Consider the following 57332-nt stretch of genomic DNA (forward strand, 5'->3'; position numbering starts at 1 on the left):
TCATGCCAAAAACGGGTCCATTCTTCCGACATAAATTGTGAGACGCCAAACACATGCAGAAGATGAAACAGCGGTTTCCCGACTCTTTTTGACCAGTGGTATAAAAGAAGCTGCGGATAGGCATCCGAAAAAATAAGCCAGTTCGCTCTTTCATAGGCTAAAAAGAACCATTCTTGCTGTCTCTCACGGAGTCCAAGCTGAAACAGACTGCCTTTTAAGTCAGTCATTGACCAGCCGGCATTACGAGAAACGAAAGAAGCCAAAAGCGACCATTTGATTTCCGGATGACGGTCGTAAAATGCTTTATAAGCATTTGTTCTTGAAATGTTATCCGCGTTTTTTATTTTTGTCTGCCGCTCAATCCGGCTCAGAAGCTTTCTGATGGTCTGTTGTTCTTGCACGTTCATTCACTTCCGTCATGATTAGTTTAATAAGGAGGATGAGAAAGTGATTCGGTATCCTAACGGAAAAACATTTCAGCCGAAACATTCGGTTTCATCCCAAAACAGTCAGAAAAGGGCCCCGTCTTACAGTAATCGCGGAATGACCCTCGAAGATGACTTAAACGAAACGAATAAGTATTATCTGACAAACCAAATTGCCGTTATACACAAAAAGCCGACACCTGTTCAAATTGTAAATGTCCATTATCCAAAAAGAAGTGCCGCAGTGATTAAAGAAGCTTACTTTAAACAATCATCGACAACAGACTACAATGGGATTTACAAAGGGCGGTATATTGATTTTGAGGCGAAAGAAACGAAAAACAAGACCTCTTTCCCCCTGCAGAATTTTCATGACCATCAAATCGAGCATATGAAGCAGGTAAAGGCTCAAGACGGTATTTGTTTTGTTATTATATCCGCTTTCGACCAGGTTTATTTTTTGGAAGCCGATAAGCTGTTTTATTTCTGGGACAGAAAAGAAAAAAACGGCAGAAAATCAATTCGAAAAGATGAGTTGGAAGAAACAGCTTATCCGATTTCTCTTGGATACGCACCCAGAATTGATTATATTAGTATTATTGAACAGCTTTATTTTTCGCCATCATCTGGTGCGAAAGGTTGATTAACGAAAGGTTGAGATGTTATGTCAGATCAATTTAACAGCCGTGAAGCTCGACGAAAAGCGAACAGCAAGTCGAGTCCTTCACCGAAAAAAGGCAAGAAACGAAAAAAGGGCGGATTGTTTAAAAAGACCCTTTTCACTTTACTCATTCTGTTTGTTTTAGGCGTAGTCGGCGGTGCTGTTACATTTGCCGTCATGGTTTCTGATGCGCCGTCCCTTGATGAAAGCAAATTGAAGACGCCTTATTCATCAACGATTTATGATAAAAATGGAAAAGAGATCGCCGAAGTCGGCGCCGAAAAACGTACCTACGTCTCGATAGATGAAATTCCCGATGTTGTAAAAGAAGCCTTTATCGCGACAGAAGACGCTCGTTTTTATGAGCACCACGGGATTGACCCTGTCCGTATCGGCGGTGCTTTAGTTGCCAACTTTAAAGACGGCTTCGGGGCTGAAGGCGGAAGTACGATCACCCAGCAGGTCGTCAAAAACTCCCTTCTTTCACATCAGAAGACGTTGAAACGGAAGGTGCAGGAAGTATGGCTTTCGATTCAGCTGGAGCGCAATTACTCTAAAGATGAAATTTTAGAAATGTATTTAAACCGGATTTATTTTTCTCCTAGAGCATACGGTATCGGAAAAGCGGCGGAAGAATTTTTCGGCGTTACAGATTTAAGCAAATTGACTGTCGAACAGGCTGCGACGCTTGCAGGAATGCCGCAAAGCCCGACAGCGTACAATCCCGTTAAAAACCCGGATAAAGCGGAAAAACGACGGAACATCGTACTCAGTCTGATGAAAAAACAAGGATTTATTTCTGATTCTCAATATAACAAAGCGAAAAAAGTGGCAGTGAAAGACGAAGGCGTCGTGTCACAGAAGGAATATGAAAAAGCAAGTACAAACAAATACAGCGCATTTGTTGAAGAGGTTATGAAGGAAATTGATGAAAAATCTGATGTCGATCCATCTGCTGACGGATTAAAGATCTATACGACATTAGATACAAAAGCACAAGATAAACTAGATGAATTAATGGACGGAGACACCGTCGGATTTACTGAAGGCATGCAGGGCGGCGTTACCCTTCTCGATACGAAAACCGGAGAAGTGCGGGCGATTGGCTGCGGAAGAGATTCTACGGTTGGTGGCTATAATTACGCGACCCAAGCCCAGCGACAGCCTGGGTCTACCATTAAACCTATTCTCGACTACGGTCCAGTGATTGAAAATAAAAAATGGTCAACTTACGAGCAAATTGATGACTCAGCTTACACGTATTCAGATGGAACACCTATTCGAGACTTTGACCGTTCCTATAAAGGGGTCATGTCTATGCGTGAAGCCCTCGCCCAATCACGTAACATTCCGGCTCTAAAAGCATTCCAAGCAGTCGGAAAAGATGCAGCAGTTGATTTTGCTAATGGACTGGGGCTCGGATTAAATAAAGAAAAAGTGTATGAATCATATTCTATCGGAGGATTCGGAGAAGGTAATCCCGGTGTCTCTACTCTAACTATGGCTGGAGCATACAGTGCATTCGGAAATAACGGAACATATAACGAACCGCATTTTGTAAAGTCTATTGAATTTAACGATGGCACAAAGCTTGATTTAACACCAAAATCAAAGTCAGCAATGAGCGATTATACTGCGTTTATGATTACAGATATGCTGAAAACAGCTGTTAAAACAGGTACTGGACAGCTTGCACAAGTTCCGGGAGTGGAAGTTGCAGGTAAAACAGGTACAACAAACTTTGATGAAGCGGATATGCAAAAATACAATATCGCACAAGGCGGGGTACCAGATTCTTGGTTTGTAGGATATACACCTCAATATACCGCTGCTGTTTGGACAGGTGTAGATTCTCAAAATAAGATAGGAAAAAAATCTTTAAATAAAACAGAGCAACAGATTGCAAAGCGCATCTTCGCCCAGCTCATCGCCGATGTCGATGACGGAAGTGGATCATTTGAGAAACCTGACAGCGTAGTGGAAGCCTCTGTAGAAAAAGGCTCAAATCCTGCAAAACTGGCAGGGCCAAATACGCCAAGCGATAAGAAGCTCACAGAGTACTTTGTTAAAGGCACAGCTCCTTCTACTGTTTCTAAAACATATGAGAAAGAAGAAAAAGAGGAAACAGCTAAATTGTCTGGTTTAAACGTGAAATACGATAAAGACAATCAATCTTTAACGTTAAGCTGGAATTACGACGGAGATGCGACCTTTGCTGTTAAGCAATCTGTTGATGGCGGCAGCTACTCAGAAATTCAAAACAGCTCTGCAAAAGAGGCAGTCATTTCGGGTGTGCAGCCAGGATCTGTGTACAAATTCGAAGTAACAGCCGTCAGTGATGATGGCAAAAGTACAGCTTCCACATCCTATGAGGTGCCAAAAGCTGAAGACGATGAAGATAAAAAAGACCAGCAACAAACGGATGATGAAAAACAAGATGATGAGAAGACTCAGGATGATACACAAACTGATGATTCTCAAAAAGATGACGGTCAGACGGATCAAGATCAGACAGATGATTCAACAAAAGATCAAGACAAAAAACAAGACAATACGAACACCAATCCGTCCGACAACAATAACCAAGACCAATCAAACGATAACGATAACGACAACAGTAACAACCAGGATACGTCGGATGGTGATTCGAACTCTGGCAAGAATGATTCAACAGGTTCTGACACGAATAAAAATAAAACAGACACATCTAATAAAACACAAACAAACTCATCATCAATTGAAAAAACAAATTAAACAAAAAAGCCGTCACCTTTGGGGTGATGGCTTTTTTGGTACACAATAAAAAACCTCCCGTTTTAAGAGGAGGTTTTATCGATTCATCGCATGATATTTATAAAAATGCTTTTTCATTTCGGTAATCAGCTCATCAAGCTGAATAAAGCAATGGTATTGGGTCGGCTTAAGAAGAATAAATTCCACTCGTTCAGCCCAATTAATCGGCTTTGCGGGATATGATTTCTCCCTCAGTTCTTGCCAATCGAGTGATTTCACCGGCTCACCTGCTGTCCAATGTAACGAAGCCAGCAAACACACAATGCCCTTTAACATTTCGTTTTGGTCACATCTCGATTTTCGTGTTTGAAAGACTGGGAGAAGTGATGCTTTGATGTCATCCCACACTTCAAATAAAAGCGGAACGTATTTCCCGCTGTCTTCCCATGGCAAATCGCCTTGTAATTCCGTGCAGAAATCAAAATACACGGGATTGGTCTGCAAGGTTTTCTTCATATCCGAGGAACTCTTCTGGTCAAGACTGCGCAAGTATTGCTCATAGGAAGCCAACACTTCTTTTGCTTGCGTCATCGTTTCACCAGTCCTTTTTTATCCCTCTTCTGCCCTTCTCTGCACAAAGAAAGCAGCGGGCACTCCGCACAGCGCGGAGATTGGGCTTTACAGTGATATCTGCCGAAGAAAATAAGCCGGTGATGCGTAACGGACCAGTCTTCTTTGGGAACCTTGCGCATCAGCGTCTTTTCAACTTCCAGCACCGAGTCCTTCCACCGGCAAATGCCCAATCGTTTGGTGACTCTCTCCACATGGGTATCTACGGCAATGGCCGGCACGCCAAACGCAACGGATACCACTACGTTTGCGGTCTTTCTCCCGACCCCTGGCAGTTTGACAAGCTCATCGCGGTCTCTCGGTACTTCTCCGCCGTAATCTTCAATAATCATTTTACTCAGCTTTTGAATATTTTTCGCTTTATTACGATATAAACCGATTGATTTAATATCCTGCTGAAGCTCTTCCAGCGGAACAGCCAAATAGTCTTCCGGCCGTTTGTATTTTTGGAATAATGTTTTGGTCACTCTGTTTACAAGTGCATCTGTACATTGCGCAGATAAAGCAACAGCCACCACTAATTCAAAAGGATTGGAATGAACCAGTTCACACTCCGCATGAGGAAACATGTCACCTATCTTGTCTAAACAGAATTCAATTTGTTTTAGATTTAACACGATTGTCACCTTTTCACTTTATTGTTCAAGCCAATTGTAAAAAGGAACCTGCCTTTTATACTCTTTTTGCGGTTCATTCTGCTTTGCTTGTACACGCCGGAATTTTTGGCTGTGTATTTTTGCCTGCTCCACAGTTTTAAGCCCGTTTTTCTTCCATTCAAACAAAATGCGGTCAATGTAGCGGAAACTGAGTTTTCCTGATAGTACAGCCTCTTTTAACGCGTGTTTGATCAGTTGTGCATCATGCTGATCTTGGTCCTGCCAGATCGCCAGCGTTTCACACTCCAAAGGCGATAACGGCCTTGCGAACTCTTCCTCAAAAATGGTATAAAGGCTTTTTTGTTCCCCTTCTGCTTTTCTTTCCTGTGTTTGATTCTGTGCAAGCTGAATATACTCGTACAGCTTCCCCCATAAAGGCTGAAGAGAATATTTCTCAAATTTGATGCCGTTTTGATCCTCGCATTCTTCAATAAACAGAAAGCCTTTTTGAATAAACATCCGCAATCTGTTTGTGCATTCTTCAACAGAAATTGACATACCTTCCTGCAGTTGATTCGGTGTAGGAAAATATGATCCTTTTTCTAAATGCATTTTAATTTTTAACAGCAGAATAAGTTCTGTTTCATTAAGCCCAAGCTGTTTATAATGCGTGAGCAGAAGATTGGGAATGGTTGATGTTCCCTGCTCCTGCATATCAATAAATTGCTGTTTTTTCATCGTCACACCTCTTACTGTAAAGGATTGTATTGCCCCTTTACTGTAAAAAGTCTCCCTTACAGGAGACTCTTTTTTGTTTCATTTGAATGTATTACGGATACAGACGGTTTAACAGTCTTGGGAACGGAATCGTTTCACGAACGTGAGGTGCTCCGCTGATCCAAGCTACTGTCCGCTCTAATCCAAGGCCGAAGCCGGAATGAGGAACTGATCCATATTTTCTAAGTTCAGCATACCATTTATATGCGTCAGAATCCAGTCCATGTTCTTTAAGACGCGATTCCAAAAGTTCCATATCGTGAATCCGTTCAGACCCGCCGATGATTTCTCCATAGCCTTCCGGCGCAATCAAGTCAGCGCAAAGCACAACGTCCTCACGATCAGAAGCCGGCTGCATATAGAACGGTTTTAAGGACGTCGGATAGCGAGTGATGAATACCGGTTTGTCATAGTGTTCAGCAATCGCTGTTTCATGAGGCGCTCCGAAATCATCTCCCCACTCGATATCGTCAAAGCCTTTTTCTTTCAGAAATTCAATCGCTTCATCATACGTGATTCTTGGGAACGGGGCTTTGATTTGCTCAAGTTTTGACGTGTCTCTTCCCAATGTGTTTAATTCAATTTTACAATTTTTAAGAACTGATTGCACGATGAAAGAAACGTAATTTTCCTGTACTTGAAGGTTTTCTTCAAATTCTACAAACGCCATTTCAGGTTCGATCATCCAGAATTCGATTAAGTGACGCTTTGTTTTAGACTTTTCCGCTCTGAATGTCGGTCCGAAAGAGAATACTTTTCCTAAAGCCATTGCCGCAGCTTCCATGTAGAGCTGGCCGCTTTGAGACAGATATGCATCTTCATCAAAGTACTTTGTCGCAAAGAGTTCTGTTGTTCCTTCAGGTGCGCTTCCAGTCAGAATCGGCGGATCCACTTTTACGAAGCCTTCGTTATTAAAGAATTCGTAAGTCGCGCGAATGATTTCATTACGGATTTTCATGATCGCATGCTGGCGCTTTGAACGCAGCCATAAATGTCTGTGATCCATCAAAAATTCCGTTCCGTGTTCTTTTGGTGTAATTGGATAATCGGTCGCTTCGTGAATGACTTCAATATCTGTCACAGCAAGTTCATATCCAAGCGGAGAACGCTCGTCCTCTTTGACAATCCCTTTTATATAGAGCGACGTTTCCTGCGTCACTGATTTAGCTGTTTGGAAAATGCTTTCTTCCACTTCCGCTTTTACTACGACACCCTGAATAAAACCGGTACCGTCCCGAAGCTGTAAAAACGCAATTTTCCCGCTTGAACGCTTATTAGCGACCCAAGCTCCGATCGTTACTTCCTCACCTACGTGCTTGTACACTTGGTTGATTGTTGTTTTCAACATATTTCCCTCCAAAACAAGAAAGACATTCGGAAGCTCAATGCCCCGCGAACTCTTTTATCATCACTTTATTATACCCGCTCTTAACTAACCGGGTCAATGCAGATAAAAAGCGGCTTTTCTGTCAGCCGCTTTTTGATCTGTTAGCTATGTTTTTCTACAAAACGCTTGATTCTTTCATTGGCTTTTTCAAGAAGATCTAACGATGTTGCATAAGAAAGACGGACATTCTCAGGAGAGCCAAATCCGGATCCTGGAACAATCGCAACTTTTTCCTCCTCGAGAAGCGCTTTAACAAATTCATCTACATCTTTGAAACCGCAAGATTGAGCTGCCTCTTTTGCATTCGGGAACAAGTAAAAAGCACCTTCCGGCTTCACACAGCTGAACCCTGGGATTTCTATGAGCTTTGCATAGATCGTATTTAATCTATGTTCAAATGCTTCTCTCATTTCTTCCAATGGCTCAGAAGGCCCGTTATAAGCCGCAATCGCTCCGTACTGTGCGATTGATGTCGGGTTTGACGTGCTGTGGCTTGCAAGGTTCGTCATCGCTTTAATAATGTCTTCAGAGCCTGCCGCATAACCGATTCTCCAGCCTGTCATGCTGTGGGACTTCGATACGCCGTTTATAATGACCGTTTGTTCTTTCAGTCTGTCTGACAGCTGTGCAATGGAAACATGTTTCTTTCCGCCGTATGTAAGTTTTTCATAAATTTCATCTGACACAATCAAGATATCATGTTCAAGGCACACTTCACCGAGTGCAGATAGTTCTTCTTCCGTATACATGACACCAGTCGGGTTGCTTGGAGAGTTAATAACGATTGCTTTTGTTTTTTCCGTAATTGCATTTTTCAGCTGCTTAGGCGAAATTTTGAAGTGATTTTCCTCAAGCCCTTCTACATAAACAGGCTTTCCGCCAGCGAGTTTCACCTGCTCCGGATAGCTTACCCAGTAAGGCGTTGGAATAATAACTTCATCTTCTTCATCCAAAATCACTTGGAAAAGGGTATACAGAGCATGTTTGGCACCAGTGCAGACAATAATTTGAGACGGTTTGTATTCAATATTCTGGTCGCGTTTAAATTTCTCTGCAATGCTGTTTTTCAGTTCAGCCAAACCACCGGAAGGCGTGTATTTCGTATGGCCCTCGTTCATCGAACGTACAGCGGCATCAATAATATGCTGCGGTGTATTGAAGTCAGGTTCTCCTGCTCCTAAGCCGATGACATCATGGCCTGCGGCTTTCAGTTCTTTCGCTTTCGCTGTGATTGCCAGTGTGGTTGATGGTGTTAATGCGGATACTCTTTTTGCCAGTTTCAACTTGAACTCCCCCTAATTCGTCTTAAGGCGTGATATTTTTAAGAATCTTTCCAGTTGTAAAGTCCACATAACTTAAACTGTATTGCCCTTCTTTGTCTAAGTACGTCACTTCCCAAAGCAGGACGTTTCCTTCTCTTGCCAGATGAACCTCTTTTTGCTTTGAAACCAGCCCTTCATCCTTTATGATTTTCGCCGCTTTGTCTTCAGAGATTCCCTCTTTCGCTTCTTTTGAGAGAATTTTTGCTTTTTTATCAGCAGGAACCCAGACATATATTGCAGTGCCTTTTTTATCCGTTCCCTTTACAACATAATATTTTTCTTTTCCGACAAATGTTTCGACTTGATCAACATTGGCGAGATCGGTTTCTTTTTTAGCTTCAGCTGCTGCTGCTTCATGCCCCTCTTCCTTTTGTGCCATGGCTGATTTATAAATGCTTGCCGAGACAAGAAGTACTGCTAAAAAAATAATACCAAAAATGACGGTAAATATTAATGCTTTTTTTCTCATCTTCTCACCTACGTACGATAAATGGTAAAAACGGCTTGGTTTTTGTTTTCTTCATCCAGCGCAAGGCCGAACATCAGATTATCTCTTTTCAGTGTACGATTCAATGTGTCCACAATTTTATACAGATCATCAGAATGCTCTACATTAATTGTTGAAAGAATTTCGATTTTACTTTCCATTTTTTCATCCTCCAGTTTGAACAAATATTGTTAGTCATACTCCATTTCAGGACACGCCATACTAGTATCACAGAGCGGGAAATCCGCTTTTAAATAAAACACCATCCTACTCCCACACCGCAAAAGCCGCTTTAAGCGGCTTTTAATCTTTTTCCCCTGCAACATAAGCTTCAAGCTCGCTGTCAGTCATTTCGGATACTGAGGATGTCGGCAAGGCATCAAGAAACAGCCGGCCGTAACCAGCGGTCTTAATCCGTCTGTCCAATATCATAATCGTTCCTTTGTCTCCCGCAGAACGCAGCAAGCGTCCGATTCCTTGCCTGAAGGTCAGCACAGCTTCCGGTAATGACACTGTTTGAAACGGATTCTTTCCTTTTTTGCGGGCAAGCTCACATTTTGCAGCATGAAGCGGGTGATCAGGGGACCGGAATGGGAGCCTCACGATCATTACTGTTGTCAGCTCATCACCAGGGAAATCAACGCCTTCCCAAAAATGATTTGTTCCGAGCAGGATCGCCTGATTGGATGTTTTAAAAGTCTTCATCAGTTTGCCGGGACTTCCGCCTGTAATCCCTTGTGCCAAGAGCTGAATGCCGGAAGCACTCATGTTATGCTTAAGCTCCTGGTGAACCTTTTTCAGCATATCATGGGATGTAAACAGCACAAGGATTTTAGGCTGTTTTTCCTTGGCCATCAGTTCGATATAACGGGCTGTATCCTGTATAAATTCAGGTTGCCCTGTATCCTGAATTGATTTCATATCCTTTGGAATCATCACCTGCATACGCTCATCGTAAGAAAAGGGTGACTCAATTCTCATTGTCCGCGGGAAAAAGTCACTCAGTCCCAGTCGTTCAATCATAAATTGAAAAGAACCTTCGACTGTAAGGGTTGCAGATGTCAGCACCACACTATTTTTGCGCGCGAAAAACTGATCAGCCAGAAGTTCACCAGGTTCAAGAGGCTGTGCGTAAATGGCCACTGCATTTTTCGCACCCTTTGCATCTATTTCAATCCAAACCGCTTCATCGTCATCAGACCTAAAGAAGAGCTTCTGCAACGTCTGACAGTAATGCTGCAAGCCTTTCATGCTTCTTTGGTATTCATCGGCTAAAAAGACGGTTTTGCTCTTCATACCCTTCAAATGTTTTTCCATCAGAGATGACTGCGCCTCAAAAAGCTGCTGCAAATGTGTCAGCATGGAACAAAGCCTCTCCGCACCATCCGTTAAGATCGACCAGCTTTTATCCTGGCTTTCTTTGTTCACCTTAAACACTAGACGGTTCAAGTCTTCTTTAGGTTTTCTTCGTTTGACAAAAGAATGTACAGAGCTGAAGAAAGCATCACTTTCTGCTTGAACGTGCTGAAGCCACTCTTCCAATTCGAAAAATGAATCAACCGGCAGGCTGTTTCGCTGGAATAGCTGTCTCATCTTTTTTAGAAGTCCCTGCTCCTTCAGAGTGCCGATTCTGCTCAATTTCGTATGCAATTCTATGTACGTGGCTCTTTTCCCTAAATGTTCGCTTGCCGCACGTTCAAAATGGTGTGCTTCATCAATAATAAATGTGCCGCTTTCGGGAAGCCTTTTTTTCTGACTGCCTTCATCGGTCAGCAAAAGGGAGTGATTAGTGATCACCAAATCGGAGCGCATAGCAATCTGTTTGGCCCGCTCGTAAAAACCGATCACATGCTCACTGCGACTTCTTTTATAGGAGTCATCGTCATAAGCCAATCTGTCCCACAGCAATTTTCCGCCTGAAGGCAAATTCAGTTCCGCTACATCTCCTGTATCTGTCTCTGTCAGCCAAACGAGAAGCTGTGCCTTCGTCAGTACGGCATCATAATTATCATCTTCTTCATGAAGCACCTGTTCAAATTTATACAGGCATAAATAATGCGATTGCCCTTTTAAAATCGCCGCTGTTACCGGAAATGGAAACAGATCTTGGACAATCGGCAAATCCTTTGTGAGAATCTGCTGCTGTAAAAGCGTCGAATACGTGCTGATTATGACCGGCTTTTTTGATTTCTTGGCAAAAAGCGCAGCCGGAATAAGATAGCCAATCGTTTTTCCGATGCCCGGAGGAGCTTCAATCAGCGCATGCTCACGATTGGCAAACGCATCAGCCACCTCTCTCATCATCATCATTTGGCCGTCTCTTTTTTCATACCCAGGCATTAACTCTGACAGCGCTTTTTCATTTCCCGCTTCCCAGCTTTCGATCTCAAATGAGAAGTTCTCGTCCTCATTTATACGAACATCGATAGCTTCAGGTTCTCTGACAGAAAACGAAGAAAAGCGCGTATAGCCCGGTATCTCGGTATGTCTGTTTTCATTAATGAACATATCCAACAAATGCGTCAGATCACTGATGAAATGCTGCGAAAGCCTTCTTAACTGCTTTAATGTCGGATAAGGAAGCTGCCGCAGCTTTTCAAGGATTTCCAAAAAAATAAGCCCTGTCACTTCAGCATCGCTGTCAGCCCGGTGCGGCTGATCATGCCGCAGCTGAAGCTCCTCGCTTAATTCCGTCAGCTTATACCCTTCAAATCCCGGAAAAACAATGCGTGAGAGCTCGACAGTATCAAGCACTTCACAATCTGGGAGCTGAAAGCCCGCCTTATGTAGCTCATACTTGACAAATCCAAGGTCAAAATGGATATTGTGGGCGACAAAATAAGCGCCGTCAAGCAATTGGAATACTTCTTCAGCAACTGCTTCAAATGGCTGTTCATTCTCAACCATTTGATTAGAGATTCCAGTAAGCTGCTCAATAAAAGCAGGGATTGATTTATTTGGATTAATGTATTTTGAAAACCGCTCAGTAATTTGTCCATTTTCGATTACAACCGCTGCGATTTGTATGATTTTATCGCCTTTCTTCGGCGAATTCCCTGTTGTCTCTACATCTATAACAACGAACCGTTGCTTATTCATTAAAATGGACACCTCAATTCTTGCATACGACAAAAGTGTAACACGTTTTGTACGGAAATGGAGCGGCAAAACCGTTTTACTCTCAAAATCTTAAAAGAAAACCCCCGATAAAGGGGGCTTTTCTTCTACAAAATTGTACGGGCTGGTTCGTTCCCCAGCATTTGTTCAATTTTGTTTTGATCATTCAGAACAGCCACTTTCGGCTCGTGGCTTGCCGCTTCTTGATCAGACATCATTTTGTAGGAAATAATAATGACCTTATCTCCTTCCTGCACAAGGCGTGCGGCTGCACCGTTTAAGCATATGACGCCGCTTCCCCGTTTACCAGGAATAATATACGTTTCAAGACGTGCTCCATTATTATTATTCACAATTTGTACTTTTTCATTAGGAAGCATTCCCACAGCATCAATGAGATCTTCATCAATTGTAATGCTTCCCACATAGTTTAGGTTTGCTTCCGTAACAGTTGCCCTGTGAAGTTTGCCGCTCATCATTGTTCGATACATATTATATTCTCTCCATTTCTCGAATATCAATAATGATATTATCTATTAAACGCGCTTTTGAAAAAGCAACTGCAACAGCGAGAATCATCTTTCCAGCAATTTCATTCACAGGCTCGAGTTCCGGATAGGAATAAAGCTCTACATAGTCTATGGTTCCGCTAGTCGTTTCAATGATTTCTTTTGCAGCTTTTATCACCGCTTCAGGATCTCTTTCACCGGCTTGGATCAGCTCCGCACTTGTTTGAAGGGCCCGATACAGCTTAGGCGCTTCTTTTCTTTCCTCAGCTGTTAAGTATACATTGCGAGAGCTTTTGGCTAAGCCGTCTTCCTCTCTGACCGTATCGACAGGAACCAATTCAATATCCATGAAGAAGTCACTGATTAACCCATCAACAACAGCTACCTGCTGCGCATCTTTTAAACCGAAATAGGCACGAGTCGGCTTGACTAGATTGAAAAGCTTCGTCAGTACGATCGCGACCCCGTCAAAATGTCCTTCTCTTGAGCGCCCGCATAACACGTCTGTGCGTCTTTCTACATGAATCGTGACATTCTTTTCACCGGGATACATATCCTTAGCATCTGGCGTAAAAAGAATATCAACTCCGGCGTTTTCTGCAAGAGCTGCATCCCGCTCAATATCGCGCGGATATGCTTCAAAATCTTCATTAGGGCCGAATTGTGCAGGATTCACAAAAATGCTCATAATAACGGCGTCGTTTTCTTGTCTTGCTTTGTCTGCTAAGGTTAAATGCCCCTCATGCAGAAACCCCATCGTCGGAACAAATCCGATTGACTTGCCCTCTGAATGATATTGTTTTATGGCTTCTTTCAGCTGTGAAATATCAGTAATCTGTCTCATCTTATTTTCCCCCGTACAAGCCGTCCAGCACTGTCTGGTTCATTTGAAAGGAATGCTTTTGTTCAGGGAAAGCACGATGTCTTACATCCTGAACATATCCGCTGATTGCTGTTTCGATGGTTTCATCAATGCGCGTATATTGCTTTACAAATTTAGGTGTTCTCTCAACACCGTGGCCGATAATATCATGATAAACGAGAACTTGTCCGTCTGCTTTCACACCAGCCCCGATTCCAATGACCGGTATGCTTAGCGTCTCGGCAATTTTGGCTGTGAGTTCTGCCGGCACACATTCCAGCACAAGCATCATAGCTCCTGCTTCTTCGCATTTTATACTGTCTTCTATTAATTTTTTGGCGCTTTGTTCGTCTTTGCCCTGTACTTTATAGCCGCCCAGTACGCCGACTGACTGCGGTGTCAAACCTAAGTGACTGACTACTGGAATGCCTCCAAGCGTTAATGCGCGAATGGATTCAAACACGCCTTCTCCGCCCTCAAGCTTCAGTGCGTCAGCTCCGCTTTCCTGAACGATAGCCGCTGCATTTTTTAGCGTATCTTCCTTGGACAGGTGATAAGACATAAACGGCATATCTGTCACAATAAAGGTATTCGGCGCACCCCTTTTAACGGCTTTTGTATGATGGATCATGTCCGCAACTGTCACACCGACAGTTGAATCAAGGCCGAGGACGACCATTCCGAGTGAATCACCGACTAAAATCATGTCAACTCCCGCTTGTTCAGCAAGTTTAGCTGCCGGATAATCATAAGCGGTCAGCATGACAATCGGTTCTTCAGACTCCTTCATTTTTAGAAAATCCAGTTTTGTTTTCATGTTTTCTCCTCCTCATGTTTAGAGGAGATGATCTGCCGTTTTCTTCTGCAAGCCAAAAAACCTTCCGTTACAACGAGAAGGATTCTTCACTTTCTAAAGTTCGGCGAGTTTCATCCCTCTGTCCCAGTCCTTTTTTGGATCAAGGCAGACTGCTGCAATGTCTATCTATTTTAATAATAGGTGCAGTTCGCAGGCGATACTGCCCAATGGAAGTATACCAAAATCAACGGGCTTGTACCAACACATTAGCCCAATTCGATATCGGCAGAATAGATTTTTTTAATGCCTTCGTTCGTTTCTAAAAGCAGAACGCCTTCATCATTTATACCTAACGCCTTACCGTAAAAGGTTCCGTTTAACGTTCTGGCTCTCATATTAGTGCCAATACCGAGCGCATAGCTTTCCCATAAAAGCTTAATCGGCGTAAATCCGTGCGTCATATAATCCCGGTACCGTTTCTCAAAGCATAGTAAAATATGCTGGATGACGCCGGCCCGATCAATTTTTTCCCCAGCAGCTTGGCTGAGGCTTGTCGCGATGTCCTTCAATTCATCTGGAAAATCATTAGGCTGCTGGTTAACGTTAATGCCGATCCCAATGATCACTGAACGTACGCGGTCTTCTTCAGCCTGCATTTCCGTTAGGATGCCAACTGTTTTTTTTCCGTTAATCAAAATATCATTTGGCCATTTAATATCCGTTTGGATGCCTGCTGCCTCTTCTATTCCCTGCACAACAGCTACTGCAGCAAGCAGAGTCAGCTGCGGTGTTTTTTGGAGCGGAATGTCAGGCCGCAAAATCAGGCTCATCCAAACACCGTTTCCTTCTTGAGAATGCCATACCCTAGACATTCGGCCCCTTCCGGCTGTTTGTTTGTCAGCTACCACGAGGGTGCCTTCCGGTGCGTTATTATTCGCGAGCTCATGAGCCGTTTTTTGCGTGCTTGAAAGAACGTCATGGTAAATAAGATGCTGGCCCATCACTTCCGTTTTTAATCCAAAACGAATTTCGCTTTCACTGAGTTTTCCGGGCTTTTTGATGAGCCGATATCCTTTTCTTCTAACGGCTTCTACTTCATAACCCTCTTTCCGAAGCTCTTCAATATGCTTCCACACAGCAGTTCTTGAACAGCCGAGAGCATCACTGATTTTTTGGCCGGAAATAAATTCATTGCCGGCCTGAGAAAATAATTCAATAAGGTCTTTTCTTAATGTTGACCGCATGTCTTCAGCCACTCCTCTATGTGTTTCTTTTGATTGGAGAGCTTCCCTGTCACAACAGCCTGCTCGATCCGCTGTAATTCTTCCGACACCCATTTTCCGGCCGGCCGGTTTCGAAGCGCAAGCAAGTCCTTACCCGTGATATCAAGGTCCTTAAGGCTTTTGATCGGCAGGTTTTGATAAGTGTACTGAATGTCCTTCAGTTTCTTTTCATCCAGTTTTTCGTTTTGCCGAAGCTGCGATATTTTGGCCGCTGAGAGCAGTGCTTTTTCCCCAGCTCTGTACATTGTCATTGCGTCAAGGCTCTGGCCAAACGTACCGGCAATGTGAATGGCTTCCTTGATCACTTTTCCCGGGAGCTTCCAGGCTTTCAGGAAAAGGGGCGCGTCTTTCAAAACTATGCCAAGGTTAATTAAAAGAGCAGCCCAAAGCTCCTCACGGGATGTTAAAGAGAAGAATGGAAACTCACTCGTTGAAATCAGGTTTTCTCGTTTATGATAAAAACCAGGAAGCTCTTCATACAATCTCGTTTGAATGAGCGTTTGAAGCGCCTGGCGAGAAGCTCTTCCCTGCAGCAATTTCTCGAACTCTATCGTTTTTCGTTCGACTGAAACATGGGAGAGGAGTGATTTTTCTTTCGCAATGGCTTCTTCTGTTTCCGGTGAAAGCGTAAAGCCAAGCTGGCTCATAAAGCGTACGGCTCTCAGCATACGAAGCGCATCCTCTTGAAATCTATCCTCAGGCTTTCCAACGGTTCGAATCACTTTCTGATCAATATCTTTCTTGCCGCCAAAATAATCAAGCACCTTCCCATCCGCTGTCATGGCCATCGCATTGATCGTTAAATCTCTGCGTTTTAGATCCTCTTCTAATGATGAGATAAATTGCACTTCTGACGGTCTTCTGAAATCAACATAATCAGATTCAGTCCGGAATGTCGTGACTTCATAGGTTTCATCCTCCCAGAGCACAATAATGGTCCCGTGCTCTTTGCCTACATCAACAGTCCGCTGAAACAGCCGTTCTACTTGATCAGGTGCCGCATCTGTCGCGATATCGACATCTCCGATCGTTCGTTTCATATAGCTGTCACGAACTGCGCCCCCGACAAAATAAGCCTGATGGCCCGCTTCGATTAAGATGCGGAGCACGGGAAGTGCTTTGATAAAAACTTTTTCCATGTGATCACTCCGGTTCTGCTAAATCGGCATAAATCTGTTCATACTGGCTGACAATTTTTTGGGAAGAAAATTCATTTTCAAGCATCTCTATTGCCGCCTTTGTAAAACGATTGCTTAGCTGTTCATCTTCTAAAATGCTCATCGCGCGGGCTGTTGCGGCCCCAACATCACCGACGTCCACCAAAAATCCGCTCACATTGTTTTTAATAACCTCAGGGATACCGCCAATGTTTGTTCCGATACAAGGCACTCCGCAAGCCATCGCTTCAAGCAGGACAAGGCCGAAACTTTCTTTTTCAGATAGCAGCAGCTTCAAATCGCTAATAGAATAAAGCTCTTCAACACGGTCTTGATTTCCAAGCATTAAGACTTGGTCTTCCAAGCCATATTTTCTGATAAGCTCGCAGGCTGTCGATTTCTCCGGACCGTCTCCGACTAAAAGCAGCTTCGCTTTCGTTTTGCCAGCGATATTGCGGAACACACGGATGACATCCTGCACGCGTTTAACCTTTCTGAAGTTGGACACATGGATGACGACTTTTTCATCTGGTAAAATTCCATGTTTCTCTTTAATCGCCTCTGTGTTTTTCTTCAGATACACGCGCTCGTCTATAAAGTTATAAATCGTTTCAATTTTTTTCTCCGGTTTAATTAAATCGTACGTTTCAGCCGCAAGCGCTGAGGAGACGGCAGTCACCCTGTCTGATGACTCAATAGCAAAACGGATCAGATCTTTTAGAGACGGATCATAACCTAACACTGTGATATCCGTGCCATGCAAAGTTGTAACAATGCCGATATTGCGTTTCAGCATTTGTTTTGCAAGATAGGCGCAAACGGCATGCGGGAGAGCATAGTGAGCATGGATAATGTTTAAATTCTCCCGTTCCGCCACCTCTGCGATTTTGCTTGCCAATGTCAAATCATACGGAGGATACTTAAAAACAGCATATTGATTAACCTCAACTTCATGAAAATGAATATTAGGATGATATGTATTCAGTCTAAACGGAATGCTTGATGTGATGAAATGGATTTCATGTCCCTTTTCAGCAAGCTGCTTCCCCAGTTCTGTCGCAATGATACCTGAGCCTCCAACGCTCGGATAGCATGTGATTCCTATTTTTAGTTTTCTCATTGTTCGCCCCCAAGCACATCATGATCAAGCATCAGCATCCGTTTGGAAAAGAAACCTTCGGCATACTCCACGCCCGCTTCTTTACCGTAAAGCTTTTCTCTCGCTTCAACGATCTCAATATACCCATTCGTCAGAGGAGTAGAAACGGAATCCTTTGACGGGATAAACTGGCTTTTGTAGGCGTTGAGGCTTTGTTTCTTTGCCTCTATTGTATCCGAGATATCAATGACAAAATCCGGCTGATGAAAACCATTTATCATATAATAGTAAACCTTGCTGACTTTATGCGCCGGAAGGCTTTTTTCGTCTTTATATTTATGGATTCCGGCGGAAAAGATCGCTTCTTCCACCAGTGCAGCCGCATTGCCGTGATCCGGGTGGCGATCCTTTTTATACGGCATAAAAACCGCTTTTGGCCGACAGGTTCTGATGACAGTGACAATCGACCGAATTGCCTGATCACTCATTATTAGGCCGCGGTCTGGAAGCGTTAGCTGAATTCTTTTATCTGCGCCTAATATGCGGGCTGCTTCAGCTGCTTCTTCTTTACGTAAACTGACCGTACCGTTAGAAGAGAGTTCCGCTTCTGTCAAATCGCATATCATTACTTTTTTTTTCCTGTTTGACAAACTTCGCTATTGTGCCGCCCATTCCGATCTCGACATCATCACTGTGGGCGCCAAAAGCAAGAACGTCAGCATTATACATTCGGCTCTTCTCCCCGAAGAAGGTCACGGAATTCGAAAACACCTTCATCAAGTGTACGGACGAGAATTTCCGCAGTACCCATATTTGTGGCGAGCGGAATGGAATACACATCACATAACCGGATTAATGCCGAGACATCCGGTTCATGCGGCTGCGCGGTCAGCGGGTCGCGCAAAAAAATGACAAGATCGAGTGCATTGGCAGCGATCAGTGCACCGATTTGCTGGTCTCCCCCTAAAGGACCGGATTGAAAACGTTCAATTTGAAGACCTGTCGCCTCTTGAATTTTCAACCCTGTGGTTCCGGTTGCGTATAAATCATGATTCTTTAAAATATCCCGATAGGCAGTCGTAAATTGAACCATGTCCTGTTTTTTCTTGTCATGCGCGATCAAAGCAATTTTCATTGTTTATCCCCCCGTCTAATCAATGATATTTTCTAAACCGTACACAAGCTGATCAATCTTCATGACTTGTTCGACTGACAGTTTAACGCCTGACATGAAAGAAGCACGGTTATAAGAATCATGGCGTATCTGAAGCGTTTGGCCATCCATGCCGAACATGACCTCCTGATGCGCGATCAGGCCCGGAAGACGGACGCTGTGCAAGCGAATGCCGTTTTGCTCCGCTCCTCTTGCTCCTGGGAGAATTTCTTTTTCATCCGGATGTCCTTGCTGCTTTTCTTTACGGACTTCTGAAATCATTTCCGCTGTTTTAAGCGCAGTTCCGCTTGGTGCGTCAAGCTTCTGGTCATGATGAAGCTCAATAATCTCAACATCCTCAAAATAGTTGGCAGCCATTTTTGAAAATTTCATCATCAGTATCGCACCGAGCGCAAAATTTGGCGCGATGATGGCTCCGATCCCTTTTTCTTCTGTTAAAGACGTGAGCTCTTTTAAATCAGCTTCTGAGAAGCCGGTTGTTCCGACAACTGGACGGACTCCGTGCTCTAATGCAATTTTTGTATGTACTTTTCCGATTTCGGGCGTTGTTAAATCAATCAAGACATCCGGTTGTGTTTCTGTAAAGCAGGTATGGATATCTGTATAAATTAAAGCATCTGACTCAACAGGCATCACATCAGATAATTTTTGCTGATCGTATGTATGGTCTATGGCCCCGACAAGGTCAAAATGAGGTGTTCGTTCTGCCAATTTAACAGCTTCCTGCCCCATTCTTCCACGCGGTCCCGCAATGACTACTTTAATTGTTTCGTTTGACATCTTGATCTCCTCTACTTTCCTTCTTCTTTTCTGGTCCAGCGATCTTTATCTCTTGTATTAAATTTATGCATGACTCTGTCGTGGGCTTCCTCTAAAGAGATATCAAGAGAGTTGGCTAAACAAACCAATACAAATAGCACATCGCCCATTTCCTCTTCCATGCTTTTATCATCTTCAGTCGCTTTTTTTGGTTTTTCTCCATAACGGTGATTCACTTCTCTGGCAAGCTCGCCCAGTTCTTCAGTCAGCCTCGCCATCATGGCCAGCGGGCTAAAATATCCTTCTTTAAATTGGCCGATGTAACGGTCTACTTCAGCCTGTATGTCTTTCATTGTTTTATCACTCACTGAACGAAACCTCCTATCATCCTCTTACATGTTAGCTAATTCAGATACGTTTGACAAATGTTTAAGCACGTTTGCTGTTTTCTTTTTCATCCACTATAATATAAACGCTATCTAATGGAAGGAAAAGGGGTTTTGTGTGATGCTTGGAGAAATTAGATTAAAAAACATATTTTTTATTTTAATCGGAGCGGCAATTTTTTCATTTGGCTTGGTTCATTTCAATATGCAGAACAATCTGGCTGAGGGCGGTTTTACAGGTATTACACTTTTGCTTTATGCCCTTTTCCACATCAGCCCCTCTATCTCGAACCTGGTGTTGAACATTCCGATTTTTTTTATTGGCTGGCGTTTGCTCGGCAGGACAATGTTTGTTTATACCCTTGTCGGCACTGTAGCCTTGTCTTTGTTCCTCAGCATCTTTCAGCGATATGAAATCCATATGCCCCTTCAGCACGACTTAGCGCTCGCCGCTTTATTTGCCGGCGTATTCATCGGAGCCGGACTGGGTATTATTTTTAAGTTCGGCGGTACGACAGGCGGTGTCGATATCATCGCACGTTTAGTGAATAAGTATTTTGGGATCCCGATGGGCAGAACGATGTTTGCTTTCGATGCCTGCGTCATCATTTTGTCTTTGCTTACTTATCTCTCCTATAAAGAAGCGATGTATACGCTGGTAGCTGTATTTGTAGCGGCAAGATTAATCGATTTTATTCAGGAAGGCGGATACGCTGCTAAAGGCGCTACGATCATCTCTTCGAAAAACGACCTGATTCAGAAAAAGATTCTTGAAGAAATGGAACGGGGCGTCACCATTTTGAAAGGACAAGGTTCCTACACAAAAGAGGATATAGATGTACTTTATTGTGTGGTGCCGAAAAACGAATTGGTGATGCTGAAAAGCGTGATTAACTCCATTGATCCCCATGCCTTTGTAGCGGTAAGCGATGTTCACGATGTGCTCGGAGAAGGATTTACGCTTGATGAAAATAAAAATCCGCTTCCGCGCTGACATGTAATAGAAAAAAGGCGGCTGACCGCCGCCCCTCATCCTTATTTAGGGTAGTCCCTTTTTTTCAGCTTGTTTTTTTCCGCTTTGTACTTTCTGTAACCGACATAGGTGAGAGCAGTAATGATGATACTGCCGGTTGTAATGATCACCCAGAGTAAAGACGGATCGGCATCATCCTCCTCCACCCTGTCAAACACATTTTTCAGGTCATGCTGAAGAAGGGAAAGCCGTTCAAGCTTCGTGCTCTCTGTCATTTGCTGAAATTCCTCTTGCTCAATAACATCTATATGTTTTCCGACTGTTTCAAGCTGATCCTCTGATACATCGATTGTAAGACTGGGGTAAATCAAGTCATATAAACTGATAAATTCATTCCATTTTTCATGAAAGCTTGTGCTTCCATTCTTTTGGACATCTCGCTTCAGTTCAGTAAAAGCTTCCATAATCGGTTTTTCCAGTGAGCCCCAAAGCGGGTCAGACCGATTGTCAACCGCATCCATCAGCATTCTGAACTGCGCGGCTGCTCTGAGTTTTTGTGTGTCTGATGTATCAGCTTGCTTTAAACTCCGAACCATATCATTATAGCCCAATGTGATTTGACGGATTTGGGCTCCCGTTAGCATGGGGTCTTGCTGTTTTTTCTCAGCGGATTTTAATGTTTTTTCAAAATACTCCAAGACTTGTAGCGCCTCTTCATATTTCGCCTGTCGGGTCATTTGAAAGACTGTATCGGATAAATCATTCAATTCCTCGAGGCTTCCCCGCTCTGCAGCCTTGGCATTTCCATTATAAAAAATAAGTGCAATCAACAAACAGATCGTCAGCTTTCGTTTCATGCAGGTCCCTCCCACTCTCTCTCCTTACAGAATATGAAGAAAGGGACAAGGATAGACCAACATTGTCTTTACATCAGCTCAAGCTTCGTTTGCTTTTTCGAGACCACAAGAAAGTAAGCGAGCGCGATTGAAAAGATGCTTAGCCAAAATGTTCCGTATCCTATTTCAGTCATATAATCAGAAAGCATAGAATACCGCGGCATCATATTAAACAAGTAGTCAATGACATCGTTATGCAGTGTCCAAACTGCAGCAATTGCAAGATGCCAAAATGAAAAACGAAAATACGGACTGTATAATACGCCTTGAACTGCCATTGCAAAATGCGAAGCAATTAGCATGTAGCCCTCCCATGGCAAGTCACCAGTTACTGCAAGCACAAGAAAATTCATAGCTACCGCCCATAGGCCATACTTTACGAGGGTAACTAGCGCAAGCGCCTCAAAGAGCGGAGCATTCCGTTTCATGAGAAAGGCAAGCAGCACAAACAGAAAGAAAAACGTTGCTGTCGGACTGTCCGGAACAAAAATCAGGAAACGGGCCGGTGTCTCCAGAAGCTGCGGCAAGTACCAATAGTAGCCGTAAACCGTTCCCAGAAAATTAATGGCTAAGACAAGAATAAGCATCGGCCGCTGCCCTAATACATATTGAAACCATTTCACATCGAATCAACTCTCAGTCTGTAAAAATAATATGTCCATATAAAAAAGCTGACGCCGGGTCAGCTTTTGATAATAAAAGTATATCCTTCCATTTGACAATTCACAATACGTTATTTTGCGGTTGTTTCAGAAATAAATTTTGCAAGTTCTTCGAGCTGCTTATCATTTCCTTTGAACACACCCGCCGGCATTTTGCCTTTCCCTTCTACAGCGATTTTTTTGATTTCTTCCGGTTTCAGCCCGCTGTCAACCAATGAAGGCCCAGCCGCTCCTCCCTGAAGGTTATCCCCATGGCAAGAAATACAGCCCTGTTCCTTAAAGACCTTATATCCTTCTGCATTGGTGTCAATGTCGGCTTCTTTTGTGATTTTCCCCTGTTCTTCTGCCTTGGCCCAGTCATGAGTAGCAACTGACTGCCACGTCAAAAATACAGCAGCGGAAATGGCCAGAAGCATCATACCGACAGCGATCGGACGCTTCCACGGCCTTCTTTCTGTCCCTCTGTCTAGGAATGGAGCCAAAAGCAGGGCCCCAAAAGCGAGACCTGGCATAATCATGGCGCCGACCACTGTAAAGCTTCCGGCGGCGTATTCATACTTCAACAGCTGGTATAAGAAAAGAAAATACCAATCCGGCAGCGGAATATAACCAGTATCAGTCGGGTCCGCCATTCGCTCCAAAGGCGGCTGATGCACAATCGTCAAAACGAGAAAACCGATGAGAAAGACAGCTCCAACCATCCATTCCTTTAACAAGAAATTTGGCCAGAAAGCCTCTGTTTTACCGGGATACTCCGAATAATCCTTCGGTATATTCGGCTTTTTTTCAGCCGGTATCCTTGAGTCGCCTACAAATTTCATCCCTTTGCCCCGGTGCATGTCATCCCCTCCCTTTTATTCGCAGATCAAGAGTTTAAAGCGGTCCTGAAATCCCCTGCTTCCGGATCATAATAAAATGTGCAGCCATCAGCCCGAACAATGCGGCAGGAAGAAAAAATACATGGATCGCAAAAAACCTAGTCAGCGTTTGGGCGCCTACAATATCCGGATGCCCTGCAAGGAGCGTTTTAACTTGCGTTCCGATCAAAGGCGTGGCTTCGGCGATCTGCAGCCCGACTTTTGTTGCAAACAGAGCCTTCATATCCCAAGGAAGCAAGTAGCCTGTAAAGCCAAGACCGAGCATAACAAAAAAGATCAGCACACCGACAATCCAGTTCAGCTCGCGCGGTTTTTTATACGCGCCTTGGAAAAAGACCCTCAGCGTATGTAAAAACATCATCACAATGACCAGGCTCGCACCCCAGTGGTGCATCCCCCTGACAATCTGGCCGAATGCCACTTCATTTTGCAAATAATATACCGATTCCCAGGCATTTTTGATATCAGGCACATAATACATCGTTAAAAACATTCCAGATAATACTTGGATAACGGTTACAAAAAACGTCAGTCCCCCAAAGCAATACACAAACGCAGAGAAATGATGGGCGGGATTCACATGTTCCGGTACTTCGTGATCGGCAATATCCCTCCACATCGGTGTAATATCAAGCCGCTCGTCTACCCAGTCATAGATTTTGTTCAGCATGTCACCCTTCCCCCTTAGGCTTTGCTTTTCCAAGATACAGGAAGCCGTCTTTTACTTCTTGCTCATAATGATCAAGAGGCGCAAGCGGCGGCGTGCCAGGGACATTGGTGCCGTCCTTTTCATAGAGTCCGTAATGGCATGGACAAAAGAATTTATTCGGGTTTTTAGGATCACTATTCCAGTTCACCGTACACCCTAAATGTTTACAAATTGGCGAAAGTGCTACAATTTCATCCCCGTTTTTGAAGACCCAGGCTGATCTTGACTCTTCTGACTCATACCAGGCATCGACTTGATTAATTTTAAAATCAAAGCGCTGCGGCTCTTTTGTCAACTCATCAACGCTGACAACCTGAACCATATCCTGCTTCCCCGTCGATTTTAATACCGGGTCGAGTGCGAAGCGAACCATAGGCATGAGCATACTAGCCGCCATAAAACCTCCTACGCCTGTGAGCGTGTAATTCAAAAATTGACGTCTGGATATATCATGTTTTCCGCCCATCTCTTCTCCCCCCTCTAGGTCACCCCTGCAAACTGACTAAAATAGAAAATATTGCAATAACTCTAGACACCCTCATAATATATGAATCTCTCAGCAAGGTCAATATAGCCAAAATATTGTTTATAAGGAAATGTAAGTGTTTTTATGGAGTGCTCCATAACTGTAACAAAACGTTCAAAATTTCAGCAGTGCGTTCATCCAATATTTTTCTTTTTAAAGAGTCATTTAAATGCTCTAATGGAACAGACGGTGTAACAATCATTTTGCCTAACGCATCCTCAGCTCTCCAACTTTCGTCAGATGTGAGCAGGACAACATGCGGAAATTCCGTTATCAGCTCTTCCCGCAAATCCTTAAGCCCTTGAACGGTTATTTCATTTCTATCAACATATGTATAAGGAGGAAGTAAATATACCCGTCCCTTTAACTGCCTTTCAAGTTCTTCTGAGAGAAGCTGCGTAAACTCGCCTTTCTCCGCCGCCATTTTAAAATGGTTATTAACCCTTATGCTAATTAATGGAATGACAGCGGTATCAATGTAATCCTTAGCTTGTAAATAGTCCTTGGCATCAGTGATTCTCCACCTCATCGTTCTCCCCCTTTACGGCAACAAGCCTTGCAATTCACTGCAAGGCTGGTCATATTATGTGAGCTGATTTAATTGGCGCGATAATTGTTCAAATGCCTCTTTATCATGACGATCTAACGCGTCGTCAATGTCTTTTAATAATTTTTCTCTTTGGAATGTGGAAATAGCGTGCTCTAAAATCTGTTCCGCCAATCCCTGATCTTTTTTATTCTCAAAAAGGTTTTTCGGAATATGCGGGTTGGACTCCAGCACCGCCGCATATTCAGGTGAGCTGTAAGCCGAACGGAAATTAAGCTGGATAAACAAATCCTGCTGTTTATTTAATCTAATATCATGAAAAGATTTTTCCGCGTCGGTAGTCATGACATTCTCTTTATAGAACCGGAACGGAACTTCTTCAACACAATGTGTTGACATTATAATGCCTCTCGGGCAAAATTCAGCCTGCTCCACAAAATGAACCTTCTCCATGAGAGAATCATGGCTCATTAAGTAGTTCAAGATCCAAACGCACTCTCGGCGCTTTAACTGATAATGGTTTAAAAACCAACGGATAAAATCTTTTTTCTCATTGACAGAAACAGGGGTCTGCATGTAATTCCCTCCTCTATCGTTCGTATAATCTATATACTTATATGTTCCACATGAATGGTTAATATTCCTGCTTATCTAGAAAATTCATCCTCGATTCGCAAAATCGTTTCTTCCAGCTCTTCATTGGCTCCGTCCATTTCAAGAACCTTTTTCAAAAGCGGCAGCGCTTCTTTTTGAAGGCCTTCTTCTAATAGGAAGCTTGCGTATTCATATAAGAAATCTCTATCCTCCCGGTAATGAAGATAGGCAGCCTCAAAGGATTGTTTTGCTTCCTCGTATTGCTCTAATTCAGTATATGCGCTTGCAAGATACCAATTGTATTTCGGATCTTCTTCACCGTAGCTTCGAACCTCTTGAATAAGATCAATGATCTGATCATAATCCTCTTCTTTGTGATACACGGCAAGAAGTGTATGAAGCGCCTCGACAAAGCCCGGATCAAGCGCAAGCGCCTCCTGAAGCAGCTTTTTCCCCTCTTCTGACTTCCCGATTTTTAAGGCCATTTTGGCGGCATAAAGGAAAAGTTCTTTGTTATATTCATCATATCTGATCCCCTCTTTTGCCGTTTTTAATGCCTCTTCATACATTCCTTCAGCTTCATAGCTTTTCGAGAGCGGCATATAAAGTGAAGTATAAGATGGATCAAGCTCCTTTAAATCAGACAGCTGCTTAATAGCTGTTTTCACAAGCCCCGCCTGTAAGGCTGTAAAACCATAGCCGAAAATCGTATTAGGATCAGGATTCTCATCGACAGCTTTCTCGTAACATGGAATGGCATCCTCAAATTCACCTGAGGCGCTTAACGATTCTGCCAGTCTTTGATGGACATTAACGCCTCCGATCTCACTCTGCTCCTCAGCCGTTGTTTTAAAATATTGAACCGCTTTTGCATAGGCTCCCTGTGTAAAGTAAAGTTCTCCCAGTGCAAAATCAATAACCGGTTCATTGTCCAGAATGGACTTTGCCTGTAAAAGCTTTTGTTCACTGACTTCGAATAACCCCTGCATCTGATAAAGATCCGCCATAAGCAGCAAACTTTCCGGATATGATGGATCTGTTTCCGGAATAGTCTCCAGCACAGCGAGGGCTTTTTCTTCTTCGTCAATATCTATTAAAAGTTCAGCGTAGAAATTCGTCAGTTCTGTTTCATTTGGATATAAATCATGTAGATCACTAATCAGTGAAATTGCTTTTTCTACATCGCCCCACTCGTAATAAAGCTGGGCTGCAATGGCTTTATCTTCATCATGCAGCTGTTTTTCAGCCTTCGAGAGCGTGTTGAGGCCTTTTTCTGTTTCACCTGCTTCAACTAATTTTATGGCTTCTTGAATCAATGTATTCAAATCGGACCGGTCCTTTCTTTTCCTATACAACATCAACCATACAAAAAAGCTTTATTTGTTCGGGTTAATCTTATCATAATTCAGACGAATGCCCCCGGCAAATAAGATGCTTCTGTACGGAAGGGAATTATTGAGTCTTATTAGTTTACCAAAAGATCTTGAGATAGAAAATGAAAAAAGGAAGATCGCCCTCTGTACAGTAAAGCAGCTCTTTGACCTGCCGGCTTGTAAGTAAAGCACATCCCCCCTTTTCGTTTTTCTATCCCCTCTATAAGACAAGCTATGTTTTTTCGCCTCGAATTATGATCTGCATAAAAAATCCTGAAGTAAAACTTCAGGATTTTTTCGAAAGCTTATTTAAATGCTCGAAGAAGGTTGGATAAGAAACGTGAATGGCATCCGTGTGCTCGATTTCAATCGGCTCCTCCGTTATACAAGCAGCAATACCAAGCATCATTCCGATTCGATGATCTCCGTGGCTGGACACTGCAGCGCCGCCTTTCAACGTTTGTTTGCCATAAACCTTCATTCCATCTGCTGTCGGATCAATTTCAGCACCCAGCTTGCGAAGCTCAGAAACAACAGTATCAATACGGTTTGTTTCTTTCACTTTTAGCTCTGCCGCGTCCTTGATAACGGTGGTTCCTTCCGCCTGAGTCGCAAGAAGCGCGATGATAGGGATCTCATCAATTAAACGCGGAATGATATCTCCTCCGATTTCAACTGCTTTTAGAGATGATGTTTCTATAATCAAATCTCCATAAGGCTCTGCACCGCTATCAGCAGATGGTTTGATTTCAAGTTTTGCCCCCATGTTTTGAAGGACGTCAATAATACCTGTCCGAGTCGGATTTAAACCTACGTTTTTCAATACAATTCTGCTGTTTGGAACCATCGCGCCAGCAGCAAGAAAAAATGCGGCTGAAGAAATGTCTCCAGGAACAAAAATATCTGCAGCTGTCAGTTTCTGGCCACCAGCAATGGAAACACTCGTTTGATCTTCAGAAAGCTTAACGCCAAAAGCAGAAAGCATCCGCTCAGTGTGGTCCCGAGATTTATGGGGCTCTGTGACAGTTGTTGTGCCCTCAGCCTGTAATCCGGCCAGCAAAACAGCAGATTTAATTTGCGCGCTTGCAACAGGTGATACATAATCAATTCCTTTTAATGAGGCGCCGCTCACTGACAGCGGTGTAAACTCTCCACCGGCTCTGCCGTCGATTTTAGCCCCCATTTTTTTCAAAGGCTCAGTCACACGCTTCATTGGGCGCTTCGCAATGCTCTCATCTCCGGCTACCGCGCTGTAAAAAGGACGGCCCGCCAATATTCCGAGCATCAGGCGAATCGTTGTACCTGAATTTCCGACATCTAAAAGGCTTTCTGGCTCTTTCAGGGCATCGATTCCTTTTCCGTAAATCACGACATCGCTGCCGCTTTGCTCAATGTGAACACCCATTTTTCTAAAGCAATCAATCGTGCTCAGACAATCTGCTCCCGGCAGAAAGTTTTTAACTGTTGTTGTGCCTGCCGCTAGCGCGCCAAACATAACAGAGCGGTGAGAAATGGATTTATCACCGGGAATATGTATTTCTCCATGTAAGGCCTGCACCTTTTCTCGTTTCATTTTTTCCACCTCAATCAGCATAAAAAGTTTCATATTCCGCCCGGGCTTCAATGCATTGTTCTGCCCTTTTGCGGTCGTCATCAGACTGAAAACTGATCCTTAAAATCCCGTTAATATCTTCTCGTGTTTCGATAATGCGGATATTCGTGATACTGATGCGCTCCGCAGCTAAGATCGCTGTTATCTCGGATATTACACCCGGATGATCGGGTACATCCACGTATAAATCATAAAATGCAGGTATCGCTCCCTTCTGCCGAAGCGGCAGCCCGTCACGATAATCCTTGGCGGTTTTAAAATAACGAAATAGATTTTCCGCATCTTCTTGTTCTACATATGTACGGATCTTGTCAATTTCACGAATCCACTCATCAAAACGGTCTAAGATTTTATCTTTATTATGTAATAAAATATCCCGCCACATTGCCGGGCTGCTTGATGCAATCCTTGTAATATCTCTGAACCCGCCGGCAGCAAAACGCTTAACAAGCGGATACAGGTTTTCCGAATGATGGGTTTGGTGAACAAGACTGGCTGCTACAATATGCGGAAAATGACTGATTACACTTGTAACGCCATCATGCTCCTCCGGCGACATTTCCACAAAATGGGCATTCGTCCCCTTCAGCAGGTTTTTTAACTGTTCCACAGCTTGTTTGTCCGTTTTCTGGCCTGGCGTTAAAATATAAAATGCATTTTCAAACAGGAACTCCTTCGCAGCGGCCACTCCTGATTTATGTGAACCCGCCATCGGATGTCCTCCGACAAATTGATAGCGGCTAGGCAGCACTTGATCAGCGTAATCAACCACTTTTTGCTTTGTGCTTCCTACATCCGTAATCAAAAGCTCATGTTCAATTCCTGAATGAGCCAGCTCTTCAAGCATAACCAGTGTTTGTTCAACAGGTGTCGCAATGATTACTGTAGCTGCCTCTTTCGCACCGCTAATAAACGAATCAGCACGATCGTCTATCACACCTAATTTTAATGCCGCTACCGCCTGTTCATCAGAGATGTCGATTCCGATAATCCGTTTGCCGGGATGATTTTTTTTGATGGCTAGGGCAATCGAACCGCCTATCAATCCGAGACCGGCGAGCAATATTGTATCTTTCATTTGATTCATACGTCATCACCTGGTTTATAGACTAAAGAGGTGATATTTGATCACCTCTTATAAAATTTCAGCTAAAATTGCAAGTATTTCTTCATTTTGCTCTTTTGTTCCGATCGTAATCCGGAGTGATGTCGGGAAACCTAATGCATTTCCTGACCGGACGATATAGCCTTTTTCCAGCAGAGCCTGAAACAGTTCATCAGCAGGACGTTTAAAGTCAATTAACACAAAATTTGTCTGTGAAGGGTAGCACTTTAAACCATGAGTTTTCGCAAAATCATAATACTGCTGAAGGCCTGCATTATTTTGCTCGACACAGGAAGCAATAAACGCTTGATCATCAAGTGCGGCAATCGCCGCAGCCTGGCCCAGACGGCTCGTATTAAACGGCTCTCTCGCCGGCTCAATCTGGCGAATCAGGTTCTCGTCAGCAATTCCGTATCCGACTCTGAGCGCTGCCAGACCGTATGCCTTTGAGAATGTGCGCAAAATCATCAAATTCGAATACTTGCTTAAGAGCGGCACAGTTTCCGGGTAATCCTCTGCTGTTACATATTCATAATATGCTTCGTCAAGAACGACAAGGACACGAGAAGGAACGCGCTCCAGAAATGCGAGTAATTCTCCTTCAGATGTATAAGTGCCAGTCGGATTATTCGGGCTGCATATCCAAACGACTTGTGTCTGTTCGTCGATGGCTTCTAACATGGCGTCTAAATCATGTGAGCCGTCGGGACGAAGTGCAATTTCACGTACTTCAGCACCTTCAATGACCGCATTATGTTTATATTGCGGAAAAGTGGGGGCAGCAGTAACCGTGTTTGTTTTATCGTTTAAAAATGCCCGGCAGATGATCTGAATGATTTCATCAGAACCGTTGCCGAAAATAAGTGATGTTTCGCTGACATTGAGGTGCTTACTGAGCCTTGTCCGCAAAGCGGCGCTATACCCATCCGGGTAAAGGGCTAGCTGTTGAATCTCATGATGAAGCGCCTCTTTTGCAGCCTCTGAACAGCCGTAAGGATTCTCGTTTGAAGCAAGCTTCACCACTTTATCCAAGCCATATTCTGATTTCACTGCTTCAATCGGCTTTCCAGGCTGATAAGGCTTCAGCTGTTTTAAATGTTCTTTGATACGCAAATCAGTCACCTCATTTTAAACTGTACAAGCCGCCAAACGCCATTGCGTAATCCTCAAACTCCTGCAGCGCCTGATTTCTCGTTTCAGCGCTGATGAGCCGGTCCTTTAATTCTTCTATTTTTCTGACGAGCGCACTTCCCACTACGACACCGTCACTAATTTCATTCATCTTTATGACTTGTTCACGGTTTGATATACCGAACCCTACAGCAACCGGAACAGTGCTGAGATTCTTCACTGTCCGAATGAACGGGTACACGGATGAATTGAACTCATTGCGGACACCGGTCACACCCAGAGAAGACACACAGTAGACGAAGCCCTCGGCTTGTTCAATAATGGTTTTCAAACGGCTTTCGCTTGTCGGCGCAACCAAAGAAATATACGTCACCTCATGGCTTTTACATTCCTCTTGAAGGATGTTGCTTTCTTCTAGTGGCAGATCCGGAACAAGCAGACCGTCAATATGATTTTCCCGCAGTAAAGCGAAAAAGTATTCTTTGTTCAATTGTAACACAGGATTATAATACGTAAAGAGGATAATCGGAATATTCACTCCGTTTTTTTTCATTTCTCCGCCTAATTCGATTGCCTTTACGATATTCATTCCTTGATCAAGTGCCCGCTTTGAAGCCCTCTGGATCACCGGACCGTCTGCAAGCGGGTCAGAGTATGCAACACCAAGCTCCAATGCAGTGGCGCCTGCTTTTTGGAGTGACTTCGCCAGTTCAATCGAAACCTCAGGAACTGGATCGCCCGCCGTAATAAACGGGATAAACAATTTTTCTGATGGTTGAAGATCCAATTTAAACATGGGCTTTCACCTCTTCTTCCAATACCTTCATTAATGTGTTGACATCCTTGTCTCCCCGCCCTGATAAACAGACGAGAATGAGTTGACCGCGATCCATTCCTTTGGCGAGTTTGAATGCTTTCGCTAACGCATGGGCAGATTCGATTGCCGGCAAAATCCCCTCTTTTTCTGACAATAGCTTTAATGCATCCACCGCTTCTTCATCGGTGATACTGTCATAAGTGACACGGCCGCTCTTATGCAAGTATGCATGCTCCGGACCGATTCCAGGATAGTCGAGACCGGCTGAAATAGAGTAGGGCTCAATAATTTGGCCGAACTCATCCTGAATGAGATAAGTCAATGAACCGTGAATAACCCCTACGGTTCCTTTCGAAATAGTGGCGGCATGAAGAGGCGTATCAATTCCTTTTCCTGCTGCTTCAGCGCCGATCAGTTCAACATCTTCATTTAAAAATGCCTGAAACATACCCATCGCATTGCTTCCTCCGCCTACACATGCCACTACTTTATCAGGCAGAGTGCCTTCAATACGTTTCAACTGATCCTTTGCTTCCTCTCCGATCATTTTTTGAAATTCACGGACCACTTGCGGATAAGGATGCGGGCCGACAACTGATCCAATCATATAAAAGTGATCCTCACAATGCTGAACCCAGTACCGGATCGCCTCATTTGTGGCATCCTTCAATGTTCCGTTTCCGCTTGTTACAGGCACTACCTCCGCTCCAAGAAGCTTCATGCGGAAAACGTTCAGAGACTGGCGGGCAACATCCTCTTCACCCATAAACACAGTACAGGAAAAGCCGAATTTGGCTGCAACTGTTGCAGCGGCAACGCCATGCTGGCCGGCACCGGTTTCAGCAATGATTTTCGTTTTGCCCATTTTTTTAGCAAGCAGCGCTTGACCTAGCGCATTATTGATTTTATGAGAACCTGTATGGTTTAAATCTTCTCGTTTCAAATAGATTTTCGCGCCGCCTAAGTATTCAGTGACTCGATCAGCGTATGTTAATGCAGTCGGCCGTCCGGAATAGTCCTTTAACAGCTTATAATACTCTTCACGAAAAGCGGGATCATCCTTGATTTGTTTAAATGCTGTTTCTATTTCATCTAACGGCTGCATGAGTGTTTCCGGAACAAACTTTCCGCCAAAATCACCGTATCTGCCTATTTCATTCGGATATGGATACATATCGGTTCATCCTTTCTTCTAAAAGCCTCATCAGATTCTGATCTTTTTGTCCGTTTTTTTCAATTCCGCTGGCAAGGTCAATTCCTTCTGGCTGCCATTTCAATAGGCCTGTGATGCTATCCGGATTCACGCCGCCAGCGATAAAGCAGCGTTTACCAATAGCCGCCTGCTGATATTCCGGCACACATTCCCAAGAAAATGCAACACCAGTTCCGCCTCTAGACCCTTTTACAGATGAATCAATCACAAAGCCGTCAACATTATCTTTAAAGCGGGCTATTTCTTGAGTTGTGTTATCCTGATGGTGAAGCGCCTTCCATATTTCACAGCCTGTCAGCTTGCGAAGCGCATCAGCATCCGCCGGTTTTTCATCACCGTGAAGCTGAATGACGTCGAGCTTCAAGCTCTTGGCAATACGTGACATCGTCTCTATTGATTCATTAACAAAAACACCTGCAACCTGTTTTTCGACACGAACTTGGTTCAGCCATTTTTTCACATCTTGCGGAGATACTTTTCGTTTGCTTTCAGCAAAAATAAAGCCTAGGTAATCAGCCTGTGATTCCGCCGCAAGCTGCAAATCCTTTAGTGACTGAATACCGCAATATTTTAATGCCGGTTTCTTCACAACCTCACTCCCCAAACAAAGCATGGATTGCTTTACGCTGAGAAGTTTGTCTCATCAATGATTCACCGATAAGTACAGCTCTTGCCCCATGTTCATTGACAAATGTTAAATGTTCTAAAGAACCGATTCCGCTTTCGCTGACAAGCAAGGATTCTTTCGGAACGAGAGATGCGATTTGTTCTGTCTGCTTTACAGATGTTTTAAACGTTTTTAGGTTTCGATTATTTATGCCGAGAATGTCGGGTGTGAACACTTTCAATATTTGTTCTAGCGTTGATGCATCATGAACCTCGACTAACACGTCCATCCCCTTTTCACCTGCTTCTAGATATAATTCATGCAGGTGTAAGGGATCAAGCACCTCGCCGATTAACAATATGGCATCCGCTCCGATTCTTCTTGATTCCTCTACTTGAAGAGAATCAATAATAAAATCTTTTCTAAGTACAGGAATCGAAACAGCACGCTTTACGTCTGATAAATAGCTGTTTTCCCCTTGAAAAAACGGGGTGTCTGTTAAAACAGAAATCGCATCTGCCTTCGCAGCCTCATAGTCTTTTGCAATCTGCACAGGCACAAAATCCTCTTTAATAAGCCCCTTTGACGGCGATGCTTTCTTCACTTCAGCAATCAACCCGATAAACCGATTCGGGCTTGCCAGCGCCTCCTTAAATGAATGTTTCTCGAAAGGCTGCTCTACCGGCAGAACCAGTGTTTTCACTTCTTCTTTCTTTTGTTTGATGATTTTTTCAAGCATAGATCTCTTCCTCTTTCTGCTTTAGTCGTTCAAGCTGCGCGGCAGCGCCTCCGCTTGTAATCGTCTCTAACGCCAGCTCCGTTCCTTCCTTCAGTGAGGCGGTAATTCCCGCCGTGTAAATCGCAGCACCCGCATTAAAAGCCGTAATAGATAAAGCGGAACTACTGCTTTTATTTTCAAAAATATTCTGAATGAGATAAGCGCTCTCTTTCGGTGACTGCACCTGTAAATCTTCAAGTCTGCCATTTGTGAAACCGAAATCTTCGGGTGAAACGGTATATTCCCGGCGCTCTCCGTCCTTTAATTCAATCACGTCGGTCGGTGCTGTAATTGAAAGCTCATCTAAACCGTCACGGCTTGATACAAACATGACGTGCTTCGGCTGAAACGTCTCCAGTGCGCTTGCCATCAGTCCAGCTTTTTCAACAGAATAGACCCCAATCACCTGACGCTTCGCCTGTAAAGGATTGCTGAGTGGCCCAAGCAGATTAAATACCGTTCTGAAACCTAGCTCTTTTCTAGTACCTGCTACATGTTTCATAGACGAATAGTAAAGCGGCGCAAAAAGAAATCCCATATTGTTTGTTTCAATGCTGCTTTTGACCTTTTCGGGAGTGGTTTGAATAGAAACCTCTAGCTCCTCTAAAACATCAGCGCTTCCGCTTTTAGAAGAGACAGAGCGATTGCCATGCTTAGCGATTTTCGCGCCAGCTGCCGAGGCAACAATTGCCGAGGCCGTTGAGATATTAAAAGTGGAAATACCGTCTCCCCCTGTTCCGCATGTATCAACAATATCAGGAAGTCCATCGACTGTAAGAGCGTGTGCCCGCATTGCCTTCACAAAACCTGTAAGCTCTTCTGGCGTCTCTCCCCGATGAGCAAGAATAGACAATATACCACCCATTTCAGAAGGAGTCATTTCCGCTGCCATCATCATATTCATCAGCGTTTCAGCCTCACCGGCAGTAAGGGTTTTTCCGTCAACGCACAATTGTAGAAATCTGTTCATCAGCTTTACCCTCCTTGCTATGAAACATGTCTTCTGCAATATGAATCGTTTTCAGCAGCGCACCGGCTTTATTACAGCTTTCTTCGTATTCGGCTTCCGGAACAGAATCAGCAACAATGCCAGCACCTGCCTGTATCGATGCAACACCGTTCTTTACACTCATCGTGCGAATCGTTATACAAGAGTCGATATTCCCGTCAAACCCAATGTAGGCAATACACCCTCCGTATGTCTCTCTCGGTGTTGGCTCGAGCTCTTGCAAAAGCTGCATGGCACGGATTTTGGGTGCGCCTGTTAAGGTCCCCGCCGGGAAAGCAGACATCAGTGCATCGACAGGATGAACCCCTTTTTTCAATCGGCCTGTAACCACCGAGATAATGTGCATGACATGTGAAAAGGAAACAATTTTTGTGAACTCCGGCACAGAAACAGAACCATACTCTGCTACTCTGCCGATATCGTTTCGGGCAAGATCAACGAGCATGTAATGCTCCGCTTTTTCTTTTTCATCCTTCATGAGCTCAACCTTCAGTCTCTCATCTTCAGCTTTGTCTGCACCGCGTTTTCTCGTACCGGCAATCGGGTGGATTTCTAAGTGCCCGTCTTGAACGTGTATTAACCGTTCCGGAGAGCTGCCGACTATTTCTCTGTCTTGCAGTTTCATATAATACATATACGGAGAAGGATTGATGATCCTAAGCACTCGGTATAACTCAAAAGCATCTGCTTTTATCGGAACCTCAAATTTTTGTGACAAAACGCCCTGAAAGATATCGCCTGCTTTTATATAGCTTTTGATTTTTTCTACATCAGCCATAAAAGCCGATTTTTCATAATTAGAAGATACCGTCTCAAAGCTGGGCGTCTTGTATGAATCAGCAGAGAGAAACAGCTCTTTTATGTTTTTTTGGTCCATCATTTTTTCAATGAGATTTTGAAGCTCTAGATGATTTTGATGGAACACATCCATTTTTTCGTTTTCTGTTTCCTCTCCAGTGAGTCTCGCATATTGGATAAAGTGGACGTTTTTGGTTTCATGATCATACGCAATTAATGTCCGGCAAACAAACAGCATACACTTTTCCATGTCTGTTTCTTTTGTATGCGAAGGAACAGAAGGCTCAATCAGCGGGATCATATCATAGCTTAAGTACCCGACAGCTCCGCCGACAAAAGGAATGCCAAGCTGAGGTGTTTTGATTTTGTATGTGGTATTCATCCAGTTCAGCACTTCTTTTAGTTCATTTCCTGTGTAAAGAGATTTGCTGTCCTGATCAGCGGCCGAAAAACGGCCCTGCTCTTCTTTAATTGTGAGAAATGGATTCAGGCCGATAAACGAATATCTGGACCAAGTGGATGTATCGTCCTTGCTTTCAAGAAGATACGTAATCTCCCTGTCAAGCTTCTCTATCATTTGAATGGGTGTCAGTGTATCGACTGTGAAGGTCTCCACAATCGGTATCGTGTGGTGGGACAAGCTGTCCTCTAAAAATGCGGAAATGTTTGATTGGAAATTCATTGCTCTCACTCCTTATGGCAAGGAGAATGAGAAGATGGCATGAGAGGATAAAATACTATATAACAAATAAACCCAAAAGAAAGACTTCTTTTGGGTAGAATAAACATACATGTCTCAGCTCAACTAAACTCATTCTCTGCTACCCTATTCTCTAACTCAACTCATTCTAATCGCTTTATACACACTCTTGTGTATTTCTAAGCTATTCTTATCGTATTACAATTCAGTATTTTTTGTCAATGATAAATCGGGCCTCAATACGACGGCTTTTTCTAAATATACATGTCTGATCTGATCCTGAGGGACATCTGTCTGGACCGTCATCATGACTCTTATGCACTTTTTCAGACCGCCTGTTACGTCCATTTCCTGCATACATGTTACCGGTACATACTGCCATCCTGAAAGCTCGCGAACAGCTTTTGCCGGGAAAACAGCGTGCAAGTCAGGTGTAGCCGAAAGAAGGATTTGAACAACATCTTCCGGTTTTGTATGATTTTCTTCTATGATTTTCTCTAACAGCTGTTTTGTTTTTTGTAAAATTTCTTCTTCAGTATCCCGTTCAACTGTAGTTGCTCCGCGAATTCCGCGAATCATCATGATGTCTCCTCCAATCGCCATTTGTTCAGCCAGCACTCAAGTTCATTTCTGGAAAAGGTATGATCAGCAACTTTCCCTAATTCGTTGAGCACAATAAACTGAATCTTCCCGCCACGGGTTTTCTTATCATTCATCATACGGTCCAAGAGAACCGAAGTTTCCGTCTCTTTTCTGATTTGACTTGGATAACCCAGGCTTTTTAGCCAGCTGACCAAACGTTTTCTGTCCATTTCACAGCCTACAGTCTTTTCGCTTATATATAAAGCAAACTGCATTCCGAGGGCTACGGCATCACCGTGAGTGATCTGCCCGTATCCATATTCCGCCTCAACGGCATGACCGAGCGTATGCCCGAAGTTTAAGTAAGCTCTTATCCCCTCTTCTTTTTCATCCTGCTGAACGACAGACGCTTTAATTGAAATACCTTTAAAAATCATGTCATTCAGCTGATCACTTGTGATATCACGCAGTGAGTGGATATTCAGTAGCTCCTCCAGAAACGCTCTGTCATAGATAAAAGCGTGTTTGATCACTTCTGCCATTCCGGACCGAAGCTCTTTTTCAGGCAGAGAACGCAGGAAATCTGTATCATAGAGCACGGCTTTCGGCTGATAAAACGCACCGATTAGATTTTTTCCAAGCGGATGGTTCACGGCTACTTTTCCTCCGACTGCGCTGTCATGCGCCAAGAGCGTCGTAGGCATTTGAATGAAATCAATGCCCCGCATAAAAGTGGCAGCCACAAAACCGGCAAGATCCCCTACAACACCGCCACCGAATGCGATGATGCATGAGGAGCGATCCATATGAAATCGAATCGCTTCACTCTGCAGCTTCGTGTACATATCCATTGATTTCGCCTGCTCTCCGCTCGGCACCGTCACTTTTTTCACAGGCCATTTTTCTTCGAGCAGGTGAAGCAGTTCATCACCGTACAGGCGATCCACTTCTTCATCGGTAACAAGCATAATGCGTGTTAATGGCCTGTTTAGCGAGGTTAATAGTTCACAAGCCTTTTTTCTGATACCTTGTCCGATAAAAACAGGATATGACGAGGAAGCAGTTTGAACATGCAGTGTCTTCATTAAAATTCCCTCGACAGTTTTCTCATATTCTCCACATTTTCTTTAATGCGGTCAATTTGATCTAATCCGAATTGTTCAACGACTGCGTTCGCAATTTCCCAAGCGACAGCCGCTTCAGCGACTACACTTGCCGCAGGAACAGCACAGCTGTCTGAACGTTCAATGCTGGCGGAAAACGGTTCTTTCGTTTCAATATCGACACTTTTCAGCGGTTTATACAAAGTCGGAATCGGCTTCATGACTCCGCGGACAACGATTGGCATTCCTGTCGTCATGCCGCCTTCCAGTCCGCCAAGTCTGTTAGTAGCACGGGTGTATCCTTTTTCCTCGTCCCAAATGATCTCGTCATGGACTTCGCTTCCATTTCGGCCTGCCGCCTCAAATCCGATGCCGAATTCCACACCTTTAAATGCGTTAATTGACAGAACAGCGGCAGCAAGCTTGCTATCCAGCTTGCGGTCATAATGGACATAGCTGCCCACGCCTACCGGCATTCCCTCGACAATGACTTCTACTATTCCGCCGATGGAATCTCCGTTTGCCTTTGCTTCATCAATGGCAGCCATCATTTTTTTGCCTGCCTCTTCATCGTAGCATCTGACAGGAGACTCTTCCGTTACGCGCTGCAGGTCTTCAATTGACGTATATTCTGTTTTTTCAGCTTTAACAGCGCCAATTTGCAACACGTGGCCCGCCACCTTAATGCCAAGCTCAGAAAGAATCTTTTTAGCTACAGCCCCTGCCGCCACTCTGACAGTTGTTTCCCTTGCTGAAGAACGCTCAAGCACATTTCTCATATCACGATGATTATATTTAATTGCACCGTTTAAGTCAGCGTGCCCGGGTCTCGGTCTGGAAATCTGGCGCTTCATTTCCTTTTCTTCATCTTCTGTAATCGGAGCGGCGCCCATGATTTTTGTCCAATGCTTCCAATCGTTATTTTCAACTACGAGAGCAATTGGTGAACCGAGTGTACGTGCATGGCGCACCCCGCTCATAATTTTGGCCTGGTCTTTTTCGATCTGCATGCGGCGGCCGCGGCCGTGTCCTTTTTGGCGTCTGGCAAGCTCAAAATTGATATCTTCCTCCGTTATGTAAAGCCCGGCAGGTACACCCTCAATAATGGTTGTCAGTTGGGGGCCGTGTGATTCTCCGGCTGTTAAATATCTCATGACTTCTTCTCCCTTCATCGCATTAACGCTTTTAAGTAAGACTACTATAACATATTTTTCAGCAAAAAGTCAGTCTATCTTTTTTGATAAAAGAATGTATCGGCTGGTACTAGGCCAAATTTCTCGGGGTTGAAGATTTGCTCGGTGCTGCCGACAAAAAGAACTCCATTCTTCTTCAAGCTATGTGCCATTTTTAAATACAGCTCTTCCTTCGCGCTTTCTGTAAAATAAATAAATACATTGCGGCACACGATTAAATCAAAGTCTTGTTCATAACGATCCGCCAGCAAATTGTGCTTTTTGAATGTAATATTCTTTTTGATTTCCGGTTTCACTTCATAACTTCTATTTGCGTTTTGCGTAAAATAACGATCTTTCACAGAGAGCGGCACTTCCTGTAAAGACCGCTCCTGATAAACGCCTTTTTTCGCTTTTTCCAATGCTTTTTCATCAATATCCGTCGCCAAAATCTGATAGCCCGGAAGACCTTTTTGCTGGTCCAAAAGCATGGCAAGCGTGTATGGCTCCTCCCCCGTTGAGCAGGCGGCACTCCAAATCTTTAAAGGCCTAGAGGTTTTGATTAACGGCAGAATTGCAGTCTCAAGAACTTCCCATCTTTTATAATTACGATAAAATTCTGAAACATTGATCGTCATTCTGTCCAACGTTTCATTTAAGAGAGCTTGATCCTTTTCCAATGCCGCCGCAAAGTCCTTAAAGCTTTGGAACCCCTTTTTCTCATAAAGTGACGTTAGCCTTCTCTTCATTTGTGCTTCTTTATATAGTGTTAAATCGACTCCGGTTAATTGTTTCCATTTCGTTGTAAATACGCTGTATGTATCCATCTCTACTCTCCCAGTCTCGCTGTCTTTTTGTCCTAGTATAGCTTGTTTTATCAGGAAATTGTATTGTTTCAATAAAAAAATCAGCTTTTCAGCTGATTTTAGATCGTTGGGAAAGGCAGAGGTCTGATGCACACTGCCATTCAACACTTTATTCACTTTAATGTAAACCTTTACAAAACAGATCAAAAACCGGCGGCATTATATGATGCCGGCTCTGTTACTTATTTTCACAATGATTAATAGATCCAGCCTGCCATAAGCTGTTGATATGATACTAATTCTTCATTCTTAAAGAAAATGTTAATCTCGCGTTCTGCACTTTCGAGAGAATCAGAGCCGTGGATGATGTTTTTTCCGACAAACATGCCATAATCCCCACGAATCGTACCAGGTAAAGCTTCTTTAGGGTTTGTTTTCCCGATCAGCTGTCTCGTCACTTCAATGACATTTTCGCCTTCCCACACCATTGCGAATACAGGTCCTGAAGTAATAAACTCAACGAGCTCTCCGAAGAAAGGCTTTCCTTGATGTTCGGCGTAGTGTTTCTCAGCCATTTGTTCAGTCACTCTCATTAACTTGGCGCCAGCTAATTGTAAGCCCTTACGTTCGAATCTAGATAAAATGTCCCCAATGAGCTGACGTTGGACACCGTCTGGTTTCACCATGATAAAAGTCTTTTCCATCATATTCTCCACCCCATCATTATGTATGTATAGGCTTTCACACTGCACACCGAAATCGTAACATCTTTCTGATAATTAATCAATCCGGGGCGGAGAAATTTCTTAATATCTACAAAAATTAAAATTTTCTTTTACCGATATATTTTGCGATGGCTGCAAGAGACGAGCGTGCGCGCCCTCGAGGAAGCGTGTTTAATTTCTGAAAAGCTTTCTGCAGATACATTTCGCTTACTGCCATAGATGCTTCAATCGCATCTGTTTTTTTGATTTCTTCAATGATTGGTTCAAGCTGTTCCTGCGTTGTCTCACTGTTAATCAATTTAAGCTGGTTTTTTAATGCAGGATTTTTCAGGGCATACAGCACTGGCAATGTGACGTTTCCTTGAAGCAAATCTCCTCCAACGGGTTTACCCAGCTCTTCTTCAGTTGAAGTAAAATCAAGAATATCATCAATAATCTGATAAGACATGCCGACGTAATACCCAAACCAGTACAATGCCTTATGAATCTTCTCATCAGCCCCAGACGCAATAGCACCGAGCTGGCAGCTGACCGCGATCAAGAGAGCCGTTTTTCTTTTGATACGGCGGAGATACGTTCTGAGGTTTTGTTCCATGTTGTATTTGTCTTTGATCTGCTCAATTTCCCCTAGACAAACTTCAACGATCGTCTGTGACAAAATCCTATGGGCTTTCGGTTCGTTAATTCTCGTCATCATTTCAAGAGATCCCGCAAGCATATAATCGCCTGTGTACATCGCAATACGATTGTCCCACTTTGCTTTGATTGTCGGTTTCCCTCGGCGAAGCTCCGCATCATCAATAACATCATCATGAACCAAAGATGCCATGTGAATCATTTCCAGAGTGACGGCGACATATTTAATCTTATTAATATCGTAATCGCCAAACATGCCGGAAAGCAGTACGAAAACAGGCCGAATACGTTTCCCTCCGGCCTGCAGCAAGTGAAGACCTGCCTCGCTTAAAAGCGGGTAATCGGAACGTACGGTTTGTTCAAGTTCTCTCTCGATTACATCAATATCGTCATTTAAAAAAGAGTAGGCCATTTTAAATTTCATATCATTCACCCAAACATCTGTGTTTTCATTTCCATCCGATATGCGTGGCAGCGACTCCGCCAGTAAACGAATGATATTTAACATTTTTCAGGCCCGCCTCTTCAAACAGGCCTGCCAGTTCCTTCATTCCAGGGAAGTCTCTGGCTGATTCTTGAAGCCAAGAATATTCTTTATAGCTCTTCGCAAACAGTTTCCCGAAAAACGGCATAATGTACTTAAAGTACATAAAGTAAGCCTGTCTGAATCCGAACATTTCCGGCTGGGACGTTTCCAGACATACCACCTGCCCGCCCGGCTTCACTACACGTCTCATCTCTTTCAGTACAGTCAAGTAATCAGGGACATTGCGGAGTCCGAAGCCAATGGTGACATAATCAAATGTATCATCATCAAAAGGAAGCTCCATCGCATTTCCGTGCAGCAGTTCAATTTGGCTGAATCCGCCGTCTTTTACTTTCTGCTCGCCGACACTCAGCATATTTTCACTGAAATCCAAGCCCTTGATCTCGCCGCTTTTGCCGGCCGCTTTTGCAAGAGCGATCGTCCAGTCAGCCGTTCCGCAGCAGACATCAAGTGCTTTTGCGCCTTCTTTTACATTCATGATGCGCATCGTTTTGTCGCGCCATTTTTTATGCTGCTGAAAACTGATGACAGAGTTCATTTGGTCATAGTTTTTATATATTTTTTCAAATACTCCGTGTACGCGCTGTTCTTTTGAGTCCTGCATAATGGTTTACCCTTCTTCCACTTTCTGATGATAGGTTTGATCTTGGCTGATTGTCTTCAGACGGTTTATTAAAATGTTCTGAATAGGTGAATTTAGAGGCAGAAGTGACTCAATGCTGTTTTTCGCTTTTTTAAAACAATCTTCTAATATCTCTTCTTTTGTTTTTCCCAGCTGTATAAAACTGCCGATCACATCCAGAAATGCATCATTTCCGTTCATAAGCCGCTTAAATACAAAAAAATCACTCGACAGCTTTTTCCAGCGCGGGAGGTTGAAGTGTTCCGCCACACGATGGAATAAAGCTGATTCAACGATGCCGACACTTTCGAAAAAATCGTTTTCGTCCTTGAAAGAACGGTCATATAGACGAATTTTATGTTCGTTGATTTCTTTAATGGCTGTAGCAAGCGTCCGAATCATGTAGATATCCTTCATTTCAGATAGTAAAGAGTAGTACAGCCCGCTGAAATAATCGCCCGCGAGAACAGTCAATTGGCGGTTTTTGTTTTCGTCTCGTTTTATGACTCTAGCTGTCGTCACTTCATCATGGGTATCAAGGGCGCTTTGTACAAGCATCGCTGTTACAATATAATTTTCTCTGTCGTTGTTTTTTATGGCAGCTTCTTCAAATAAAGCATGAAAAAGAAGAAGCTTATCCTCATCAATTTTCGGCGCAGAAATATGCTTCGCTAAATAAGGATGAGACAGCTTTTGTTTTAATTTCGTGTTCAGATTGGCTAAAGTTCCGTAGATGTCTTGCAAAAATATCACCCTTGTCCCCAAATTCACATTTATTTCTTAATCTATGTATGAGTTTTATCTTTTCATTCGCTTACGCAGGTATCATTATAGCATAAAAAAAAGAAATTGGCTGTATCCTCCCGCTGTTTGCGAGCATTTGCTTTTAACAGCGGGGACAGCCAGCTTATTTTTTTTCGCTTTTCATTTCTCCGTACGCGGTTTGAATCAGTGCCTCTCCTCTGACTTTAATGGCAGAAGTATGCTCTGTAAACTGAGCGATGATCACTTCTCCCTTGTCGAGTTTTTCGGAATGGTGAAACTTTGTGTCTGTTCCTCTTGTCAGGCCGATCACATTCACTCCGTCCTCAACGGCTTTAATGACGACAAAATCACTTGAATGCTTTTGGTTCATTTATAGCACCCTCTATCTTTATTAGTCCTGGCGTTTAATATGTTCCAATACTTCTGCACGGGCAGCGGCATCATCTTTAAAAACGCCTCTGACTGCTGAAGTCACAGTTTTCGCACCCGGTTTTCTTACACCGCGCATCGTCATGCACATGTGTTCCGCTTCAACCACTACCATTACGCCATGCGGATCAAGCGTTTCTACGATGCTTTCTGCAATTGTAGAAGTGATGCGTTCCTGAAGCTGCGGGCGCTTTGCAACGGCTTCAACGGCACGTGCCAGTTTGCTGAGTCCTGTGACCTTTCCGCCTCGCGGGATATATGCAACATGTGCTTTTCCATAAAAGGGAACAAGGTGATGCTCACACATAGAATGAAACGCGATATCTTTTACAAGAACAAGCTCCTCATGGTTTTCACCGAAGATAGTCTGGAAATGTTCTTTTGGATCTTCATTCAAGCCGGAGAATACTTCGGCATACATCTTTGCGACTCTTTTCGGAGTATCAAGAAGCCCTTCTCTATTCGGGTCTTCTCCGATCGCTTCTAAAATTTGACGAACAGCTTGTTCGATTTGCTCTTTATTAACTTCTTTCATGTTCTATGTCCTCCACCAATGAATACATTTAATTTCGATTCTAGCACATATGCCCCGCTAAAAGCAAAGTGAATGCCCTGTCAGGAAGCCCATGCTCTTGAAATATGAAAAGCCCCTTAGAAAGGGGCTTTTCTGTGAAGAAATAAAGTGTATGTAAGCTAGATGCATACACGATCTATATTCACAATTATTTTCCGGCAACTGCGTCTTTAAGCGCTTTACCTGGTTTGAAAGCAGGTACTTTGCTTGCTGGAATTTCGATTTCTTCACCTGTTTGAGGGTTGCGTCCTTTACGTGCAGAACGTTCACGCACCTCGAAGTTACCAAAACCGATCAGTTGGATTTTATCACCGTTTTTAAGTGCATCTAAGATCGTATCAAAAACAGAGTCAACTGCTTTTGTAGCGTCTTTTTTAGACAATTCGCTTGCTTCTGCAACCGCATTGATAAGTTCTGTTTTGTTCATGCCTTTCACCTCCTCCCAAAAGGATACATTCAGTTCGTTTATTATCATTTCTTCACAGTTCAGTCTGATTCTAAACCTGTCTCAGAAAAAAATGAGAGCAAGTAAGAGAAAGACAATTAAACGGCTTTTTAAGAAAAACTGCACTCTGAGGAATGTTTGTCCAACAAAGTGAAGAATTTCTGTATGTAGAGTAACACATATAAAAAGCCATATCAAGCATTTTAAAGCGTCAATCCCTTGCTCGTCAAGGATTTAAGGTGATTTACCGAACAAATATTCCTTTTTTTCCTTTTTTCATCCTATTCCTTGATCCTTTTCCATTATTAAGAGCAAAGAAAAAAGACCTCCTATTCTATAAAGAGGTCTACCGGTATTACAGGATGATGGCGATTAAGCCGCCAGAGCCTTCGTTTATGATTCTTTCTAATGTTTCTTTTAATTTATACCGTGCGTTTTCAGGCATTAATGACAGCTTTGCCTGAATCCCTTCTCTCACAATTGAGCTCAACGACCTTCCGAAAATATCGGAATTCCAGATGGAGAGCGGATCATCCTCAAAGTCCTGCATTAAATAGCGTACAAGCTCTTCACTTTGTTTTTCCGTTCCGATAATCGGGGCGAATTCGCTTTCGACATCGACTTTGATCATATGGATCGACGGAGCGACAGCTTTCAGCCTTACACCGAATCGCGAGCCCTGCCTTATAATTTCCGGCTCATCGAGACTCATATCAGCTAAAGCAGGAGCTGCAATGCCGTATCCCGTCTGTTTGACCATTTTTAAGGCATCAGACACTTGATCATATTCTGTTTTCGCATGGGCAAAGTCTTGCATGAGCTCAAGCAGATGGTCTCTTCCTCTGATTTCGACGCCCACAACTTCTTTTAGGATTTGATCATATAGATGATCCGGCGCGTACAAATCAATTTCTGCCACCCCTTGGCCCAGCTCAATTCCGGCTAATCCGGCACTTTCAATGAATTCAAACTCGCTGAATTGGCCGACAACCCTGTCTACGTCCCGGAGCCGTTTAATATCCTTAACCGTTTCCTTCACGGACTCCTGATAGCTTTCACGCAGCCAATGGTTTTCTTTCAGCACCATTACCCAGCTTGGGAGATTGACATTCACTTCAAGCACCGGAAACTCGTAGAGGGCCTCTCTGAGCACATTCAGCACATCTGATTCCCGCATGCTCTCTACACTCATTGCCAATACCGGGATATCATATTTTTCGCTTAAATCCTGGCGCATGGCTTCCGTTTCCGGGTGATACGGCCTGACTGAGTTGATGACCATAATAAAAGGTTTGCCAACCTCTTTCAGCTCTTCAATGACTCTTTCTTCAGCCTCTATATAGTCACTTCTGGCGATATCTCCAATGGTGCCGTCTGTCGTAATGACAACTCCGATGGTCGAGTGTTCTTGAATGACTTTTCGAGTGCCGATTTCAGCAGCCTCATGAAATGGGATCGGTTCTTCGTACCAAGGCGTATTGATCATCCGCGGCCCGTTTTCATCTTCATATCCTTTAGCGCCGGGCACTGTGTAACCTACACAATCTACTAATCTTATATTCACATCGAGTCCGTCTGACACATGAACAGACATCGCCTGATTCGGAACAAATTTAGGCTCTGTAGTCATAATGGTTTTGCCGGCTGCGCTCTGCGGCAGTTCATCCTGCGCTCGGGCCCGGTCTGCTTCGTTACTGATATTCGGGAGCACCACAAGCTCCATAAATTTTTTAATGAACGTGGATTTTCCTGTACGGACAGCACCTACGACTCCTAAGTATATATCGCCTCCTGTTCGTTCAGCGATATCCTTGAAAATATCGACCTTTTCCAAGTGATCCCCTCCCGGACTTCCTATCCTTTTCAATTTTATTAAGCTCTTTCAATCAAACACAGGACACTATATGTGTATGACGTTGTCCTATTTGAATATGACATCTTTAGAAAATTTCTCATCCTCAATCTATTAATATAAAAAAACCTTTCTCCCTATTTGTATGCAAGGGAGAAAGGTTCATTCCTTTTTCATATCATTTTCTAAAAAAACAGGTTCCTGTTTGTCATTTACCGTATATGTTACAGAAAACGCGGGGACAAAGGGGGTTTCCTGCCAAATCATATCCTGGATTTCAGTCCCGGGTTTAAACGTTTTCTTGCTTTTTTTGAGGCAAGAAGCCAGCTCAGTCCGGTAATCGGCATATATTTCTCCGTCTCCGTCAATCATAAGCGGCAAGGAATTCCCTGAGATTGGGCTTGTCACTGTAAGAGAGCTTCCATCCCCAAGCTTCTTCTCATCGAGTGTAAATAAATCACGAGATAGCACATCCTTGTAAGGCGGATATTGATGCTCCTGACGATACATTTGGATGCGCAATTTCACATCGCGAATTTTTTCTGCCATCTTTAAATCAATTAATTTAACAGTCGGATCGTTCTCTACGTCAACAAGCACGTATTGATAGTCTCCCCCGCTTTCAAATGCCGTACTTGGAGGTTCAGCTATGTATCTTGGCGCTAACCGGTTAAAGTCTATCGGATATTTTTGATATAGCGGTGTCGACATATCTTTGGTTTGAATGGGAAGCAGCCCTCCATTTGCCTTTTGAAATTCATCAACAGCAGATTGAACCTGCTTTAGCTGGTCTTGATAAGGAATGGCATGCACACTGCTTTTCCGTTCATTTGGATATAAACATCCGGATAAAAACACGACTGCCGCAAAAATGATTGCGCACTTCAGTTTACCCATACAGCACTTCCTTTTACAGCTTTATTCATTGACAGGGCCGCTAAAAACCACGACAAACACAATAATTCCAGATATGAGCATACACATGTATGCGAATGATGAAATCGCAATCTTCAAAAAACGGTTTTGGCACTTAAAGCGGCTTAAATAGATGGAAGCTACAGCCAGAAACATCAGACCCATGGACCCTAGAGCAAACCACATTTTCATCAATGCCAGATTCAATGACGTGCGCCTCCCCGATATGTATGATGTAAGCGTTATATTATATTTTAATATACAGCGCCGGAAAAGATCAACCAGATTTTCCATCCTTTGATAGAACAAAAAAAACTGAAGCAAAGAGGGGGACCTTCACTTCAGTCAAATTGACTATATTCACCTGCACGTTTAAGAAACACTCTCTTGGACTTCGATGCTATAGTATGCGACATGGCATACAGATGCATCCTCTATTGCCTAAATCGGCAAAATGTTTCAGGAGATCCCAAGACTTGGGTGTTCTTCTGTTTTTCGGGCTTTCGTTCAATTAAGATATGCGTTTCACCATACGATTGACACTTTTACTTCACTTGATTTTCAAACGTATTTACCAAATCCTCCATCTCGTGGGTTTTCCCTCTCGCCATTAAAGATTCAACAGCGGTTTCCACTTTTTGTCCGTTGAATAGGACCTGATGGAGAGCTTCTGTAATCGGCATTTTAACATCATATTTCTTCGAAAGCTGGTAAGCCGCTTTCGTCGTGCGGACGCCTTCAACTACCATTCCCATCTCTTCAAGAACATCTTCAAGCTTGTACCCTTTTCCGAGCAAATTGCCCGCACGCCAGTTTCTGGAATGAACACTTGTGCACGTCACAATCAGATCGCCTACTCCTGTCAATCCAGAGAACGTCAAGGGATTTCCGCCCATTTTCGTTCCGAGTCTCGCGATTTCGGCAAGTCCGCGTGTAATCAAAGCAGCTTTGGCATTGTCGCCGTACCCTAAACCATCTGTAATTCCTGCAGCAAGGGCAATAATATTCTTTAAAGCCCCTCCGATTTCAACTCCGATAATGTCAGGATTTGTGTACACCCGAAAATTGTGATTAATAAATAGATCCTGCACCTCTTCTGCTGCCCTCATGCTCTTTGAAGATGCAGTAACAGTTGTGGGGTGCCGCAGCCCTACTTCTTCCGCATGACTCGGGCCGGAAAGGACAACGATATCTTTTCTGACATCACTCGGGAGCTCAATTTCCATAATTTCAGAAATGCGCAGAAGTGAATCTGGCTCGATACCCTTGCTGACATGAACAAAGACTGCCTTTTTCGTTATAAAAGGGACAGCCTGTCTCAGCACTTCACGAATTGCTTTTGTTGGAACAGCAACGATAATGAAATCCGCGTCTGAAACAGCTGTCTTCATATCCGTTGTTGCCTCAATAGATTCTGGAAGCTTGACGTTCGGCAAATAATCTTTATTTTCATGCTGATCATTGATTTGATGGATCAGATCTGCACGGTGCCCCCACATGGTTACATCGTGATGATTATCAGCTAACACTAAAGCCAGTGCTGTTCCCCAGCTCCCTGCTCCGAGCATTGTGACTTTTTTCATATTTGCTTCACACCTTTTTATTTTCTAGCTCTTGCAAATATTTTGATTGGTGTCCCCTCAAAACCGAACGCGTCTCTGATTCGGTTTTCTAAAAACCGTTCGTATGAAAAATGCATCAATTCCGGATCGTTTACAAACACAACGAAGCTTGGCGGCTTTACCGACACTTGAGTCGCATAGTAAATCTTCAAACGAGAACCGTTATGAGTCGGTGTCGGGTTCATTGCCACAGCATCCATGATGACATCATTTAAGATGTTCGTTTGAACTCGAAGTGAATGATTTTCACTTGCTTTGATAATCGCAGGCATCAGCGTATGGATCCGTTTTTTCGTTAAGGCAGACATAAATAGGATTGGTGCATAATCCAGAAATTGAAAATGATCGCGAATATTTTCTTCAAATTCTTTCATCGTGCTCTCATCTTTGTCAACAGCATCCCATTTGTTTACGACGATGACGACGGCCTTGCCCGCTTCGTGTGCATAACCGGCGATACGCTTGTCCTGTTCAATAATGCCTTCTTCGCCATCCAGCACAACCGCCACGACTTCTGAGCGGTCAATCGCTTTCAGCGCCCGCAGTACACTATACTTCTCAGTCGTTTCATAGACTTTCCCTTTTTTTCGCATACCTGCAGTATCGACAATGACAAACTCCTGCTGGTTGTAAGTAAATGACGTATCAACAGCATCTCTTGTCGTTCCAGCCACGTTGCTGACAATAACGCGTTCTTCGCCGAGCATTGCGTTCACAAGTGAAGACTTTCCGACATTCGGACGTCCGATCAGACAGAATTGAACAACTTCCTCATTGTATTTCGTTTCTGGAATGTTTTTAAAATGCTCTGCAACGGCATCCAGTAAATCACCCAGTCCGAGTCCGTGTGTTCCCGAAATTGGATACGGCTCGCCAAAGCCTAGCGAATAAAAATCATAAATATTCGCTCTCATTTCTGTGTTATCCAGTTTATTAACCGCTAAAACAACAGGCTTTTTTGTGCGGTATAAAATTTTCGCCACTTCTTCATCAGCAGCTGTCACGCCTTCACGGCCGTTCACCATAAAAATAATCACGTCCGCTTCATCCATGGCGATTTCAGCCTGCTGGCGAATCTGCGCTAAGAACGGCTCATCACCGATATCAATACCGCCCGTATCAATCAAATTAAAATCATAATTCAGCCATTCAGCCGAGCTGTATATCCGATCCCTTGTCACGCCAGGGGTATCTTCTACTATTGAAATTCTTTCTCCCGCAATCCGGTTAAAGATTGTGGATTTTCCTACATTTGGTCTCCCGACAATGGCTACGACAGGTTTACCCATAGTACCCTTCCTTTCAATCCAGCCGCTTTCATTTTTACATAAATTTTCAACCGGTTATTAAAATCATTTCATTCACTTTTATGAAAAGAAACCCTTCAGAGGAAGGGCTTAACTCATTTATTATATCAGTTTTTACTGGGATCACAACTATTCTTAAAAATGTTTCACGATCAAATACACGTCATCTCCGATTCTGTGAGCTATTCCATCAAGGATCGCCTCAAGATTTTTAGCGAAAAGCTCCATCTCCTTTTGGTCATTGCAAAAAAAGACAGGTGCTCCCCCTGCAACCCGGTTTCGATTTGTCGTGATTACAGACAAAATCACTTTCGTAAGAGATTCACTCATCCTATCACCTTATCCTGATTTTTGATAAATTCAGTCGGCATTCTAATCGCATTTTCCAGGGTTGGAACATTGCTAATAATTTGAACAGCCGTTTCGGGATGGTGAATTTGCGGGAGAACAAATACTGCCACTCTTCCATCATTTAAATCCCGTTTTGCAATTGGTGTCAAAGATGGCTCTCCTGAATCCCGATAAACCCCGAGCACATTGGAAACATCAAATAAAATGGCCTGACGCTGCCCTAAATTTGCTATCGTCGCTGCTGAATTAAAGTTTTTTGGCGTTAAAATAAAGCCCATGCCATGCTTTAAAATCAGTTCCTGTTTCTCTGGAAGCCCGATATTCATCATATAAATATTATCAACAAACAGTCCCGGACCGTCAAAGCGCGGCTTTATGTACTCGATGTCTACAATATCCTTCAACACACTGCCCGACATAAATTTCATGGCCAGTAAAAAACAAACGACAGCCGCTATGACAGCAGCCCAGATGGATAAAAACACATACGCAGAGGTTGTCAAAAGCGCTGTAAAGATCACAATATAATTTCTGCTTTCAAACGCAATGGCAATCCCCTCAATATATGTGCTTCCTCTTGAGACAAGCTCATACGAATCCATTTGCGTCAATGTGTTCCGCTCCATGTTTCGGACATCTCTAAATTGCGTCGCTGCCAATGTTAAAAATGTGATGGCCGTAAATTCCTCCTGCAAAAGCGCCGGCATAATAATTGCACCTAAACCAGCCGCTATCAACCCCAGTGCGATGTGAATCACTTTCCCATGAACATAGGTCGGATACTGGCGGTAATCCGTTTTCAGCATATAAAGCCTTGTCGCAATTCCGGCAATGACCCCAGCAATAATCGGATAGATGTAATCACTCATGACATTTTGGTAGCTCCTTTGTTTGATCTTTTGCTTTTCTGACCAATCTGGCTTGCGAGGTGTTCGTATTTAGATATGCCAAACAGCAATATCATCCCCGCAGAACACGCATTCAGCCATTGAAAGCCGCCGACAGCCATAGCCCCGGCCAACTTCTGGATCACAAATGAATACACCAGTTCGCCTTGGCACATCCCTAGGACAAATAAGACAAGCTGCTTCTCAAAATTCCTTTCAACAGAAGCTGTTAAAAGCACTATTAATATAACAGCAGCCCACTCAGGTTTTATGATGAACCAAACAGGGTCATATAATGCAAAAAGATAAACAAACGCATACGCGGCAACAAGCGTCAGATAGACCATGATGTAACGAAAACGATACATTCCCAAATACGCGGCATAGACACATCCGCAAACGAAAAACATCATATATGCAGCATTCAGGGAAAAATATAAAACGATGTCATGTATGCTTAGAATAATATTAGTTAAAATAAAGACAGAGACGGCAATTCGTCTTTTCGTCTTTTCAAAAATAAATGTTGTCAAAACCCAAAGAAACCACATTGACCAATAGTAATAAAATTGTTCCATTTTACTTCCTCCATATTCCCAGTATGGAGTTCAAGCACATTTTTTAAACAATCGATCTCACATTAAGGAGTATGATCATGGGAAAAGACAGGCAAGAGAAAAAACTCAAAGCTTCAGGCAGAGTCGAATCAGACCGCGACCAGTCCATTCACTATGACGGAGCGACAAGCCTTGAACAAAACGGAAGATTCAAAAAGCGAAAATCATAATACAAAAAGCCCAAACCACATATGGTTTTGGGCTTTTATCATTTATCGCACACTATAGCTTGATGTATTGACCCCTCTCTCTGTGAGCCAATGATGGGTTTCACCTTTGATCACAAGGGGCGCCTTTTGTAAATCGGCAATCGTTCTGGCACCCAGCACGGTCATAATCATCTTTAATTCCTCAAGGATCAGCTGAATCTCCTCAAGCAGTCCTTCCTCACCACTGTCAGTCAGCGCTTTTAAAAAATGCCCTGCCATTCCGGTGCAAGAGGCCCCAAGCGCAATTGCCTTTGCCACGTCAAGTGCATCTTGCAGACCGCCAGAGGCGATCATGGTGCTTGCAGGAAACTCAGAGCGGATTTCCGCCAAACTTGCAGCTGTCGAAATGCCCCACGAGTTAAAAAAGGAGATTTGCCGCTGTCTTCGGAGATTTTCGATTTTCGAGAAATTTGTTCCCCCGTAACCGCCAATGTCAACAGCTGCAGCACCAGCTTCATACAGCTTTCCTGCTGATTCTTTGCTCATACCGAATCCGACTTCTTTCACAATGACTGGTACACTGACCCGGCTGCAAATTTGTTCAATACGTTCCAGTGCGCCGCTAAAGCTTCTGTCTCCTTCAGGCATCACAATTTCCTGAATCACATTGAGGTGGATCTGCAGTGCGTTTGCTCCAATCATCTCAACGGCTTCCTTTGCCTGAGCAGCCGTTGCCTCGCTTCCCAGGTTGGCAAAAATCAGCCCGTTTGGGTTTTCCTTTCGAACAATTTCATAGGAAAGACGCTCTGATGGATCTTTTAATGCTGACATTTGCGATCCCACAGCAAGGGGAATTCCAGCCTGAGAAGCCGCTCGCGCAAGCGATTTATTAATCTCATATGTAAGTTTTCCGCCGCCGCCAGTCATTGCATTGATAAAAATCGGCGAACTGCTTGAAAGTTCGCCGATTTTTGTGGAAATATCTACTTGTTCTAATGCAAGATCGGGCAGACTGACGTGAACAAACGTAATATCATCAAGACCTGTTTCCCGCTTCTGGCCGGTGGACAAGGCATGATTGATGTGTTGTCTTTTTCGTTCTGCTCGAGTCACGTTTATCACCAATTATTTTAGTTTATTCAGCTTATCTCCGATCAGATCTCCAAGCTGGAAGCCAGTGCTTGTTTCTTCCTTCGCTTGATATTGACGGTAATCTTCCTGATCAGCTTTAGGCGTTTCTTCAAGTTCACGCATGCTTAATGAAATGCGCTCCTCATTTTCATTCACATCAAGAACCTTCACTTTTACAGTCTGTCCTTCTTCAAGGACTTCATGCGGCGTGCCGATGTGTTTATTGGAAATTTGAGAAATATGAACGAGACCTTCAACACCTGGAAGGATTTCAACAAAGGCACCGAAGCTTACAAGACGCTGTACAGTTCCTTCAAGCACATCGCCAGGCTTCACTTTTTCGCCGATTTGGCTCCAAGGTCCAGGCAGTGTATCTTTGATTGATAAAGAAATACGTTCATTGTCACGGTCAACCGATAACACTTTCACTTTTACTTCTTGTCCCTCTTCAACAACGTCAGACGGCTTCTCTACATGAGAGTGGGAAAGCTGTGAAATGTGTACAAGTCCGTCGATGCCTCCAATATCAACAAACGCGCCAAAGTCAGTCAGGCGCTGTACTTTGCCATCAAGTACACTTCCAACTTCAAGAGACTGAAGAAATTCTTGTTTTTTATTCGCTTGTTCACTTTCAACAACAGCACGGTGTGAAAGGATCACGCGGTTTTTATCACGGTCAAGCTCTACAACGAGCAGTGACAGTGTTTTTCCTTTATAGTCAGTGAAGTCTTCAACGAAATGTGCTTCAACAAGTGATGCCGGAATAAAACCGCGAACGCCGATATCAACGACAAGGCCGCCTTTCACGACATCTTTCACTTCAGCTTCAAACACTTCTTTTGTTTCAAATTTTTTCTCAAGGTCTTCCCAAGCGCGGTCTGCATCAACAGCACGTTTAGATAAAATCAAAGCATCGTCTTCCACTTTTGTTACTTTCAGGTCAAGCTCGTCGTCTACTTTAACAACATCCGATGCTTTCTCTACATGAAGACTTGATAATTCACTGATTGGAATAATACCGGATTGTTTGACATTGATAATTTCTACATCTACATGTTTGTCTTCTACCTTTGTCACAATCCCTTTAACTACATCTCCAACCTCTGGCACTTGAACATCAATTTGATTCATTTCCTCTGTCATTTGAATAACCTCCTTGGTCCAAACCTACACAGCTTAATTAAAACGGTTTGAAAGCTGAACATATAACATGCCCGCTTTTAGCCGAATATGTATTAAAGAATCATCCAAAAAAGTTTTTTGAATGATCAATAAAAAGTTTTATTAGTATTAACTTCTAATAAAAGGACAGGTTTGTCAAGCAATAACATTCTATCTTCGTTGAAAAATTCAAAAAAAGTGGCATTTGACATCCTCAGCGGGACTTTTGCTCCACAGCCTCGAGGATTTTATCAGCTACCTCTTGAATGGAAAGCGATGTCGTGTCGATTTCAAGAGCATCTTCTGCTTTACGCAGCGGAGATACTTCACGCTCTGAATCAAGCTTGTCTCTTCTTGCAATTTCCTCAATTAATGTTTCGTAGTTGACATCAAAGCCTTTTTTCACATTTTCTTCATAACGGCGTTTCGCTCTCTCTTCAACAGATGCCAAAAGAAAGATCTTTACTTCTGCATTTGGCAGCACATGCGTCCCGATGTCACGACCATCCATGACGACGCCGCCTTTTTCCCCAAGCTGCTGCTGGCGTTTCACCATTTCTTCTCTGACACTTCTATGCTTGGCCGCAATTGAAACTTGGTTGCTGACTTCATCTGTTCTGATCGCCTCAGTTACATCGGTGCCGTTTACAAGCACTTTTTGTCCATCTTTTGTTGTAATCAGCTCAATGTCTGTCCGCTTTAGCAGCTCAGCCAGTTTTTCTTCATTTGTAAGCTCAACGTTTTCCTGTAAAGCCGCGTACGTTATCGCCCGATACATTGCTCCTGTATCAATATATATGTACGATTTTTTCTCAGCCACAATTTTGGCAACGGTGCTTTTCCCCGCAGCTGCCGGGCCGTCAATTGCAATCGATAATTTCTTTTCCATAATTCCTCTCCTTGCTCTTTTCTCCTCTATGGATTGTATCACGAACTTTATGAAAAAGGGTGAAAAATTGATGAATAATTAATGTTTGAAGGTTTCAATCCTATTGTTTTCCTCCATTTTATCCACCCCTTCATATTGAATCACTTTTGATACGTATGGTTCAATATGCTGATAGTGAAAGAGAAATTGGACACCAAGTAAAATGATGGCCTGAATGAACAATAATTTGATCAGCAGCCGTTCAAATGTTTTCATTGGAGCACCTCCATTACAAATAGTATGGAAGTGTTTGCCGATGTTTATTCCATTCGGGCCTTTCTTCTCTTATTTAACTGGCGCCGGATGCAGTATTGAAGCAAAGCCTGCTGGTCACCTGCTGCAATTTCTGAATACTCTAAAGTCATTTTGCGTTTTCCTGACTTGGGGTCATCAAAGATTCGTCTGACAACTGCTTCTGTTTCTATTTGACGTGTGTGCTCCTCTTCAGGAAGACGGATGATCAGGCGCAATGATTCCCCCGATTGAAAAGAAAGGCCATTAGCTAAAACCACGGCGATGCCGCCTGCACTGATGTTATAGGATAGTGTGCGGAACTCTTCTTCATTTCCCGGCTGAATTTGCACATCTAATACCGCATCAGTTCTTACATATTGGCGGCGCTGGATTCTTTTCATTTTTTCACGGGGAGGCACTTCAAGACAGATCATTTGAAGTTTGTCCTTCACTTTACCTTTTATACGACTTGTAAAGCGATAAGGAACTTCGTCTTTTCCCACAAACTCTACCGTTACTTCCATATCGTTATGTAAAATCACAGTTCGCCCTGTAACTACATCAACAGGATACGCGATCAAAAGTTCATTGTTTTCGATGCTGACCGCCTTGCTTTTTGCCTTTTTCAATTCATTTTCTTCTATATATTCTAAAAGTACATTTTCTCCAATCTCTATCATTGAC

The 57332-nt window shown here is 43.4% G+C and carries 63 protein-coding genes and 1 pseudogene (1 of these 64 cut by a window edge); 4 read left to right on the forward strand and 60 right to left on the reverse strand.

Annotation, left to right across the window (positions count from 1 at the left end):
• A protein-coding gene (locus tag AC0OMU_RS07730) for a DUF2515 domain-containing protein (RefSeq protein WP_015383945.1) crosses the window boundary here: on the reverse strand, positions 1 to 407 show its start. The gene continues 556 nt to the left of window position 1, outside the view; the window shows 407 of its 963 coding nt (coding positions 1-407); it begins with the start codon at positions 405 to 407; its stop codon lies beyond the left edge, outside the window.
• Between the two features lie 40 nt (positions 408 to 447).
• Here AC0OMU_RS07730 and recU point away from each other — a divergent pair, with 40 nt between their 5' ends.
• Positions 448 to 1068 (forward strand): Holliday junction resolvase RecU, encoded by a 621-nt coding sequence (gene recU, locus AC0OMU_RS07735; RefSeq protein WP_004399067.1) that lies wholly within the window; start codon positions 448 to 450, stop codon positions 1066 to 1068.
• A gap of 21 nt (positions 1069 to 1089) precedes the next feature.
• Positions 1090 to 3840, forward strand: coding sequence for a transglycosylase domain-containing protein (locus AC0OMU_RS07740; protein ID WP_474241034.1), 2751 nt, complete (start codon positions 1090 to 1092; stop codon positions 3838 to 3840).
• A gap of 75 nt (positions 3841 to 3915) precedes the next feature.
• On the opposite strand, the gene AC0OMU_RS07745 is transcribed toward AC0OMU_RS07740, so the two are convergent.
• From AC0OMU_RS07745 to AC0OMU_RS07830, 18 genes and pseudogenes are all read right to left on the reverse strand, one after another.
• On the reverse strand, positions 3916 to 4410 hold the full coding sequence (locus AC0OMU_RS07745; RefSeq protein ID WP_015383948.1) for a YpoC family protein: 495 nt from the start codon (positions 4408 to 4410) through the stop codon (positions 3916 to 3918).
• Complete coding sequence (gene nth / locus AC0OMU_RS07750) at positions 4407 to 5066, reverse strand: endonuclease III (protein WP_015483371.1); 660 nt, start codon at positions 5064 to 5066, stop codon at positions 4407 to 4409. Before nth ends, AC0OMU_RS07745 begins: the two co-directional genes overlap by 4 nt.
• An 18-nt stretch (positions 5067 to 5084) precedes the next feature.
• Positions 5085 to 5783, reverse strand: a complete 699-nt coding sequence (dnaD, locus tag AC0OMU_RS07755; RefSeq protein WP_004398499.1) for a DNA replication protein DnaD — start codon at positions 5781 to 5783, stop codon at positions 5085 to 5087.
• A gap of 91 nt (positions 5784 to 5874) precedes the next feature.
• Positions 5875 to 7167 carry an asparagine--tRNA ligase gene (gene asnS, locus AC0OMU_RS07760; protein ID WP_004398777.1) on the reverse strand — a complete coding sequence of 431 codons (1293 nt, stop codon included), beginning with the start codon at positions 7165 to 7167 and terminating at the stop codon, positions 5875 to 5877.
• A gap of 143 nt (positions 7168 to 7310) precedes the next feature.
• A complete protein-coding gene (gene aspB / locus AC0OMU_RS07765) occupies positions 7311 to 8492 on the reverse strand; it encodes an aspartate transaminase AspB (RefSeq protein ID WP_474241035.1) in 1182 nt (393 codons plus the stop codon).
• A 22-nt stretch (positions 8493 to 8514) separates the two neighbouring features.
• Positions 8515 to 9000, reverse strand: coding sequence for a cell wall elongation/penicillin-binding protein regulator TseB (gene tseB, locus AC0OMU_RS07770; RefSeq protein ID WP_015383951.1), 486 nt, complete (start codon positions 8998 to 9000; stop codon positions 8515 to 8517).
• 8 nt (positions 9001 to 9008) lie between these two features.
• On the reverse strand, positions 9009 to 9179 hold the full coding sequence (locus AC0OMU_RS07775; protein WP_003225588.1) for a YpmA family protein: 171 nt from the start codon (positions 9177 to 9179) through the stop codon (positions 9009 to 9011).
• 142 nt (positions 9180 to 9321) lie between these two features.
• Positions 9322 to 12117, reverse strand: coding sequence for an ATP-dependent DNA helicase DinG (gene dinG / locus AC0OMU_RS07780; RefSeq protein WP_474241036.1), 2796 nt, complete (start codon positions 12115 to 12117; stop codon positions 9322 to 9324).
• A gap of 125 nt (positions 12118 to 12242) precedes the next feature.
• Positions 12243 to 12626 carry an aspartate 1-decarboxylase gene (panD, locus tag AC0OMU_RS07785; protein ID WP_003225586.1) on the reverse strand — a complete coding sequence of 128 codons (384 nt, stop codon included), beginning with the start codon at positions 12624 to 12626 and terminating at the stop codon, positions 12243 to 12245.
• 1 nt (position 12627) lies between these two features.
• Complete coding sequence (panC, locus tag AC0OMU_RS07790; protein ID WP_015383954.1) at positions 12628 to 13488, reverse strand: pantoate--beta-alanine ligase; 861 nt, start codon at positions 13486 to 13488, stop codon at positions 12628 to 12630.
• Position 13489: 1 nt separating this feature from the next.
• The gene (gene panB, locus AC0OMU_RS07795; protein ID WP_003230652.1) at positions 13490 to 14323 is read right to left on the reverse strand and encodes a 3-methyl-2-oxobutanoate hydroxymethyltransferase; all 834 of its coding nucleotides are present in this window, start codon (positions 14321 to 14323) and stop codon (positions 13490 to 13492) included.
• 245 nt (positions 14324 to 14568) lie between these two features.
• Positions 14569 to 15546 carry a bifunctional biotin--[acetyl-CoA-carboxylase] synthetase/biotin operon repressor gene (locus tag AC0OMU_RS07800; RefSeq protein WP_046340246.1) on the reverse strand — a complete coding sequence of 326 codons (978 nt, stop codon included), beginning with the start codon at positions 15544 to 15546 and terminating at the stop codon, positions 14569 to 14571.
• Positions 15531 to 16724, reverse strand: a complete 1194-nt coding sequence (locus tag AC0OMU_RS07805) for a CCA tRNA nucleotidyltransferase (protein WP_015383956.1) — start codon at positions 16722 to 16724, stop codon at positions 15531 to 15533. The genes AC0OMU_RS07800 and AC0OMU_RS07805 overlap by 16 nt, the downstream gene beginning before the upstream one ends.
• Before the next feature lie 4 nt (positions 16725 to 16728).
• Positions 16729 to 17862 (reverse strand): N-acetyl-alpha-D-glucosaminyl L-malate synthase BshA, encoded by a 1134-nt coding sequence (bshA, locus tag AC0OMU_RS07810; RefSeq protein WP_181219671.1) that lies wholly within the window; start codon positions 17860 to 17862, stop codon positions 16729 to 16731.
• A pseudogene (gene bshB1 / locus AC0OMU_RS07815) lies at positions 17859 to 18570 on the reverse strand (bacillithiol biosynthesis deacetylase BshB1). The gene bshA and the pseudogene bshB1 overlap by 4 nt, the downstream one beginning before the upstream one ends.
• A complete protein-coding gene (gene mgsA, locus AC0OMU_RS07820; RefSeq protein WP_014477171.1) occupies positions 18563 to 18976 on the reverse strand; it encodes a methylglyoxal synthase in 414 nt (137 codons plus the stop codon). The pseudogene bshB1 and the gene mgsA overlap by 8 nt, the downstream one beginning before the upstream one ends.
• A 15-nt stretch (positions 18977 to 18991) precedes the next feature.
• The gene (gene dapB / locus AC0OMU_RS07825; RefSeq protein ID WP_015383959.1) at positions 18992 to 19795 is read right to left on the reverse strand and encodes a 4-hydroxy-tetrahydrodipicolinate reductase; all 804 of its coding nucleotides are present in this window, start codon (positions 19793 to 19795) and stop codon (positions 18992 to 18994) included.
• 11 nt (positions 19796 to 19806) lie between these two features.
• On the reverse strand, positions 19807 to 20142 hold the full coding sequence (locus AC0OMU_RS07830; protein WP_004398044.1) for a nucleotide pyrophosphohydrolase: 336 nt from the start codon (positions 20140 to 20142) through the stop codon (positions 19807 to 19809).
• Positions 20143 to 20281: 139 nt separating this feature from the next.
• On the opposite strand from AC0OMU_RS07830, the gene AC0OMU_RS07835 reads away from it, so the two are divergent.
• Positions 20282 to 21154: a YitT family protein gene (locus tag AC0OMU_RS07835; protein ID WP_003230635.1), complete on the forward strand. Its 873-nt coding sequence runs from the start codon at positions 20282 to 20284 to the stop codon at positions 21152 to 21154.
• A 41-nt stretch (positions 21155 to 21195) separates the two neighbouring features.
• Here the strand turns inward: AC0OMU_RS07835 and ypjB are convergent, their stop codons facing one another.
• The 36 genes from ypjB to AC0OMU_RS08015 all read right to left on the reverse strand — a co-directional run bounded on the left by ypjB (position 21196) and on the right by AC0OMU_RS08015 (position 53006).
• Positions 21196 to 21990: a sporulation protein YpjB gene (gene ypjB, locus AC0OMU_RS07840; protein ID WP_003230633.1), complete on the reverse strand. Its 795-nt coding sequence runs from the start codon at positions 21988 to 21990 to the stop codon at positions 21196 to 21198.
• Between the two features lie 68 nt (positions 21991 to 22058).
• Entirely contained in the window at positions 22059 to 22652 is a 594-nt protein-coding gene (lhaT, locus tag AC0OMU_RS07845) for a lipoprotein heptaprenylglyceryl N-acetyltransferase LhaT (protein ID WP_047182802.1), read from the reverse strand.
• Between the two features lie 110 nt (positions 22653 to 22762).
• Entirely contained in the window at positions 22763 to 23530 is a 768-nt protein-coding gene (locus tag AC0OMU_RS07850; RefSeq protein WP_047182803.1) for a menaquinol-cytochrome c reductase cytochrome b/c subunit, read from the reverse strand.
• A gap of 34 nt (positions 23531 to 23564) precedes the next feature.
• The gene (gene qcrB, locus AC0OMU_RS07855) at positions 23565 to 24239 is read right to left on the reverse strand and encodes a menaquinol-cytochrome c reductase cytochrome b subunit (protein ID WP_003225560.1); all 675 of its coding nucleotides are present in this window, start codon (positions 24237 to 24239) and stop codon (positions 23565 to 23567) included.
• 1 nt (position 24240) lies between these two features.
• Positions 24241 to 24744: a Rieske (2Fe-2S) protein gene (locus AC0OMU_RS07860; RefSeq protein WP_003230627.1), complete on the reverse strand. Its 504-nt coding sequence runs from the start codon at positions 24742 to 24744 to the stop codon at positions 24241 to 24243.
• Positions 24745 to 24886: 142 nt separating this feature from the next.
• Positions 24887 to 25333 (reverse strand): YpiF family protein, encoded by a 447-nt coding sequence (locus AC0OMU_RS07865; RefSeq protein WP_015383963.1) that lies wholly within the window; start codon positions 25331 to 25333, stop codon positions 24887 to 24889.
• 54 nt (positions 25334 to 25387) lie between these two features.
• Positions 25388 to 25927, reverse strand: coding sequence for a ReoY family proteolytic degradation factor (locus tag AC0OMU_RS07870; protein ID WP_004399171.1), 540 nt, complete (start codon positions 25925 to 25927; stop codon positions 25388 to 25390).
• A gap of 71 nt (positions 25928 to 25998) precedes the next feature.
• Positions 25999 to 27270 carry a tetratricopeptide repeat protein gene (locus AC0OMU_RS07875; RefSeq protein WP_047182804.1) on the reverse strand — a complete coding sequence of 424 codons (1272 nt, stop codon included), beginning with the start codon at positions 27268 to 27270 and terminating at the stop codon, positions 25999 to 26001.
• A 334-nt stretch (positions 27271 to 27604) separates the two neighbouring features.
• Complete coding sequence (gene aroA, locus AC0OMU_RS07880; RefSeq protein ID WP_181219673.1) at positions 27605 to 28891, reverse strand: 3-phosphoshikimate 1-carboxyvinyltransferase; 1287 nt, start codon at positions 28889 to 28891, stop codon at positions 27605 to 27607.
• A gap of 10 nt (positions 28892 to 28901) precedes the next feature.
• A complete protein-coding gene (locus AC0OMU_RS07885; RefSeq protein ID WP_014480118.1) occupies positions 28902 to 30017 on the reverse strand; it encodes a prephenate dehydrogenase in 1116 nt (371 codons plus the stop codon).
• 48 nt (positions 30018 to 30065) lie between these two features.
• Positions 30066 to 31148, reverse strand: a complete 1083-nt coding sequence (gene hisC / locus AC0OMU_RS07890; protein ID WP_004399129.1) for a histidinol-phosphate transaminase — start codon at positions 31146 to 31148, stop codon at positions 30066 to 30068.
• Between the two features lie 10 nt (positions 31149 to 31158).
• A complete protein-coding gene (gene trpA / locus AC0OMU_RS07895; RefSeq protein WP_015383967.1) occupies positions 31159 to 31962 on the reverse strand; it encodes a tryptophan synthase subunit alpha in 804 nt (267 codons plus the stop codon).
• Positions 31955 to 33157: a tryptophan synthase subunit beta gene (gene trpB / locus AC0OMU_RS07900; RefSeq protein ID WP_015383968.1), complete on the reverse strand. Its 1203-nt coding sequence runs from the start codon at positions 33155 to 33157 to the stop codon at positions 31955 to 31957. Before trpB ends, trpA begins: the two co-directional genes overlap by 8 nt.
• A complete protein-coding gene (locus AC0OMU_RS07905; protein ID WP_015383969.1) occupies positions 33138 to 33785 on the reverse strand; it encodes a phosphoribosylanthranilate isomerase in 648 nt (215 codons plus the stop codon). The genes trpB and AC0OMU_RS07905 overlap by 20 nt, the downstream gene beginning before the upstream one ends.
• Before the next feature lie 4 nt (positions 33786 to 33789).
• A complete protein-coding gene (trpC, locus tag AC0OMU_RS07910; protein WP_015383970.1) occupies positions 33790 to 34542 on the reverse strand; it encodes an indole-3-glycerol phosphate synthase TrpC in 753 nt (250 codons plus the stop codon).
• Complete coding sequence (gene trpD, locus AC0OMU_RS07915) at positions 34535 to 35551, reverse strand: anthranilate phosphoribosyltransferase (protein ID WP_015483379.1); 1017 nt, start codon at positions 35549 to 35551, stop codon at positions 34535 to 34537. Before trpD ends, trpC begins: the two co-directional genes overlap by 8 nt.
• Positions 35523 to 37070: an anthranilate synthase component I gene (gene trpE, locus AC0OMU_RS07920; RefSeq protein WP_046340247.1), complete on the reverse strand. Its 1548-nt coding sequence runs from the start codon at positions 37068 to 37070 to the stop codon at positions 35523 to 35525. The genes trpD and trpE overlap by 29 nt, the downstream gene beginning before the upstream one ends.
• A gap of 216 nt (positions 37071 to 37286) precedes the next feature.
• Positions 37287 to 37670 (reverse strand): chorismate mutase, encoded by a 384-nt coding sequence (gene aroH, locus AC0OMU_RS07925; RefSeq protein ID WP_015483381.1) that lies wholly within the window; start codon positions 37668 to 37670, stop codon positions 37287 to 37289.
• Positions 37667 to 38755, reverse strand: a complete 1089-nt coding sequence (aroB, locus tag AC0OMU_RS07930; protein ID WP_015383974.1) for a 3-dehydroquinate synthase — start codon at positions 38753 to 38755, stop codon at positions 37667 to 37669. Before aroB ends, aroH begins: the two co-directional genes overlap by 4 nt.
• Positions 38755 to 39927: a chorismate synthase gene (aroC, locus tag AC0OMU_RS07935; protein WP_015483382.1), complete on the reverse strand. Its 1173-nt coding sequence runs from the start codon at positions 39925 to 39927 to the stop codon at positions 38755 to 38757. Before aroC ends, aroB begins: the two co-directional genes overlap by 1 nt.
• A 74-nt stretch (positions 39928 to 40001) precedes the next feature.
• On the reverse strand, positions 40002 to 40772 hold the full coding sequence (gene cheR / locus AC0OMU_RS07940; RefSeq protein WP_014477188.1) for a protein-glutamate O-methyltransferase CheR: 771 nt from the start codon (positions 40770 to 40772) through the stop codon (positions 40002 to 40004).
• Positions 40773 to 41008: 236 nt separating this feature from the next.
• A complete protein-coding gene (gene ndk, locus AC0OMU_RS07945; protein ID WP_010886554.1) occupies positions 41009 to 41458 on the reverse strand; it encodes a nucleoside-diphosphate kinase in 450 nt (149 codons plus the stop codon).
• A gap of 115 nt (positions 41459 to 41573) precedes the next feature.
• Positions 41574 to 42536 (reverse strand): heptaprenyl diphosphate synthase component II, encoded by a 963-nt coding sequence (gene hepT, locus AC0OMU_RS07950; RefSeq protein WP_003246013.1) that lies wholly within the window; start codon positions 42534 to 42536, stop codon positions 41574 to 41576.
• A 25-nt stretch (positions 42537 to 42561) separates the two neighbouring features.
• Positions 42562 to 43263, reverse strand: coding sequence for a demethylmenaquinone methyltransferase (gene menG / locus AC0OMU_RS07955; protein WP_003230580.1), 702 nt, complete (start codon positions 43261 to 43263; stop codon positions 42562 to 42564).
• A gap of 6 nt (positions 43264 to 43269) precedes the next feature.
• The gene (gene hepS, locus AC0OMU_RS07960; RefSeq protein WP_015483384.1) at positions 43270 to 44025 is read right to left on the reverse strand and encodes a heptaprenyl diphosphate synthase component 1; all 756 of its coding nucleotides are present in this window, start codon (positions 44023 to 44025) and stop codon (positions 43270 to 43272) included.
• A 163-nt stretch (positions 44026 to 44188) separates the two neighbouring features.
• The gene (mtrB, locus tag AC0OMU_RS07965) at positions 44189 to 44416 is read right to left on the reverse strand and encodes a trp RNA-binding attenuation protein MtrB (protein WP_003230576.1); all 228 of its coding nucleotides are present in this window, start codon (positions 44414 to 44416) and stop codon (positions 44189 to 44191) included.
• Positions 44417 to 44437: 21 nt separating this feature from the next.
• Entirely contained in the window at positions 44438 to 45010 is a 573-nt protein-coding gene (folE, locus tag AC0OMU_RS07970; RefSeq protein WP_003225516.1) for a GTP cyclohydrolase I FolE, read from the reverse strand.
• Between the two features lie 187 nt (positions 45011 to 45197).
• On the reverse strand, positions 45198 to 45476 hold the full coding sequence (gene hbs / locus AC0OMU_RS07975; RefSeq protein ID WP_003153447.1) for a non-specific DNA-binding protein Hbs: 279 nt from the start codon (positions 45474 to 45476) through the stop codon (positions 45198 to 45200).
• A 373-nt stretch (positions 45477 to 45849) separates the two neighbouring features.
• Positions 45850 to 47328: a stage IV sporulation protein A gene (spoIVA, locus tag AC0OMU_RS07980; protein ID WP_014480131.1), complete on the reverse strand. Its 1479-nt coding sequence runs from the start codon at positions 47326 to 47328 to the stop codon at positions 45850 to 45852.
• A gap of 180 nt (positions 47329 to 47508) precedes the next feature.
• Positions 47509 to 48243 carry a hypothetical protein gene (locus tag AC0OMU_RS07985; protein ID WP_063335237.1) on the reverse strand — a complete coding sequence of 245 codons (735 nt, stop codon included), beginning with the start codon at positions 48241 to 48243 and terminating at the stop codon, positions 47509 to 47511.
• Between the two features lie 21 nt (positions 48244 to 48264).
• The gene (locus tag AC0OMU_RS07990) at positions 48265 to 48468 is read right to left on the reverse strand and encodes a DUF2768 domain-containing protein (RefSeq protein WP_004399143.1); all 204 of its coding nucleotides are present in this window, start codon (positions 48466 to 48468) and stop codon (positions 48265 to 48267) included.
• 338 nt (positions 48469 to 48806) lie between these two features.
• Positions 48807 to 49844 carry an NAD(P)H-dependent glycerol-3-phosphate dehydrogenase gene (locus tag AC0OMU_RS07995; RefSeq protein ID WP_015251807.1) on the reverse strand — a complete coding sequence of 346 codons (1038 nt, stop codon included), beginning with the start codon at positions 49842 to 49844 and terminating at the stop codon, positions 48807 to 48809.
• A 17-nt stretch (positions 49845 to 49861) separates the two neighbouring features.
• Entirely contained in the window at positions 49862 to 51172 is a 1311-nt protein-coding gene (gene der, locus AC0OMU_RS08000) for a ribosome biogenesis GTPase Der (RefSeq protein WP_015383980.1), read from the reverse strand.
• A gap of 153 nt (positions 51173 to 51325) precedes the next feature.
• Positions 51326 to 51520: a capping complex subunit for YIEGIA gene (locus AC0OMU_RS08005; protein WP_003230563.1), complete on the reverse strand. Its 195-nt coding sequence runs from the start codon at positions 51518 to 51520 to the stop codon at positions 51326 to 51328.
• Entirely contained in the window at positions 51517 to 52410 is an 894-nt protein-coding gene (locus AC0OMU_RS08010) for a YIEGIA family protein (RefSeq protein ID WP_003230562.1), read from the reverse strand. Before AC0OMU_RS08010 ends, AC0OMU_RS08005 begins: the two co-directional genes overlap by 4 nt.
• The gene (locus AC0OMU_RS08015) at positions 52407 to 53006 is read right to left on the reverse strand and encodes a YphA family membrane protein (protein WP_015383981.1); all 600 of its coding nucleotides are present in this window, start codon (positions 53004 to 53006) and stop codon (positions 52407 to 52409) included. Before AC0OMU_RS08015 ends, AC0OMU_RS08010 begins: the two co-directional genes overlap by 4 nt.
• Positions 53007 to 53083: 77 nt before the next feature.
• On the opposite strand from AC0OMU_RS08015, the gene AC0OMU_RS08020 reads away from it, so the two are divergent.
• Positions 53084 to 53215: a YpzI family protein gene (locus AC0OMU_RS08020; RefSeq protein WP_003225499.1), complete on the forward strand. Its 132-nt coding sequence runs from the start codon at positions 53084 to 53086 to the stop codon at positions 53213 to 53215.
• A 42-nt stretch (positions 53216 to 53257) separates the two neighbouring features.
• Here AC0OMU_RS08020 and fni read toward each other — a convergent pair whose 3' ends face one another.
• The 5 genes from fni to dgrA all read right to left on the reverse strand — a co-directional run bounded on the left by fni (position 53258) and on the right by dgrA (position 57328).
• Positions 53258 to 54307: a type 2 isopentenyl-diphosphate Delta-isomerase gene (gene fni, locus AC0OMU_RS08025; protein WP_015483385.1), complete on the reverse strand. Its 1050-nt coding sequence runs from the start codon at positions 54305 to 54307 to the stop codon at positions 53258 to 53260.
• A 12-nt stretch (positions 54308 to 54319) separates the two neighbouring features.
• Positions 54320 to 55468 carry a 30S ribosomal protein S1 gene (gene rpsA / locus AC0OMU_RS08030; RefSeq protein ID WP_015383983.1) on the reverse strand — a complete coding sequence of 383 codons (1149 nt, stop codon included), beginning with the start codon at positions 55466 to 55468 and terminating at the stop codon, positions 54320 to 54322.
• Positions 55469 to 55700: 232 nt separating this feature from the next.
• The gene (gene cmk / locus AC0OMU_RS08035) at positions 55701 to 56375 is read right to left on the reverse strand and encodes a (d)CMP kinase (RefSeq protein ID WP_015383984.1); all 675 of its coding nucleotides are present in this window, start codon (positions 56373 to 56375) and stop codon (positions 55701 to 55703) included.
• Positions 56376 to 56453: 78 nt separating this feature from the next.
• Positions 56454 to 56630 (reverse strand): YpfB family protein, encoded by a 177-nt coding sequence (locus tag AC0OMU_RS08040; RefSeq protein WP_003230553.1) that lies wholly within the window; start codon positions 56628 to 56630, stop codon positions 56454 to 56456.
• Between the two features lie 44 nt (positions 56631 to 56674).
• Complete coding sequence (dgrA, locus tag AC0OMU_RS08045; protein WP_063335239.1) at positions 56675 to 57328, reverse strand: cyclic di-GMP receptor DgrA; 654 nt, start codon at positions 57326 to 57328, stop codon at positions 56675 to 56677.
• Between the last annotated feature and the right edge of the window lie 4 nt (positions 57329 to 57332).

This window comes from Bacillus sp. FAU18, assembly GCF_056033885.1.

Bases quoted from the DNA above. Each gene is read 5' to 3' on its own strand.
- AC0OMU_RS07740 (WP_474241034.1), top strand. From the start codon at position 1,090: ATGTCAGATCAATTTAACAGCCGTGAAGCTCGACGAAAAGCGAACAGC.
- AC0OMU_RS07745 (WP_015383948.1), bottom strand. From the start codon at position 4,410: ATGACGCAAGCAAAAGAAGTGTTGGCTTCCTATGAGCAATACTTGCGC.
- dnaD (WP_004398499.1), bottom strand. From the start codon at position 5,783: ATGAAAAAACAGCAATTTATTGATATGCAGGAGCAGGGAACATCAACC.
- tseB (WP_015383951.1), bottom strand. From the start codon at position 9,000: ATGAGAAAAAAAGCATTAATATTTACCGTCATTTTTGGTATTATTTTT.
- AC0OMU_RS07775 (WP_003225588.1), bottom strand. From the start codon at position 9,179: ATGGAAAGTAAAATCGAAATTCTTTCAACAATTAATGTAGAGCATTCT.
- dinG (WP_474241036.1), bottom strand. From the start codon at position 12,117: ATGAATAAGCAACGGTTCGTTGTTATAGATGTAGAGACAACAGGGAAT.
- panD (WP_003225586.1), bottom strand. From the start codon at position 12,626: ATGTATCGAACAATGATGAGCGGCAAACTTCACAGGGCAACTGTTACG.
- panC (WP_015383954.1), bottom strand. From the start codon at position 13,488: ATGAGACAGATTACTGATATTTCACAGCTGAAAGAAGCCATAAAACAA.
- panB (WP_003230652.1), bottom strand. From the start codon at position 14,323: ATGAAAACAAAACTGGATTTTCTAAAAATGAAGGAGTCTGAAGAACCG.
- AC0OMU_RS07800 (WP_046340246.1), bottom strand. From the start codon at position 15,546: ATGCGGTCAACATTAAGAAAAGACCTTATTGAATTATTTTCTCAGGCC.
- AC0OMU_RS07805 (WP_015383956.1), bottom strand. From the start codon at position 16,724: ATGGAAAAAGTTTTTATCAAAGCACTTCCCGTGCTCCGCATCTTAATC.
- bshA (WP_181219671.1), bottom strand. From the start codon at position 17,862: ATGAGAAAACTAAAAATAGGAATCACATGCTATCCGAGCGTTGGAGGC.
- mgsA (WP_014477171.1), bottom strand. From the start codon at position 18,976: ATGAAAATTGCTTTGATCGCGCATGACAAGAAAAAACAGGACATGGTT.
- dapB (WP_015383959.1), bottom strand. From the start codon at position 19,795: ATGTCAAACGAAACAATTAAAGTAGTCATTGCGGGACCGCGTGGAAGA.
- AC0OMU_RS07835 (WP_003230635.1), top strand. From the start codon at position 20,282: ATGCTTGGAGAAATTAGATTAAAAAACATATTTTTTATTTTAATCGGA.
- ypjB (WP_003230633.1), bottom strand. From the start codon at position 21,990: ATGAAACGAAAGCTGACGATCTGTTTGTTGATTGCACTTATTTTTTAT.
- AC0OMU_RS07850 (WP_047182803.1), bottom strand. From the start codon at position 23,530: ATGCACCGGGGCAAAGGGATGAAATTTGTAGGCGACTCAAGGATACCG.
- qcrB (WP_003225560.1), bottom strand. From the start codon at position 24,239: ATGCTGAACAAAATCTATGACTGGGTAGACGAGCGGCTTGATATTACA.
- AC0OMU_RS07860 (WP_003230627.1), bottom strand. From the start codon at position 24,744: ATGGGCGGAAAACATGATATATCCAGACGTCAATTTTTGAATTACACG.
- AC0OMU_RS07865 (WP_015383963.1), bottom strand. From the start codon at position 25,333: ATGAGGTGGAGAATCACTGATGCCAAGGACTATTTACAAGCTAAGGAT.
- AC0OMU_RS07870 (WP_004399171.1), bottom strand. From the start codon at position 25,927: ATGCAGACCCCTGTTTCTGTCAATGAGAAAAAAGATTTTATCCGTTGG.
- aroA (WP_181219673.1), bottom strand. From the start codon at position 28,891: ATGAAACGAGAAAAGGTGCAGGCCTTACATGGAGAAATACATATTCCC.
- AC0OMU_RS07885 (WP_014480118.1), bottom strand. From the start codon at position 30,017: ATGAATCAAATGAAAGATACAATATTGCTCGCCGGTCTCGGATTGATA.
- trpA (WP_015383967.1), bottom strand. From the start codon at position 31,962: ATGTTTAAATTGGATCTTCAACCATCAGAAAAATTGTTTATCCCGTTT.
- trpB (WP_015383968.1), bottom strand. From the start codon at position 33,157: ATGTATCCATATCCGAATGAAATAGGCAGATACGGTGATTTTGGCGGA.
- trpC (WP_015383970.1), bottom strand. From the start codon at position 34,542: ATGCTTGAAAAAATCATCAAACAAAAGAAAGAAGAAGTGAAAACACTG.
- trpD (WP_015483379.1), bottom strand. From the start codon at position 35,551: ATGAACAGATTTCTACAATTGTGCGTTGACGGAAAAACCCTTACTGCC.
- trpE (WP_046340247.1), bottom strand. From the start codon at position 37,070: ATGAATTTCCAATCAAACATTTCCGCATTTTTAGAGGACAGCTTGTCC.
- aroH (WP_015483381.1), bottom strand. From the start codon at position 37,670: ATGATGATTCGCGGAATTCGCGGAGCAACTACAGTTGAACGGGATACT.
- aroB (WP_015383974.1), bottom strand. From the start codon at position 38,755: ATGAAGACACTGCATGTTCAAACTGCTTCCTCGTCATATCCTGTTTTT.
- aroC (WP_015483382.1), bottom strand. From the start codon at position 39,927: ATGAGATATTTAACAGCCGGAGAATCACACGGCCCCCAACTGACAACC.
- cheR (WP_014477188.1), bottom strand. From the start codon at position 40,772: ATGGATACATACAGCGTATTTACAACGAAATGGAAACAATTAACCGGA.
- ndk (WP_010886554.1), bottom strand. From the start codon at position 41,458: ATGATGGAAAAGACTTTTATCATGGTGAAACCAGACGGTGTCCAACGT.
- hepT (WP_003246013.1), bottom strand. From the start codon at position 42,536: ATGAAATTTAAAATGGCCTACTCTTTTTTAAATGACGATATTGATGTA.
- menG (WP_003230580.1), bottom strand. From the start codon at position 43,263: ATGCAGGACTCAAAAGAACAGCGCGTACACGGAGTATTTGAAAAAATA.
- mtrB (WP_003230576.1), bottom strand. From the start codon at position 44,416: ATGAACCAAAAGCATTCAAGTGATTTTGTCGTCATTAAAGCCGTTGAG.
- folE (WP_003225516.1), bottom strand. From the start codon at position 45,010: ATGAAAGAAGTTAATAAAGAGCAAATCGAACAAGCTGTTCGTCAAATT.
- hbs (WP_003153447.1), bottom strand. From the start codon at position 45,476: ATGAACAAAACAGAACTTATCAATGCGGTTGCAGAAGCAAGCGAATTG.
- AC0OMU_RS07985 (WP_063335237.1), bottom strand. From the start codon at position 48,243: ATGGGTAAACTGAAGTGCGCAATCATTTTTGCGGCAGTCGTGTTTTTA.
- AC0OMU_RS07995 (WP_015251807.1), bottom strand. From the start codon at position 49,844: ATGAAAAAAGTCACAATGCTCGGAGCAGGGAGCTGGGGAACAGCACTG.
- der (WP_015383980.1), bottom strand. From the start codon at position 51,172: ATGGGTAAACCTGTCGTAGCCATTGTCGGGAGACCAAATGTAGGAAAA.
- AC0OMU_RS08005 (WP_003230563.1), bottom strand. From the start codon at position 51,520: ATGAGTGAATCTCTTACGAAAGTGATTTTGTCTGTAATCACGACAAAT.
- AC0OMU_RS08010 (WP_003230562.1), bottom strand. From the start codon at position 52,410: ATGAGTGATTACATCTATCCGATTATTGCTGGGGTCATTGCCGGAATT.
- AC0OMU_RS08015 (WP_015383981.1), bottom strand. From the start codon at position 53,006: ATGGAACAATTTTATTACTATTGGTCAATGTGGTTTCTTTGGGTTTTG.
- AC0OMU_RS08020 (WP_003225499.1), top strand. From the start codon at position 53,084: ATGGGAAAAGACAGGCAAGAGAAAAAACTCAAAGCTTCAGGCAGAGTC.
- rpsA (WP_015383983.1), bottom strand. From the start codon at position 55,468: ATGACAGAGGAAATGAATCAAATTGATGTTCAAGTGCCAGAGGTTGGA.
- cmk (WP_015383984.1), bottom strand. From the start codon at position 56,375: ATGGAAAAGAAATTATCGATTGCAATTGACGGCCCGGCAGCTGCGGGG.
- AC0OMU_RS08040 (WP_003230553.1), bottom strand. From the start codon at position 56,630: ATGAAAACATTTGAACGGCTGCTGATCAAATTATTGTTCATTCAGGCC.
- dgrA (WP_063335239.1), bottom strand. From the start codon at position 57,328: ATGATAGAGATTGGAGAAAATGTACTTTTAGAATATATAGAAGAAAAT.